Here is a 57671-nt window from a genome sequence, read left to right on the forward strand (position 1 = left end):
AGGATAAGAAGTTGAGGTTAGTAAAGGCGCATTGGCAAGCTGCGATACAGTCACTACTGGATTTAGTCAGGGATCCACAAGCATGCTATTAAATTCGTGGGGATCCCACAGACTCTGACCCCATTTATTCTGACCCCATTTATTGATGGCGATAGCGACGGCATCCCATGTGAAAGGCAACACTGTGGGTATTAACAACAAAATGGTCAGAGTAAAAGTTTACTCTGACCATTTTTCTGTTGGAGAAGATATGACAACCAGATTATTGCTGATTTAGCCCTTTAGCAAAGTCGAGTACGGCACGAGCTATTTCTTTAGGAGCTTCTGGTAGCAAAGCATGGCCAGTATTTTCGATTATCTCGACACTTAGCTGATCACCAAGCTTTTCCTTTAACAGATCCGCAGTATTTTTGATGGGGGCGATGGTGTCGCTATCCGCTTGCAAAATCATCATAGGTAAGCCACCAGCCAGCTGCCAGTGTTTGTCAGTAGTATGATCCACAGCAGAAACTTGAAGCAGCGCTGTTCGCAGGTACCAACCACGCAGCCAATAGTCCGGCACTTCATTACCATCAGCAAAGAAAGCATATCGAATAGCCTCTGCGCGGCGAGAAGCTGTCAAATATGGCATGATTGAATTACGTAACGCCTGCTTGGCCTTTGGCTCTATTTCGCGTTGACCACCAGCTGCAATCAATACTACGCCTTTGGCTATATCAGGGTATTTACTGGCTGTCGCGCGCATAACCCTGTTACCAAAAGCATGACCGATTAATAATACGGTTTCAGAAGTTCCCGTTGCTGCGATATCCTGATGAATAATCTGTGCTACATCATCAGCAAGCCGATACAAGCTGATCGGCTTCTCAAGCAACTCGCTATCTCCTATACCAGGCGATTCAACAGCAACCGTACGATACCCTGCACTGTTTAAGCTTAAAACCAGTTCATTAAAGTCACTTGCTTCACGTCCAAGGCTTGCAATAAGTGTGATACGCGGACCAGTCCCAGATACGTGCCATGTCATAAGATTACCATTGGTCAAAATCATAGACTGGGTTTCACCGACCGGCTTTCTTGCTTCAAGCATAGCAAAGGGATACAGCAACCCTATATAAACTACCAAGGCAATAGAGAGTGCAGACAAGATCCGAAGTAACTGTTTTTTCATTATTCAACCTAACTAAAGAGGTGTAATCCATCTGCCCGGAGCACAGCCGCGCCTTATGCTTTGCTCATCGTTCTGAGTCAGTCCAGATATACTGGCAACATTACGGTCAACTTAAAGAAGTGGAATTACTTATGTTTAGGGATAGTTCATGATTTAAAGTACCGGACAGGGATTTCGATAGGGCTAAAGACTTACGCCTATTAGCCCTGTCGTTTCAAGCTGGCATTTCAATCTGACACTTTCGAATTACTTGGCGCGCTCTATCGTCACCAGAGAACTTAAATAGCCAATACCACCTTTATCATGGAAGTCTTCAACCTCGACATAGTAGGCGATATTTTTACCTACAACTCTGTCAAGATCCGCTTGAAATTGGCCGTCGACCATTTCCATCGATTTGACTTGCCATTTGGCTTCTCGCCAGTCCAGTGAGGAGTTAACTGAATAATACAAACGAACCTGTTTCAAGGTATTTGAAGATGAAACATTCGCCACCACATTTATTGCTGATTCACTTTCTTCTGATTTAACTTCTACTGTCGGCAGTTTGCGATCATAAAATACGTGAGCTAGCCACGTGCGCCATGAATGTAAGTGTTTCTTTGAAACCCATGAATGACGTAGGTTGTCTATATATAAAAACGCTTTATCACCTTTAAGCTCACTCATCATACCGTTGGGTGCACCTAGTCCGAAGAACTCGTCATTGGTACCCAGAGCGACAAAATAAGGTGTGTTAATCTTTTTCCTCCAGAGGTAAGGATCAAAGGCCATGGTAACTAAGTTACCCGCAGGGCCATTCATTTTGGCTAAGAGTTTATCGGCTGGTTGAAATGCCGGCCCGTCTCTTTCTACCGCTGGACCACCAACGCCAGTACCAAACGATTCAAACTTTCTCATGATGTCGTAAAGAACATTACCGCCGTAATAACAAGTTGCCATAACTCCTGCTAAACGTTCATCACCCGCCCCTAGGGCGATTGACGAAGCAAAACCACGTTTAGAACAGCCCATAATAACGGCCTTTTTTGCTTCTATCCCTTCAATCGACTCAAGCAAAGTAATGGCTTTTAAATAACTCGTGGCAATGGGGACATAACCAACCCAACTCAAATCAAATGTTTTTATTGCCATTTGTAGGCCGTAGCCCATCAAATTACTCTCATCCTTGTCAAAAATTAACGTAGGAGGGTTTGGAAATATCATGATCGGTAGCTTCAGGTCAATCGCTGTGCCTTCTGCGTATTCAGCCTCAGTATTTAATTCAGTATCCGGTATTTTTTGACGATCAAATAAGTGTCGCAGATGTTCAGGCACTGCATTTGATTCTGCACTGTTATTTTCTTTCCCCTGAGATGTACTACCTGTTTCATTTTGGCCTTTAAAAGCACGATTGGTGGCAATGATGCCGACATTACCTTCACCTTGGTAATTAGCTGGAACATAGATAGTCGCAGGGTGCCTCCAAAAGGAACCGTGCCAATTCTGACTGGTAAAAGAAAGTTTAATGACTCTAACCTTCTCGCCTGGACGAGACTGACTATCAACCACTTTATCTTGCTTGACCTCAACATCCAAAGTGGATTGATCCTTGATTTCATCCAAGTCAAAATAGCTTGCAGGGCCAATAAAACGGTATGAAAGATAGTCCTTTATTGCTCCACGAGCTAGAAAGAGGGTGAGCGCTATGCAGGTAACGAAAATAATAATGGTAAAAAGTGCTTTCTTCACTCTATGCTCCTTTTTTAGGTTGATACAAAGCAGTAGTCATCTGGATAGTTAATCTCAACAAAGTCCTTGAGTAGACTTTAACAGCGGGTTTAGTTTTCACTGATTTGATCATAAAACCCATTAAATGATTGAAAAATGGGGTACTAAGTACCCCAAACGCCCAGGTGAGGAACTAAAAAATTTATTCGAAGTGGTAGCTAGCGCGAAGACCAAAGGTTCTTGGTGTTCCCATTACACATCGAATAAGTGTGCCACCATTGCTTACCGTACCAAACTGCTCACCAAAAGGTTGGTTAAAGGTATTTTGGCAATAAGATTCATCAGTAACATTTTCAGCATAAAGTTGCACACTCCAATCCTCATTGCTGCCTAAAAGCCCAAGTCTGATATTGGTTAAAGCAAAAGCTTCTTGAATATCCTGAGGATTATTATTTGTAGTTGAGCCAACATTAGAATCATCTTGCCAATTTGATTCAATACGTGCATACCAACCTAAATTCGCACTTGAAAACGTATCCGCATATTCAGCAAAGGCACTCAATTGATTTTTAGGTGAACGATTATTCGGTGTTCCTGTTAAATCTTGTGGACCGGGTATACCCGGGAGGTTGGTTGCATCTTTGTAATCAAGAAATGCTGAGTCTAAATATGCATATGAAGCTCTCAAGGTTAATTCATCTGTTGGATAAACATTCATTTCTAGCTCTAAACCTTGCTGCCTTAATTTACCAACATTACTGGTAATAAAGTTTAAGCCTTTAAAAGAGCGGTCTTGAAAGTTATCTATTTCGGTTCGGTACAATGTAGCATTAGTTGTCATCATGCCATCAAGCAAAGTAGATCTTGAGCCAAGCTCATAATTAATTACTTCTTCAGACTTAATTGTTCGCTCATCGGCTGTCAGCCCGCCTTGTGTCATAACAGAATTAAAGCCACCCGATTTGAAACCAGTTGAAACTGTTGCAAACATCATTAAGTCTTGGTCAAATTGATATTTACCATTTAATAGCCAAGTTACTTGTGAGTCATCAAAGCTAAGCTGATGATCTTCTTTTCCTGCCAAAAGAGCACCTGCTACAAGATTTTGTGGGTCTACAACCATATCAGCACTTTTACTATCGTCGGTGTAACGAATACCTGCAGTAATATCTAGTTTATCATTCAAGTGCCAAGTACCTTGGTAGAAAGCCGCCAAGGATTCTGTTGTTTGTGAGAAAGCTGCAGGGGTAGCATTTTCTTGCGGCATTGCTAAACAAGCAGCGATTGTCGCTTGGATAAGGGCTGGGGGTTTACCAGCAAGCGATGCACCAACGCCAACAGGACAAAAAGCCGCACCTAAATGAAAGGTTTGATCAATGCTATAACTCTCCTTGCTAAAGTACAGACCGGCAATATAGTCGTATGTTTCACCAATTGGCGAAATAAATTGTAACTCTTGGCTAAATGAACGACTAGAATAATCTGACTGCCTAGCGGCTAAATCAAGCGGCAACCTTGTTATGTCACCTTCGAGGGTATTGTTACTCCAATTTCTATACGAAGATATTGATTTAATAGAATAATCTGTAAACAGGTTGTTCCAATTCATTTCCAGCATGGTTCCCCACTGAGAGCTTTCCATACTATCGTCATGAATTTGGTTAACAACCCCATCTATGCCCGATAAATCAGGCACTGCACCTAAGTAGTTAAGCACTTGAAGCCTTTCTGGTGTTGCTGATTCTGGAAGAACTTCTATCGGTGAACCCGTACCGTTAAGTTTTTGATAATCAAACTTGGCTAAGGCGTTAAAATCATCTGAGCCTTGATAAAGGAAAGATAATCTTCCTAGGCTACTATCATTCTCACCTAACTTGTCGTTACCATCGTATAAGTTTTTTCCGTAACCGTCATCAGCGCTATAGTTTAAGTTACCTCGTACCGCTAACTTATTGGTTAAGCTAGCATTTGCCGTAATAGCGGTATCTAGAGCGCCAAAGTTACCTACACCCATTGATATATCGGTATAATTTTCACCAAGCTCTGGGGATTTACTTCGTATATTCACCACACCAATCGACGCATTACGACCAAACAATGTCCCTTGTGGTCCACGTAAGACTTCAACCATTTCAATATCAGTAAACGAGCCCAGTAAAGCACCAGGTCGAGGCATATATACACCATCAATATAGGTGGCAACACTTGGCTCTAAAGCGGCGTTAGAAGAAGTACCAACACCACGAATACCGATAGTCTGGCTAACTTGCATACTTGATTTTGATACATATAAATTAGGGGTAAATGCGCCAAGGTCAGCCACCTCTTCGATACCTGATTTAACCATGTCTTCACCACTGAAGGCGACCACAGAAATAGGCACTTCTTGAATAGATTGCGCACGTTTCGTTGCCATAACAGTGATCACTTCAACTTCCGGTTTTTCGACCGTTTCATCCTTGGTATTTTCTTGTGCTATAACGGGCGACAAAGAGCTAGCCATAGCGAATGAAATAGCTGTAACAATTGGTTTGATTTTATACATTATTATTAACCCCAATTTGAATGATTTTCGTTCTGCTTTGAACCTACCCTCTTTCAACTATGATTAACAATGAGTTATATTGAGATATCCATGCAAAACATGAATAGATAAATTAATTCTATGCTAACAGTCAAACAGCTCCAACATGTTGTAGCGATCAAAAAAGCCGGATCAATTCAAGCTGCCACTGAGTTAGCATGTATTAGTCAATCGGCATTAACAAGAAGCCTAATGAGTTTAGAAGACAACTTAGGGGTGGTGTTATTTGAGCGGCACAAAACAGGGGTAATACCTACTCCGTTTTGCAATACAATCATTGAACAATGCCAGCAAGTTCTGCACGGATTAGATGACATTAAGCATAATGCTGATATCTACAGAAAGTTAGAAGAAGGCGAACTAAAGATAGGAATAGGTAGAGCGATCAGTGGTCTAGTTTGCCAGAATATTCTACCCATTTTTGTTGCTGCATATCCCAAGGTAAAGCTCTCAATTATCGAAGGAACGCCAGAAGAACTTACCCTGCGACTACAACAACGTGAATTCGATTTTATCATTGCCGGTTTTGGTAGTTACGCTAATATTGAACAAATAAAAGTATCCCGGCTAAAATCAATTCCTCTGTCTATCATTGTCAATAATGACCACCCTGTGAATAAGCTGGAAACCGTCACTTGGCAAGATTTACTGCCCTACTCACTCATCGGTGCCACTAAGCTTTCTCTCTCAAATCCCTTATATCAGCTATTTGAAAAATTAACTAAAGCCTCTCCTTCACTGCCATCGGTTATGTGCTCCGACTATCAAGCATTAAAAAATATAGTCTTGACCTCAAATGCTTGGCTTATCGCGCCAGCACCAATATTTGAGCGTGAAATAGTAGATAAAGAATTAACTGAAATTAATTTATCAGTCAAAGAAATGGCAATCGATTTATCCGTAATTGAACTGAGTAAGCGACAACGATCGCCGATGGCGGAGAAATTTATCAGCTTATGTGAAGAATATTTTTGCCGCGAAAGTGAAACAAGAAACTAACTGGATAACTGGATAAATGGATAAATGGCGATAAATTTGATCACCAAATACCATGAATGTTCCTCATATTTTACCTATCTCATTATTTCCATTTGTCTTTTTGTGTGGATTCGTCAGGGTCAGAGTAAACTTTATGCTATGCCCTTGTAGGGACGTCCCCATTTTCTGTGGCCTCATGCTTTTCTTGTCAGTTGTTCTATTTCTTTGACCCCATTTCTTATGCTTTTCTTAATCGCCATATTGACTAACTTTCAGTGAATTTATTAGCTCCTTAAGACAGGCGTGCCTTCAAGTTATTGATTTACTTCTGTTATATGTTTGGTATACCTTTTTCTGTTAACGATGTGTTAAATCTAAACAGTTAACTTTTAAGGTATGCCAAGGGGATAGGAATGAGCGAAGCTGCAATAACTAAAACAATAGCGGTCGATGGGGTGAGTCATCATTCAACAAATCAGTTAGCCAGTCACTCAACGAGCAGGGACTGGCTTGGTCATAGTGCAAAACTATGGTTCGCAGTGACTGTCATGGGGCAATGGCTCTTTGCGGCCTATGTGGCCATTTTTTATGGTGGGGTTACCTTCTCCGGCGATCTCGCCGGGTGGAATAAGGTGATGCCACATGGTTATGTTGCTGGCGACACCATAGGTAACTTAGCTGTAGGTATGCATTTATTTTTGGCACTCGTGGTGCTCATTGGGGGGCCGTTACAGCTTATTCCCCAAATAAGATCTTATGCGCCTAAGTTTCACCGTTTTAACGGGCGGATCTATATTCTGACCGCTTTTATCTTGAGTCTGGGTGGTCTGTTTATGGTGTGGACTCGTGGTGTCGCAGGCGGTGAGATCGGTAAATACAGCATTAGTTTAAATGCCATTTTAATCATGATGTTTGCAGGAATGGCGGTATATCATGCTATTAAGCGAGATATTAAAACTCACAGACGTTGGGCACTGAGGTTGTTTATCGCTATGGGGGGCGTTTGGTTTTTCCGTATCGGGCTGATGTTATGGTTGATGGTTCATCAGGCACCAGTAGGCTTCGATCCTAAGACATTCGAAGGACCATTTTTAAGCTTCTTGGGATTTGCTCAGTACCTGATCCCGCTTGCGGTCGCTCAACTGTATTTTGCTGCATCAGACAGTAAGAATCCAAAGTATAAGCTGGCGATCTCTTTAGGCTTAGTTGTACTCACTCTTGCGATGGCCGGCGGGATCTTCGCCGCTTCAATGGGGATGTGGTTACCGAGAATCTAATAAGTCGGTCCAGAGTCACCATTGACTTTCAACAGAACCGTTCGTCTAGTCGGAAATGTTTGGGCTTCCGCCGCCATGGCAACAGGGCACTTGGGAGCTTTTGATTAGGACAATTTGGCGCTCGGGAGATAGCTGTGGGGAAGCGTTTACTCTGTATGTACTCTAGAAAGAAAGTTAAGCCCACTTCCCTGTGGGCTTCAGGATATTTCCATATTCCTATTTGTTCCTTAAGTCATGTGGCACAGTGACCAGAGCACTACCACTGACGCTGTTATCAGCATTATCTATCGTCGTGTAGGTAATAGTGTATAAACGGTCATCTCCATACCCGTCTCTATCTGCTTTAAAGTAGATGCTGTAGTCTTCGCTACCAATATTTGCACCTTGTATGTCGCTACCACTTTTAGCACTACTTATATCTCCCTGATAGGCTTCTTTTTTTGTTATGCCGAGCTCAGGCTGATTACTTTCCACTGATGTCAGAACAATTGCTGGAGCCGCAGAACAGTTATCATTAACCTCTACTGTAAATATGACTTCGACCATTTTTTGATTTGGCGGCCAGAGGATATCTCTACTTGCAGATATGTTAATAGTAGGAGCTATAGTATCTTCAATTATGACTGTTTGAGTTTGAGAGCTGCTATTTCCGGATTTATCAGTATAAGTCCAGGTGACTGTGTAGATTCCTTGTTCTGTGTAAGTTAGCGCATCGATTGTCTTGCCAATAATAGTACCATCGAGGTTGTCAGTTGCTTTCGGTGGGTTGGATATAGTAACGGTGCATTCATCAATAATGTCAGGTAGCACCTCTAGGTTTGGAATCGGTGCTTCAGTATCATTTTCTGCGACATCTCCCCGGAAACTATCTATCTTCCCCCAATCCTCTGCACTGTCAATTAAGTCAACTTCATTATAGAGGTTATAAACCTGATCAGGGTTTGCAAAAACCCATGGAAGTTGTGGAAATGGACGCCATACTATTTCAAATAGATGCCGGTAAGGTGATATATATGACCAGCGACTAAAGAATGGCAAGTAAGTACCATCTTCAATGAAGAGAGATAAAAGCTGGTGATCTCTGCCGAGTGTGAGATAGTTTTCATCAATCCATTGAAATAGAACTGTAAAGCTGGTGAAGTTCATATGTTTATAGAAGAAGTAAAGTTCTTCTGTATAGATTGAGTCAATTAATGATTGAAAACCTGCTTCTATAGTACCTTCAGAGAAAAGTGGCTCATCGAATGGCACAGCCCCCCAATTGGGACCACTCATTAAATGTTCGGCAACTAGCCGTGACATGTGTGATACATGTATTAACTCTGGATCTACAGTATCAGGCCACGGAAAGGGCGCTCCGGCATGGCCATCTTGTTCGGTATTCCCAACAAGAGTCTCATGGCTACCAGGTAACATGAGCAGTAAAGCTTTCGTCTTATTGCTATTCCACATGGGAATTACGGGTTCAAACCGGAAGCTCCTTTCATCTCGTGCATAAATAGCCACAAATTGTTCAACAAGATCAGAGAGTGTCAACATATTGTTGGGAAGAGATGGGTTAGCTTCCAGCCAAAAAAGAGGGTCTCCAAGTGGATAGCCCGGAACCGGGTCGTAAGCAAGAATGTTGATTTTTTGAATTTTTGATTGCCAGCTAGAATCGGATACCCAACGAGCCATCATCATAGTAAGGACTCCACCTCGGCTAAATCCGATCAGGTTCAGGATGATTTCATCATCTGTATCAGTGTGTTGAGCTATTTGAATAAAATCAGCTTTAGCCTCATTAAGGCATTGTTTCCAACCCCTTGGTTGAAACAGTGGATTTAGATTCAGAGGATCATCTAATGCTGGGTCAGCTTGATTCAGCAATGATGAAACGGTTGAGCCAATACCATCAATAAAAGTTTTATAATGCAGGCTCTCACTGGTTAAATCAGAGTTGGAGTTGTCGTTGCCATACAATTCCGAAATTAACTCTTGGTCAAATTTCGCTCCAAATATGCCTGAATCATCGAGGTAAAAAGAGCCATTTACGGTATTACCAGTTCCCGCGAAGTAGATGTTTAATACCTTATCTTCAGCCCATGTACTGGTTGCATGCAGCAAAGAAAATAACAACGACATAATGGTAATTATTTTTGTAAGTTTTTTCATATTTCTACCCTCCCTTGCATTTGAACAAGATGGTCAGAATTCATTACTGTAACTGGTTGTACCAGTCATCTGAAAGTATAGTAAAGACGAGCCAGTGCGTAAGATTACATTGGAACAGAAAAAACAAGGGTTATAAGTCGAAGGTATAATGTCGTTAGACTGAAATAAAATCTAATAAGTCGGGCCAGAGTAACCTCTCTTCTATTTTCTTGGTGGAGAGGGCGCTCTGACTCTACTTTTCCGCTCCCATTTCTCCGCTCCCACTTCTCCTTATTCCCTGATGAGCTTATGACGCTGAGACTATAATTGACTTAGTGGTTTGGCTTGCACAAATGCGTTTATTTGAACAAGTTTATCCGGCATAGACTTGTCATGAGTAAACAAATACAATAAAGTTGCGCACAATTAAATTGTTTAAAATCTAAATTTGATATAACAACAGTAAAAGGCAGCTCAGTGGATGCCTGTAGCAAAACAGATGTTAAATCAGGTTTATTCAATCATCTTTAGTAATAAGGAATACCATGAAAGCAGCATTAATGATTGGCCAAGGTGCGATGATTTTGTTCATTACGCTGATTAGCAGTGCAGCGAGTTATGCCGCTGCAACACCTGAATCTGAGCCCGCCGTTGTAAATATCGATGAAGCGAGTTTTAGCTGTATACGCGACATGACGCCAGTGCGCCACTTTTATGTAGATAATCTGGTAGGAGACCTTGAAGGGACTCTGGCCGCCGCTAACTCGCCTGAGGGAGCGATTTATCCGACTGGTTCTGTGGTGCAACTGGTACCAACCGAAGTTATGGTCAAGCGCGAGCCTGGCACCTTTCCGGCAACCAGTGACTGGGAGTTTTTTGAGCTAGAAGTTGATGGAAGGGGTTCTAAAATTGCGAAACGTGGTTTCGTTGATGTAGTGAATCGTTTCGATGGCAACTGCTTCGCTTGTCATGTACCCGCCAAAGAGAAGTGGGACTTTATTTGTGAGTCGGGACACGGCTGTGAACCGATCCCAATCGACCATAAAATGACTGGCGCATTGCAGCGCTCAGATCCACGTTGCGGCGAAGCGGAACTGGAGTCCGGTGATACCATGGCACTTATCAAGCTTAAGCTGATGGTCAGCATTGGCCTGACCAAGAAGTGGCTGGAAGATCTGTTTTAAGCTAATCATAAAGTGAGTAAAAAATAATCTCCATAGCTAAAGGTGTGTGCTGGGGTTTTAATCTATGCCTAAGGTTACTTGATTACAATTGATGGCTTGGCTATCTATTCAACTGTAAAAGAGGGATCTATTATCATGGGAAAACAAAATTCAACCGCTACTCGCCGAATGCCTTGGGTGGCTATCGGTGTTATCACTTCTATAGTGATTTTGCTTGGTTTGTTGTTAATGGTGATGCCCAAAGGTTTTAAGACGACTCACGAGGAGATCGGCAGTGGTAAGCCTGCTCTGGTGTTTGTCTATGATCCCAACCTTACACTGAGTAACAGCCAGACAGAGCAGATGAATGAGGCTCGTACGCATCTCGGCGATAAGGTGTTCTTTCTCCTCGCCAGAGTGGGTACGCCTGAGGGAGATCATCTGATTGCTAAACACCGCGCCGGCTCAGCTGAACTATTACTCTTTGATCCATCCGGAAGCCTGACTAAAAGACAGTTTGCTGTGAAAGGGGCTAACGAGCTGATTCAGTGGCTGCAGTAGATATGTAGCGGCCGGACTATTTCTTTCGCTAGGAATATCCCCCTAACTGCACTAGTGAACTTATCCTAAGGGCTTTTGTCATATTGCTGACAACCATTAATTCAGGTCTGCGAATGCTTAAAAGAACTCTTGTTATTTTGTCACTTATTAGCTTCAGCCCGTTAGTTGTTCAAGCATCCACAACTCTTGTGTCTAGCGTGCAATATGATGCTAAATCAATCTGTCATAACGTAGCGAAGGCATTAGAGGAGGACTGGGATGCATGTGAAAGTGAAGGGCCGAAAATAGACGAGCAAGGCACAACAGAATTCGTCTTTATGACAGACGAAGGCGAACGCGCTTGTAGGGTATGGACGACCAATGATGGAGGGCAAAAAGGCTTCTTATCTCCCGCCCCAATTAATGCCGATGAGTGTCCGATCGGAACCTTCTTTACGGTAAAACCAATCAGCGAAGAAGAGCATAATATTGACATTACCTTCGGTGGTTAAAGTCGTAGTGCGGCCGCAAAGTACATAAATGGGATCGGAGTGGCTTAAGTATACTCTTACCCAACACTCTCGTCGTACTCGCTCACAGCCCACAGCTATTTGAAAGGTGATGTACTCAAGTGATGGTAGACAATTTGCTTCAGTGTTCCATCATCAGTTATTGAGGAAAGCGCCGCATTGAAGCGATCAAACTCTGCTAAATAACCTGACGAATTAGACATGATTACTGTGATGGATTGCTCGTTTAATATAAGTGGATCTGCAAATCTAAGATGTTGCCCATTCGGGCTGTTTAAGATGGTATTGATGATGTCTACATCTGCTACAACTCCTTGAATACGGTCTCTAGCTAACATGGATAGCAAGTTGGAGTAGTGGGTAGAGGTGACCTTATTAAAAGAGGTATCACTGTAGAACTTGGGAGTAATGGCTGCGCCTCTCAATACCCCGATATTGAGGCCTTTTAGTTGTCCATACTCGGTGAACTTTTGTTCGGGTTTAGTGTATAGACCATGTTTGATCGTCCATATCTCCTCCCCGAGTTGAACACTATTTTTAATGCTATCTGCAGGGATAGTTGCAGATAGATCACAACGGCCTGACTCGAGGGTACGCATGACTCTAGAATAGGGAGCGAGTTGGAAGTTGGCTTTTGTTTGAGTGCGTTTGAGAAATTCACGAAATAGATCGGGGTAGATGCCTACTAGCTTTTGTGTGCTCGGATCAACTTCCCCCCATCTCTCTAACTGTACAATACAGATCATCAACGGCTTAGATAAAGCTATTTGGCTAAAAGATAAAAGCGAGCATACGATTAAAAACAGTATCGTATATTTCTTCATTTTGATGCCTTGTTATAGTAGAACAACCTATATTTACCGGGCTTTAGTTTAGCATTGGCTAATTTTTCTTCGGCAACTTTATAGAAATTAGCCTAATAATTATAGTATATGGCGTTCTATTTTATTTTCTCCAACCGATTAGTGAGATTTTTGTCATGCTTTCGAATTGAATTCCCAGTCTGTGCAGGTAACAGCGGAGAAATGAAAGTATGAGCAGAGCAAACTTGATTCTATCTCCTTCCTCTACCCAAGGAGCTTTGTATTTACTAATACTTAGTTAGTGGTATGTTGTATGGGCTCGCCTTGAAGCAAGAACTTACATTGGACGTAGGAATATCATGACTAAAAAATGGATTTTATCGTTATTACTGCCAACTATTGGGACTATCGGATTTATTGCCAATCCAGCCATCGCAGCTGAGGCAAAGCTTGAATACTGTGACAACTGTTCAGTTGAACAAATGGAGAGTATTGTAAGGGCAAAGTTTAAATATAACCGCAGTTGTCCCTATGCTGAAAAAGAGCTTTGTCGAAGGGGGGAGTATCAAGAGCATATCTTATTTTTCTCTAATTCATCACATACTGAAGTGATGAAGTATCAGATTAAACATGGAAAGTATTTTCTTGATTATCGAAAAGCAGCGTTAACAACCGATGAGTCAGAGTTTTTCACTGCGCTAGTTGAGTTGCGACAAGCTTTGCTTGATGATGCTAACTCGCGCGAAAATCTTTTTAAATAGACTTACCTTTATCAGCAATGACTACAGGAAGTTTGAATCATCTCTTAGTTAATCACTAAGCTATCCATACTTGATTAATCCTTAAACAAAAAAAGTCATTGTTGAATGCTGTTGTAGTGATAGAATGCCCGCTCGGCGAGTTCTATGGCTTTGTTTAACCCTTTTTAAAACGCTATCTCTAACACTATAGTGCCTCCTGAATTCCTATTATTTTCCATTATTGATTCGAGTATTTATGAAACGGTTTGTATTGTTGACCCTGTGCGCTTTTTCAAATCTGGCTGTCGCCGTTGAACCTCTGATTGAAACCCCTGAGAACATGGAACCGACATTTGTCGATGATATCTTGTCAGTGTTTGGTGCCGATGGTGAGTTTGACCAAAGCAAAGCCATCGATATGAGCTACCTGCCAACGGCGTATTACACGCCAGAGAAGAAGTTTGGTGTCGGGCTGTTGATGGTGGGCTTATATAAAACAGATGGTGCATCGATTGAAGAGCAGCCGTCGTCGCTGGTGTTGAATTCGTTTGTATCGATGAACAACTCCTATGGTGTCGAAGTTGAAAATATGACTTTTTTCAACGGCGGCAAGCAGCGACTATTACTGGGGTTAGAGCTACATAATGAAGCTGCGGTTTACTATGGCCAGGGCATCGAACAAGGCGATCTGGACAGTAATCATCATGAGTTTGAAGAGCAGCTATACAGCTTCAAACCTCGTTGGATGACTGAAGTTGCCGATAACTATTTTATAGGCGTCGGTGCCGATTTTACTTACGCCAGTGCTGAAAAGTTAGAGTTAGTGGAAACCGGCGTGCCTGTGGATTCAGCTGATATCTTGCCAAACAACTTTAGCTCGGGTGTGGTGGTTACCAGTATCTATGATTCACGAGATTATCGATTAAATGCCACTAAGGGCTGGTTATTTCAAATTGATGCCGGCCTGTATCAAAATAGTGAATACTCGACGTTTTCGACTTATGATATTGAGTTAGCAAACTATATAGACTTGAGTTCAACATCAGCCCTGAGTTCAATGCCGGGGCTTATCGCCTGGCAAGTGCAGGGGCATTTTACCGATGGTGATGTGCCGTGGAACTTATTGCCGGATCTGGGTGGTTCTAATGCGATGCGCGGATATATCAAGGGGCGTTATCGTGATGAGCAGATGATGATGGGACAAGTTGAATATCGCTTACCGATATTCCAACGTTACGGCATGGTCTTTTGGGGCGGAGTGGGTAGCGTTGCATCAAAGATCAGTGATCTAAATGAGGAGCTATTAACCTCTTATGGCACCGGTTTCCGCTTTAAAATCAAAGACAATATCAATCTTCGTTTGGATATTGGCGTGGGCGAAAACGAAACCAACTTTTACCTCAATGTGAATGAAGTATTCTGATCATGACTCGTTTATCTGCCAGTCTGCCTAATGTGATAGGGCTAGCGTTAACGCTGAGCCTAACGAATATGGCGTTTGCCAGCGAGTCAGAGTCGCAGCAAGATGCGCCTTCTCAAGAGCAAGTGCTATCTCAAGTGCCATCTCAAGTGCCATCTCAAGCACTAGGCACCTCTGGATCTGTAGAGAAGTGCAGCCGCAGTTCAAATTACGACATTTACCTCAGTGGTATACATACCGGAACGGTAAGCAGAACTGAGACTTGGTTGGGAAAATCGGCGGTGGTTACCTCGAAAAGTGAAGCCAGCATCTTAGGCATCGGCACCCAATATCACCAAAGGGCGGAGCTATCCTGGTCGGATACAGCCAATGAGTGGCTAACCGAAAAGTTTCATCAAAAGGTTACCGGTTTTCGCGCCAGAGACATGCAGGCGACCTTTAGCGATAACGGTCTTGAGTCCCGGGTTGATCTTGATGGAGACATAGAAAACTATACCTCAGCCAATATCCCTCTGCGTGATGTGGACACCCTGGCCATTCAAATTCGTCAGTATCTGCTTCAGGGCCGCAAACAATTTGCCCTGATAAGGCAGGCTTCTGATGCTACAGAGCGTTACCAACTCTATGTTCAAGAATCGCTGACAGCAAAGGTAGCACCTTGGGGGGAGTTAACCTTGATCCCTGTTGAGCAAACAGGTGCCGAAGAGGTGACATACTATTTTGCACCCGCTATGGATTATCAACTGATCAAAGCCCGCTATCACGGCATCATACTGCAAGGACTTATCGAACTTAATCACTACAGTTCATCTTGCGGGGAGAAGGTGGGTTCAGGTCCTGTCAGCTAACGATGAACCTTGTACAGAAGTCAGCCATAATAAACTATGGCTGTTTATCGTGTTTTACTGCTCGGTAAATGCCGCTTGAATCTTTTCTAACTCTTGCTCTTCTTTAAGCTTAAGCTGTTCTTTCGCTTTAAGGTTTGCCTCTTCCTGAAGCGCTGCTTGTCTCTCTTTAAGGCTGTGCTTCTCAGCTTTAGTCAGAAACTTAAAGGCTTTCTTATTGGCAAGTGCGTAGGCAACGACATCTTCACCCTTTACCCTGCGCTCATCCACTCGTTGTGAAAAACGTTCGTTATCGCGGGCTTTACGCTCTTCGGCATTTAACTTGCTCATATCTCGTATCCTCATTAGTTAATCACGGTAGGTTTTACTACGCTCAGTCAAACAAATGAGATCTGTTGCACATTCATAAAGCTGATAGAGGGATTTTAGCATAATATGCGCTGTGAGCCCCATGGTATCTAGTTAACAAGACAAAGGGGGCCGAGCCCTTTAGTTAGAACTTTTCTCATTAACGCCTGCAGTCTTGTCTTTCGCTGGAAATACCGTCGCCATCACCGTCCATTTTAGTGCCGGGGCCGTTTCTGGGGGGGAGTATTCATTTAAGTCGTACTTGGCTTCGGCAAATGAGCATCTGGTTGCGTTGATGGTTTCTTTAATCTTCGATAGCCGCTCTTAGATTGGCTTGAGTTAAACGCTGTAAAGAGGTGGCTTTCTCTTCTACTGAAGAGGTTAAAGAATCATTAAAGAGCTGGGTGATGAAATCCAGGTATATGGCAGCCAGAGTGCTGGCCAAACTGGGTAGCGGTATGATGAATACATCGGTATCAAATGCCGAAGTCAGTCGTTGTTCGATGAGTGTCGTTAAATTGCACCTTAGTTGGCGATGCGCCTGCGGTGCATCATTGCCCAGCTTATAAGCGACAGAACGACGGAAGCTACTCTGTGCGCTAATTCTGCTCAGCATAGCGATAACCGACGGACGGGGAGTTAGGCTGAGCCAATCCTCTCGAACGGTTAAATCCTCTAAAAGCGTGTCGAAGAGTGAATGGTGCATTGCCAGAAAAACATCCAGCTTACGCTCATAGTGGCGGTAAAAGGTGGTTTTCCCCACATCAGCTTTTTTAATCAACTCCGCCACTGTTATATCGCAATAGTCTTTATCTTTTAGCAGCCCAGCCAAGGCCTGCTGTATTCGGCTGCGGCTGCGGTTGATTTTAGCGGACTCAGACATAGGTAGGCTCAGATATCGATGAAATTATAATAGTATCAGGAAGTCCTCAGTATAGGGGGTCATACTGCTTAGGCAACCTATGGGGAGGGGCAAATTGACCAAACGGAACCTTTAGGGCAAATCGTTCCATCTGGCACTTATCTGTAATTTTGTTCCTGTCTAACCATAACGCGAGCCACCAATATAGGGTCATCAACACTCAGTATTGGAATATTCCATGAACTTATCAGTGAGTCGTCGCAGTTTTGTTCAAACCTGTTTGATAGCGGCTTCCTGTGCCAGCCTTTAGGAGCAAGTGTAATGATAGAATCGACAGAACAAATCTCTCCCACCGCCATAGGTTTAGATCCTGAAAAGCTCAATATCGGTATTTTTCTTTTTCCCGGCATGACCATGTTAGATGCATACGGGCCATTGCAGGTGTTGGCCGTTAGTCGGTTGTTCAACACTTTCACCTTTGCAAAATCCGCAGAGCCATTACCCTGCGATGCCAATGTGGCTCTGTTGCCGAACTATGGTTTTTCTGACTGTCCACCACTCGATGTGCTAATTGTTCCGGGTGGTGCTAATCCGATTGCGCAGATAGAAGATGAGCAGGTCATCAGCTTTTTAAGCGCAGCAGGGGAACAGGCTAAATACGTGACATCTGTTTGTACAGGAGCACTGATCTTAGCTGAAACAGGCTTGTTAGATGGCTACAAATCAACGGTGCACTGGGCTTATGTTGAGTCCCTCAAGCGTTATAAGGAGGTCAGTTATGTCAATCAGCGTATCGTTAAAGACCGTAATCGGATCAGTGGTGGAGGGATCACCGCAGGCTTGGATTTTGCCTTAACATTGATAGCTGAAATCACGGGAGAACAGCACGGCAAGACCATGGAGTTGCTGCTGGAGTATGATCCTGAGCCCCCCTTTCATACAGGTAATCACAATTTAGTAGGGGAGAAATTGAAGCAACAGGTTCAAGGGATGGTTCATCATATTGCGAAAGAGCTGTTTTTACCCTTACCTGAGTAGATAAACAACTAGTTTGAGTAATGAGCAACAGGGGCAGACTTATGTTTATCTGACCCTTTTTGGTCGTTAATGTCTGTAATGCTGTCTTTCGCAGGCGTCTTTAATTGATTTGATTATTGTTACTTCTGGGCGGCCATATTATTTGCGCCACACTTCTTGCAAGATCCCCCGGGTAAAATGATACTCAAGGGTTTTACCCTCGGCAATATCACACTGGATAGTGCCGAAGTCAGATCCTCTGCGGTCAAACCCCGTGCCGTCACAAAGATCTCCCATTAACACCCGTACACCACAAGCCGTCATTCCCCTAGACGACTTTCCTTGTAAGATAGCGTCTGCATCTATGCTGTTCCACAATTTCTGACTCTGCATAAACTGCGAAGCTTGCTTAAACTCAGTTTCGCCCATGGAAAAGCGAGCCCCCTTGGGATAGAAGTTCAAACTGCGAAAATGATTGCGATGGGCGCTCATGCAATTGGAGTTATATTCTCTGACACTAACATCGCCGAATTTCAGTTGTTGCTCACGCCTGAGTTTATCCTTAGCCATTATGGTGGTTAGATAAGCATCCAACGTAGCCTTTTCTTCGGCCGACATTGGCTCGTTATCACTGCCAAGAATATCATCAAATTCGGCTAACCAGTCTTCGTCGTCATCTGACGGAGTCTCAGGTGAAACAGTATTCTGGCCCGTAATAATCGGATCCTGAACTGTCGGAGCCTCCTGTTGACTGGAAGAACGTGACTCAGGCTTTGCGACTTGTTGCTGTTTGTCAAAATCAGCCTTATCGACAACTCTGCCATCCTTGTCGATATACCAGTCTTTAATATCAAAACTGCTGAGTATGCGGTCGGTAAAATAGAACGCTATTTGGGTGCCATTGGTTTGGTACTCGGCCCATGAGTCCATAGTGCCGTCTTCATTTTCGCTGGCGTAGCCGTCGCTTGCATCCGTTCCCATTAAAGACTGCACCCCGCACATGCTCATGCCGACAAGGGGCTCACCGAGGCGTACCGCCTGAATATCTGTTTCATTCCATAACTTGCGCTCTGTCATGATACCGGCGTAGCGGTCGAAGTCGGCTAAGCTCAAGGTCTGGCGGAAATCATTCTCAAAGAAAACTTCACACACATATCCATCATTGATAACTAGCAAGTCAATATCACCGAAGGTGCTTTCCTTGGGGTCTCTGGCTGCTTCGACGCTGTCACAGGTGCCGTCGTCACTGTACTTAGCGCACTGCCAGTAACTGTCCTGCCAGATTACAATTTTGGGATTCCACGCTCGGTTTTTGTTAAACACCAGCGGCGTCGGTCCCGTCGCTTCTCCCTCGGTATTAGCCTGCGAATCCGCAACATACAGCGAGGCTGACAGACTGCAAGTCATGGCGAGGAGCCAAAGGCTAGCTTTGTTCATTTTGATACTCCTAATTGGTAAAAAGTCAGCCTATTTGACCTGATGTGACTTACTTCGGCCTAGTGTTGACGAAATTAATCTTCTGGCGTTCACTCGCGCCTTGATGGCCATATAATAGCTAGGAACTTGCCGCCGGATATTGATCCCACCTAGATTAACAGAGATTTCACCCGCATATTTGGCGCAAAATATGGCCTAAGTATCAACCTCAAGTCACCTACTTAAGGGCTAAGTTTGTCTCTGATGTTCGATAAAGTAAGCGGGGGCAGCCCCCAGACCCTTTTGGTCATTAACGCCTGCAGTCTTGCCTTTCGCTGGAAATACCGTCGCCATCACCGTCCATTTTAGTGCCGGGGTCGTTTCTTATGTAGGAGCGGCTTTAGCCGCGAAGCTCAGAACCATATATTCCAATTGCTAAGATCCAGAAATTAGCTCGCTAACTTCTGGGTTGGTGGTTGAAGATACTTAGATACATCGACTATATCTATCTGTTTAGGGTCGAGGAATTTGTGGGCATACTCAAGGTAGATGCCACTGGACAAGAATAGCTTAAATATCTCGATATCTAAGTGTTGGTCTAATGCCATCTTGTGCAATATATCTACGGCGACGCTGACTGGTTTCGCCTTCTTATAGGGCCTGTCTGCCGCTGTTAACGCCTCAAAGATATCCGCAACCACCAGGATGCGTTCAGGAATAGAGAGATCTTCTGCCGATAACTTACGTGGATAACCGCTCCCCTTTAAGGTTTCATGGTGGGTAGAAGCATAACGGGGAACCTTTGCCAACTCTGGCGGGAATGGCAAGTTCTCCAGCATTTTGATGGTGCTGGTGATGTGCTCATTAATCTTAAATCTATCCTCAGTCGTCAGGGTTCCACGAGATATAGCCAGGTTATGTAACTCGCCCAGGTTGTATCTATGCTCAGGAATATCCATCTTGATGCCGAACTTCTCATCAAACTGCACAGGAAAATCTCGTCTGATTATATGGTGCGGTTTATTGCACAGCAACGGCTCAACTACCGGCAGTTGGACTGTTTCTTCTGGCAGGTTAAGCTCCTCAACCGGCGATAAACCGAGTCGATCATCGAAGTAACGTAACCAGGTCTTTTCTGCTAATTGATGTAAGCGGTCGACATGATCTTGGCTCATGAACTCACCCCCTACGTTGGCATTGGCGATAAATGCAAAGTCTTCGGTTAGCTGTTGCTGTTTCTTCTCTAACTCGGCTTTAAGCTGTTCTGCATTTTCAGGGGCTTGCGCCGACTGCTTTAGCTGTTCAATCTCCGCGTCACGCCATAACACTTCAAAGCGCATTCGGATCTCATGAATACGGTTATAGATAGCTTCTAATTTACTTCCTTTATCAACAATATGCTCTGGCGTGGTGATCTTGCCGCAATCGTGTAACCAAGCTGCTATTCTGAACTCGCGCTGTTCATCTTCTGTTTTTAGAGCAAAATCTTTAAATGGCGGCAGATCAGATTTAGAAATGGCTTCGACCAGCATAAGGCCGAGTTCGGGGACTCGGTTACAATGCCCCGCGGTATAGGGAGATTTATCATCGATCGCTTGTGCTATCAGGCGAATAAACGCCTCCATTAACTGCTTCTGCTCCTCTTCATACTGCTCAATAGCCGAGGACATCTCAACCAAAGAGTTAGCTAAATCATCAATCTCCTCAATGTAGGTATCAACTTTTACCACCTCTTTATAGCGGCGATTTTTGAGCTTTTCGTTCTCGATTCCCAGAGCCTTAATTGGATTAATAATCGGTGAGGCAAACACCCAAGATACCGGTAAAATCAGTAGCAGACAGCCGATAGTGATCAGTATAGATTTTTGTACTTTACTGTTGCTCGATGCCAATAACACTTCTGCAGGAACGATTATCGCAAACTTATCTTGCATCAATTCATTATTACTACTGCCAAACGAGGTGACATAGATAAACTGATCAAACCCGTTTAGCTCGGTTCGGATCAGCTGGTTCTGAACCTTGGAATCGCCAGCCATATCCACCAGAAGCTCATAAGGTACAGTTCCTTGAGTGGTAAAGGTTTGCTGTTCCCCTTTAGCAAGCCATTTTTTCTCAAGGGCGGCTCTTTGCTCTGGAGTGATATTTGCAATCGCTTGGTTAATAATGCTGACTAATGGCTTATTTTTCTCCTGCACCACCATATGTAATCCTGTGGGGACCTCGGATGAGCCAAATCCGACCGTTTCATGGTACTTCAGACCATCAATAAAATAGCTTTGCGCGGTATGGTGCAAGATGATGCTATTATCTAACGCCCCATAGACATCACCATTTTCAACGGCCTGCAAGATCGCCTGTGTCGAGGCCAACTCGACCACCTCTATATCGGGAAACTCTTGCTTAACAACCGGAATGACCGACCAACCTGTAGGAATAGCTAACCGTTTCCCTTTTAACTGCGCTAAGTCAGTTATTGTTTTCACATCAGGGCGTGTGACTACAGCATAATTCAGATCCAGAAAGGGATCGGTGAAGGTTCCTAATGCTTTATTACTAGCGGTTCGCATGACCGAGTGTAATATGTCGATATCTTCTCTGTGATACCTATCGACCAGTTCATTCCAGGTAAAACCATTCACAAAGGTAAACTCTAATCCTGTCATTTCGGCCACGATATTCATAACGTCGATGCTGTACCCCTGAGGTTGCCCGGAGATGGCAAAATCAATGGGGACCCAATCTGTCTCGTTAGATATGATGAGTTCTGAGGTACTATCGATTAACTTACGCTGAGCAGGTGTTAATGGCAGTGGGAGTCCGCTCGGGATCGTAATCTGTGGTTGTGTCTCACGATTAGAGGCAATTAACTCGCCACTGGTCTTATATAGATAGACTTCGCTGAGAGACTGGTCTGCGCCTTGAGCAATCAAGTGTTCATTTAATGTTGATAGTGCGATATCAACCGCTAAAACTGCGCCGGTTTCGGGTAATTTTATTGAATATGTCTGCCCCGGAGCCTGTAGGTGCTGAAATAGATAGGGTTCACTTTTACTTACCGTTTGTTCGCTCGCATCGACGAACCAGGGTCTTTGGCTTGCGTCATATTCGCTGGGCTGCGATCTGGCTGTTCGGACATTAAAATCTTTATTTAAATATTGATATAACTGCTTTCTTTGCTCACCTTCTCCACTAATCGTGATGGAAACCCAACGGTCTTGATGTGAAGCCTGAAGTTGTGCGCGAATAATGGGATGGGCGTCGAGATTAATAAGCTCATAGAAATCCCCGTTCTCAAGACCAACATAGATGGCATAAAACAGCGGGGTTGAACGCATAACTTCTGCGAAGGTCTTTATTGATTCGTTATTAAAGCTTTCCTCGACAACCAGGTTATCGAAACTGGCTAATAGCTTAGTGGCATTCTTGGCTTGGGTATCAATCTGAGTAAGGTAGTTGCTGGTGTTGTCCGCCGCTTGACCGTAGTATTTAAGTGCAGATTCGGTGGTAAGGCTTTTACTAAAATAGAACTGCAAACCAATAGCGATGGCAGCAGTTAAAAAGGTGGCTAAAATGAAGATACCAACAACCGTGAACCTAATCGTAAATCGCTTCTGAGCGGTTAACTCACTTACCATAATACATCCTATATACAATAAAGCTCCAAGAGTCTTAGTGTATATGGCCGAGCCTTCAAGTCAACCAGTCTCAATGTTTACTAGATAATATCCCTAGCTTATTCATGGGGATAACATCATTCATCTATGTGTCGCGGAATCTAACCTCTGGGGGCAGAATAAACTGCCCCTCATATTTTAAGCTCTGTTCTTACGCTAAGTGCTAATGCTCTGTGCTGATGCTGGAACTGCCAAAGCGGTCGTTGTCGACTTTTTCTACCTCAACAAAGTGCAATAACTCTTCTCTGGTTAGCTCGTCTAGACCTAAAGAGGCTAACGTTCTGCCCTCTTCGTAAAAATCTCTTTCTAAAATGCCGCCACACATCTCGATCAAACGATTACACTCAGGCATGTTAATGCCTAACTTTTCACCCAGTGAGGATAATAAAACCAGCCCCATAGGCACATCCTCAGTGACGTATCTATTATCGAAACTATAAGGACCAGGGGGCGACGAGATTTTATAGCTTTCAAATACTTCTTTGGGGTCGCGATTAAGGTCTTTTTCATTTCTGAATAAGCATGCTTCCAGGTAGGGGATGGGTTTACACCCCAGCGCACTTAATACCGCCATTTTCTCAGCGTCCAACTTTTCTATCATCAGCCATGCCATTTCAGTTGAAAGTGCATCCCTGTACATATAGGGAACTTCATCGGGATGATGTTTTGCACAGTACTCGAGCATGGGATACATCACATACTGACCCACTGTGTGAACAATGATATTGGGGTTATGCAGTGCGGATTCGAATATATGTTTTCGAACGCTATCCATTTCAATGTTGTAGGCAGGGAACAAGCGAGACGCAATGGTCATCCCTTCAGCCGCTCTGGTAGCGGGGAAAAATGAGAGTGAATTTCTGGTATTTTTAAACAAGACTTTTACTGTGCCTGGTTCAACGACTCTTGCGTCATTAGGGGTTGATTCCCCCTCGGCAAATATTGGATTATTATCGCAAAATTTATTATAGAAAATACTGCCTGCATACCCCGGAATTGAGATTACTAATTGGTCATCCTCAAAATATTTTGCGATTCTTTTGGCTAAAGCCGGATGGTATGTCGTTTGGATAAAAATCATGATTACATCAGCCCCCTCTATCGCTTCTTTAGGGTCTCGGGTAATCGATTCTAAAGGCTGAAAGGTTTTCTCTGCATCATCACCGCTATCTGTAAAGTGTCCTTTTTTTGTGTTGTCGATACAGTATATTCCTCTGTTTTTGACCATAGCTTCAAAATGGTCATCATGAGCAATACGGTTTGAGGTCTTCAATATTTTTACTTTATGTCCCGCCTCTGCAGCCATAAACGCACAAGCAGAACCAGCATTGCCAGCTCCAATTATGGTAATTTTCATTTTCTCTTCCTTTTTTATTTTGGCTGTCACCAAAAATGTCTCGAAAAACAATCCATTGAAAATTTAAAACAGTGAAACTGTGGAGATGTGAAAAAATAGAAATGTAGAGATGCCGCTTTAGAGCAGTTGCCTAAAACGTTGATAAAGCTTAAATGATTTTAATCACTCCAAGCAGTCATCAATCTTGCAATCAAGCGCACTAAAGTTGTCAGCGTTGATTTTTTGAGCACATTATAGCCTGTATCAATGTGCTCGTCACAAAACAGTAACAAATGGGGGGAGTTAACTTAATGTTTTTTGATATTAATCAAACAGTTCATCGAGTCGGTAGTATTGGAGCTTGCTGTCCGGTGATGCGCTATTAACTTGAGTGCTTTCCACGGCAGTGGTTTGAATTGCGATTCGGCACATCTTGCTGGCGACTTGTTTGCCTGTGATGGGGCGATATTTTGTGAGGCCCGGGAGCTTGCACAGCAGTGGTAGCAGGGCACTTGCGATTTTTTCGCCGAGGCGAAAGTCTTGTCGCTCGCCTAATAGCAGTGAGGGATGAATGATGCTGGTGTTGGGGAAGTTAAGGGCTTTAACTTGGGTTTCAAGCTCACCTTTCATCTTCAGGTAGGCACTATTGCTCTTAGGGTTGGCACCACTCGATGAGACCAGCAGGTAGTGGCTGACACCATTGTTTAAGGCAAGCTTTGCGCCGCGGTATTGATAGTCGACATCGACAAGGCGTTGGTTTTCGATGGAGCCGGCGAGCTTCAATGTAGTGCCTAAGCAGGAACAGAGAATATCGGCCTTAAAGGCGTTGGCGTACTCTTCCAAGCGTTCGAAGTTAACCACGTGGTTGGTTATCTTGTTCGAACCATTTTTATTACTATCTATCTCAATTGGTCTGCGGGTTATGGCGATTACCTCATCTATTAGAGGTGCAAGACATAGCTGTTCAACAAGCTCACGGCCTACTACGCCGGTTGCGCCCAGTACTATTGCTGTTTGTCCCATAGTCAGTCCAATTGTTGCTTTAAGTTGTTTTTATCATACGCCTTTATGATAAAACTGTTTACCCCTTATAGCTCAGACCGGCAGTGTTTTGGACCTGTGTAATTAGCAGATGTCACGAGAAGCTGGGAGCTTGATTAGTGGGGGGAGTTGATAGGCTAAGTTGAACTTGGGGCCTGTTTGGCCCCTGATTCAGCGGATCTATATCTGCTCATCTGAATATGAGGAGGCTTATTGCTGTAACTGAGCCTTGGCGGCTTCGACTTTAGAAAAATCTAAGCCTAGCTCAACGACCGCTTCCTTTATCAAGGCTGGGTTTTGCATCACCAACCCCATCAGCTGTTGTAGCTTCTCCGGAGGAATGCCTAACTGGCCGATTGTGCCCATAGCCATCAAGGGATTTTCGGTCAGAGTCTGGAACAGATCTTTAATCTGTGTGTCACTGATATTGTGTTCTTTTAAGATCGCAAGAATTGGATTCACTGCATTACCTTGTATGATTTTGAAGTTAAACAGGCGGTGATTCTACCACACATCCCAATTCGAGGTCGGGTAGGGTAGGGTGTGTGGATAGCCCTTGTGGAGAGTTGAGAATAAGATGTCGATTTTATGGGGTGATATCGGCTATGATTTTTGGGTCTGCTACTCTCAACAGGTGATAAGAATGAGTGATCAATTCAGATGCTGGCATTGCGGTAAGGCGCTGGAGGAGGTGATTTTGCCTATGTCCAGGCGCGAGGAGTGTGGGGCTTGCGGCGCGGATCAACACGTGTGCAAGATGTGTGTCTTCTTCAATGATTCTGGCAGAGGCGACTGCAAGGAGGAGCGGGCCGAGTGGATATCGGATCATGAACGGGCCAATTTTTGTGATTACTTTAAACCATCCGTGAATGGAGCTGGCTCCGGCACGAATACTAATACAAACGCTAATAGTGCCAGCGAGCAGGCTCAGGCCGAGTTTGCCGAACTGTTTGGCGATACGCCCAAGCCTTCACCTAAGTCTGAGGACAAGGAGAAGAGTGCTGCCGAGATTGCCGAGCAACAACTGCGGGATCTGCTGGGTGGGTGATATGTAATAAAGGGCTAGGTTGTATTTTTTATTGCGAAAGGTGAAAGGAGGGGAAAAACGGGACTGAGTCGATGGTTAATCTCTTCACAATATTCGGCCCCGTTATCTCTGGTTTTATCTTTGGTTTTAACTTTGGTTTTAGTTATGGCTTAATTCGATAGCATGAGCCTAAAAAAGGAGCTGGATGGGGAGGATATCGGCTGCGCCTATGCGTAGCAGCATCAACTCTTTTTCCAAATCATGCCTTTCGTTCTTAAGGCTTTTTTTATCTTCTTTATTGCTCGCCACATCTTGCTTGGCATTGATCTTCTTATTGACCTCTGTAAGTTCTCGCTCGATATCTTTGAGCCGGGATTGAATTTTAGATATCTTATTTTTGATCTCAAACTGCCGATGACCTTCGTTGTACCGCTTGAGGAATTCGTTATTTGAACAGACCCCGTTGTAGTAAGAACCCTGCAAGCCTAGCTTGTAACCATTTTCCGGCTGGCAGTAGTTCTCAAGCCCCGCCCGATAGCCCGCTATCCATTGCTCGCTATTCACCCTCAGACCAAATTCACTGCAGTCTTCTATGTATCCATTCAGTGTAGAAGATGCCGAACCGCTGTTACCGTCGGTCATGCCCAAGGAGTACCAGTCGGAATGTTTACATTGTTCCAGATTTAAGCTTGTACATTGAGTCAGGCTCAAGGCCGCTAATGCAGTAAATATTTTAAGTTTCATCACATCTCCCCATAGAGTTGAAGACGAGCAATCTATCAAAGATAGATCGCTTAAGTCTGATGTTTCTTAAAGTATTTACACTTGCATCGATTTGCGGTGCCAATTTAGATAAACCCTTTAATAAATATCACTTTATGTTTTGTTTTTGTGGGTCTTTGGCTTGGTTTTTGTTTGTTTTTAGTTGGGCATTTGTGGTGTTTGGTTTTGTGTTCTGTATTTGAAAAAGTAGAGGTCACCGATGGCGATGCTTAAGGCTACCCATAGAAAGCTGTCGATAGATTTAGAACTGTAGGCGATGGACATGATTATCATGGGCGCATTGGCCAAGAATTCCCATGTATCTGTCTTGCATGGACCAAAAAAACGGTCAGCAGCCTGACCTAAGCTAATCTTGTAAACCAGGCTGGAACAGAAGGTGCCACATATGCAATATAGGGTTAAGAAAGCTAAGCCTGATACGGCAGTGCCGTAGAGTTGACTGAATTGATAGACTCCATTCAGGTGATCTGCGACTAGACCAAGCGCTAAGCTAAATAAGACGGTCGCTATCGATTTGGACATATCCCTTCCTTTAAATTTTCCTATTACTTTTTGCTAAAGCTTTCTCTTGTTTTTCTGATTCAGGAACAACTTCATGCCCACTCCAAAAAGTATGCCTCCAAGGGTATTGAATGCGAGTGCTTTCAAGGTGTTTTCAACCGTTAAACCTGCTTGAACGGCTTGAATGACCAGAGTGAGAAGGAACATGAAAAAACCGAAGAACAGTCCCATCCTGGCGTAAGAGATCGGCTTTGTGGTGGCGCCTGAAAATTCGGCTTTGCTCTTCATGGCTGTTACGCGCCGATATTCTTTTGCCAGCCATTTTCGCTCGGCCGAACTCCTGAACCAATACCAGATGGGGGAGGTGATGGCCAGAATGAGTAAGCTGGTGAAATTCCAAAGGCAGGGGATCTTACCTTCACACTCGGGGCAGACATAGCCAAACCAGTGGCCAAATGAGTTGCCTTTTGACCATAACATACCGTCATTCATCGCGTTACAGTGTGGGCAAGGGACGATTTGCCGCTCGACTAATGGTTTATCTGAATCTTGGTCGATTAGCGTGACTTTAGGGAGCCGTTGACCCAGCAGGAGTTCATTCACGGCCATGGCAGGATTAATCATCCAATGGAGCAGCATAGGGTTTGGAAGCTGCATGGCTTTGAATTTCTGCTTGTCGTACTGCATTTACCGTCCTTGTAAAATCGACTCATTTATTTAAGTTTTTCAGCTAAATACTAACATTATTATCGATTGGTATAACTTAATAATTTAACTTACGAAAGAGGCCGTCAACAATATCATAACGGTGGTGGTTAATCCTGCCTGGTTTCAGTTAATATCATGAAAATATAAGAGAAAAGTCATTTCAGTGGGAGTGTGGGCCCCTAGTCAGCGTCCTGCGGACTGTCGGGATCTGCTGGTGTGATACAGAACCACTTGCTTTAACGGCATCTCTGCCTAGTATTTAAGTTGTTGTCGGCAAAGGATTCATCAGGCTATGAAATCTTCTCCACATTCTCAAGTGCATTCTCAAGAGCAATCCCAAGAGCGTCCTGTAGGGGGGGCTTCCGCACTCTCGCCTGTTCTAGAAAATGTCACCCAGCTTATCGGAAACACAGATCTGCTGCGTATCAACAGCATTTCAGATCTGACTGGCTGTGAAATATTATTGAAATGCGAACAACAAAATCCGGGCGGCTCGATTAAAGATCGCGCTGCTTTGCAGATGGTTCAGGACGCGATTTTCAGCGGCAAGCTTAAACCGGGTATGACCATAGTCGAAGGGACAGCGGGCAATACCGGTATCGGGTTGGCACTGGTGGCTAAGGCGCTCGGTTTTAAGATGCTGGTGGTCATGCCCAGGGGGCAGGCCCGCGAAAAAGAGCAGATGATAAGCTTATATGATGCTGAGTTAATGCTGGTGGACGCCTGTCCCTTCGCAGACCCGAACCATTTCTATCACACCGCGAAACGAATTGCTGAGGGGGATGAGCGCTACTGGTGGGCCGATCAGTTTGAAAATACCAGTAACACCAAGGCGCATTATGAACATACCGGACCGGAGATCTGGCAGCAGACTCAGGGCAAAATAGATGCAATTGTCTCGGTGGCCGGTACAGGAGGTACCATAGCCGGAAACTCACGCTATCTGTCTGAAAAGCATCATGGGTTGAAAACATGGTTGGTGGATCCTGACGGCTCGGGGATCTACTCCTATCTTAAGACCGGTCAGTACGTCTCCAGTGGGAACTCCTTCACCGAAGGGATAGGTATCATGCGCAGCGTCGAAAACTTCCGTCAGGCAAAGGTGGATAAGGCTATCACATTACCGGACAGGGATCTGATTGCCATTGCGCGGCGGCTCAGGGAGAACGATGGCATTGTGTTAGGCAGTAGTTCGGCGCTTAACGTTGCGGGTGCACTGTACGCTGCGGCCAAGATGGGGGCGGGTAATACCATAGTGACCTTTAGCTGCGATCTGGCAGAACGATCCTCTTCCAAGCTCTATAACTCAGACTTTCTTGCGGGTAAGGGGTTTTCCGAGACCGTTGAATCGCTTGATGAGGTGTTTGAACGCTATCAAAGCGAATCCGCCGATGCGGTGGTCGATGTACATCGTTAATAGCAATCGCTTTAAAGATAAAATTACTGACTCGAAGTAACGTACCTTCGAGTCGGCACACTTTGGTGGGGCTAGGTACTTGTGGAGCAGGATACTGGCAGGGTTAGATAATACCGCCCAATAATCGGCTCACAGTTTGGTAACGGGCTGGTAATTGTCGATTACGTTTCTGTACCAGATACAGGGTCTCTTTCACCTGTTTGGCCATTTGAGCAATATAGAGCTCGTCTCGTTGCGGGAAGTTTTTGACCGCACTTTCGGGCAGCACGGTGAAGCCGAGTCCCTTTGCAACGGGTAGCAGTATTTGATTAACCTGATTAATGTAGCCGGACTTAGGCAGGTCATCCGGGCTCATCTCGGCTAATGCTTTATCTCCGCATTGTTCGAAATAAAGCGACAGGTAATGTTTCGCATCCGGGTGATCGATTAAGCCACATTCGATGAGTTGCTCCGGGGTGACATCTCTGTTTTCATACCCTTGTGGCAGCACTAAACATAGGGTCTCCTCACCTATGATTGCGCTTTGGTAGAGACCAGTCGCAGGAATGTGGGTCACTATGCCTAAGTCGATGTTTCCGGATTGCAGATCGTGCAAAATTTTCTGGTTGGGTGCGGCTTCAAGTTGAACACTCAATTGTGGATGTTGTTGCTGCAGTGAAAGTAGAGGCGGGTACAGCTGCAGGGCCAGAGAGCCCGAGCAAGAGAGCTTACATTGTCCGGCATAGGGGTTGTCGAAGCCGAGAGTCTCAATCAGGTTGGCTTCCCCTTCGGCGACCTTCAGCGCATATTCATACACAACTCTTCCCTGCTCGCTGAGTTCAAAACTCTTCTTCTCCCGCTTGATGAGAGAATGGCCGCAGGCATTTTCCAGCTTCTGAATCTGTTGGCTGACACCAGGCTGCGTCATATGAAGTTTCTCAGCCGTGCGTGTGAAGTGGCCGAGGTCAACCAAGGTTTTGAAGGTATTGAGCCAGATAGGGTTGAGCATAGCAGTCTCATCTTTTGATAGCTTTAGCCGACAACATTAATTCATAACAGTAAATTATGATAGTGAGAGGTATTGATAATTTAAAATGTGTAATGTAGTGGCGTACTCTTATGCCATCCAGAGAAGCGACTTTTCCAGCCATTTATATTCGAGGTTTCTATGTCAATGCTATCGTCATCCAGGCGAACACCCCTTATCCAAGAGCCTTCTCTCATATCGGTATCTCGACACAGATTGCATCTGAAATCCCGCAAGTAGTGATACTTGCGGGATTGAGAGTGATGGTTTTTGAATCCGGTTAGATAGCTAGTGTTGAAGCTTAATTAAAACAGGGATGCATTGAGCCAGAGGTGCACCATAATACTCGCGACATACCCCAGTGCGATGACCGGGGTCCACTTAAGATGCGCCGCGAAGGTATAGATCCCCCTGGCCTGTCCCATCAGGGCTACACCAGCCGCGCTGCCTATCGAGAGTAAGCTACCCCCAACCCCGGCAGTTAAGGTGACCAGCAACCATTGGCCTAATCCCATGTCCGGGTTCATGGTCAATACGGCAAACATCACAGGAATGTTGTCGACTATGGCCGACAGTACACCGATGGCGATGTTAGCGTAGGTGACATCCCAATGGGTATACATGGCCTCGGATACCAAACTCAGATAACCCATAAAGCCTAAACCACCGACGCACAATACCACGCCGTAGAAGAAGAGCAGGGTGTCCCATTCGGCTCTGGCGATGCGGGTGAACACATCGAAAGGCACCACATGTCCCAGATAGGTAAGACGTTTCTCATCTTGAGCTCTCTCGGCCAGCTTTCGTTTTCTTGCCACCGACTTATCGAAGGTCATACGCAGGAAAAAACCGAAAAATTGCAGGAAACCAAGCCCTGTCATCATGCCCAGCACCGGAGGCAGCCCCAGGAAGGTATGAGTGCACACTGCGGTTGCTATGGTGAGTAAAAACAGGACTACGATCCGTTTAGCCCCGCGCTTCATGATCACCTCTTCCTCTTGTACCTTCTGAGTGCGATTGACAATGAACAGGCTCATTATGGTCGCAGGAACAATGTAGTTCACCAGTGATGGGATAAACAGGTCTATAAACTGTGTAAATTGAACGACCCCTTTCTGCCACACCATCAGGGTGGTGATATCGCCGAAGGGGCTAAACGCGCCTCCGGCGTTGGCAGCGATGACAATATTGATACAGGCCAGGGAGATAAACTTATGGTTGATACCGCCAACCTTCATCACCACAGCGCACATAAGCAGAGCCGTGGTCAGGTTATCGGCGATGGGGGAGATAAAAAACGACATAAAACCCGTCAGCCAAAATACCGTTCTCAGGCTGAAGCCGCGCCCGATCATCCAGGCTCTCAGAGCATCAAACAGTTGGCGTTCTTCCATGGCATTGATATAGGTCATTGCTACCAACAGGAAGAGAAACAGCTCTGCATAGTCCAGCAGGTTATGTTTAAAAGCGGCCTCTGATAGCTCTGACATGCCATTTTGTACATAGATAAATCCGATAATGCCCCAGATAAGCCCCGCCGCGACCAGTACCGGCTTAGATTTACGCAGGTGAAGCACCTCTTCTCCCATGACCAGCAGATAAGAGAGTACGAAAATAAATATGGCGAGATAACCCGCTGCCGTGGTGGTCAGGTCTAATATCTGCCCCGAACTTCCCGATGAGCTGGCAAATACCGACGGGGAAAACAGAACACCTAAGAATAGAAGAAACTGAATTAACTGCGAGGAGACTCTGCCTCCTAAGGGCCGGATTGATTTCATTAAATCTTCTCTATGCTAGAAAGAGAGCAAAAATTACCACATCAGCCCCCTATAAAATATTGATGGTCCTCAAGGTTTATCGTATTAACGTTACCTTAATCACGAAGCTGCATCAATCTGTCGTCTTCTGCGTATCAGGTTTATTACAACTGAATGATACCTTAGTGTTGGAAAAATGGATTCCGGGTGGCTAGTTGTGTGTCGATAGCGAACCCGCATTGGGGTGGTGATAAAGCCTGAAAGCCGCTAAAGTCTAGTGTCATCTCTTTTTCCAAAAATGAGCCTATACCATAAGCTCAAACCAATAACGAAACACGGCAGCGAATATGATTATTTTTACAACCAATTTAGGCGATATCACTATAGAACTCGATGTTGAGCACGCCCCGGTCAGTGCGAAAAACTTCCTGAGATACTGTCAGGAAGGTTTCTATGAAGGCACGATATTTCATCGTGTGATCAAGGGTTTTATGGTGCAAGGCGGCGGACTGACTGCCGATATGGATGAGAAGCCGACTCGCGCAGCTATCGTAAACGAAGCCAACAGAGGCTTGAAGAATGTCATCGGCTCTATCGCTATGGCGCGCACCGATGCGCCGCACTCTGCTACCGGGCAATTTTTTATTAACTTAGCCGATAACAGCTTCCTGGATCATACCTCGACCACCAATGCGGGCTGGGGCTATGCCGTGTTTGGTAAGGTTACTGCCGGGATGGATGTCATCAGAAAGATAGAGAAAGCCAAAACCACTAGTGTAGCGGATCATGACGATGTGCCACGAGAGCCAATAGTTGTTGAGAAGGTTACAGTGACAGAGTGATACTCATCTGTATCGAAATCTAACCGATTTAATCGTTCGTGTTAAGCATAGATGAACAGCCGAGGCATCACCGAAATAGTGATGCCTTAGTTCTTATTACTAACAGAATGAGCTAGAGAATGTCGTTAATCGATACACCTATGCCGATGCGTTGGGTATGGGCGTTGTAATCGATAAGGCTCTCACCGTAACCATTGAAGTATTGGGTATAGAGCCTCAAGTTTCCGATTATCGGATAGCTCCATGTCAGCTCTATCGCGCCGTAGTTAGGCGATGACAGGTTGTTGCGCAGCATCATGGTAAATCTGTGTTCGTCCAGACCATAGACGCCGGAAAGTTCGAAGTTACCCATATAGTCTTCTATATCCGGATTATCGTCACCGCGGGGGTCGTCTGCCGACTCCTTCTCATCTTCGGGAATACGCCACCACACTTTGCCTGCGAGAGCGAAGGGACCGCCATCGAACACCATGGTGCCATAGATGCGGTTCCAGCTGCGGGAACGACTTGGAGTTTGGCCATTAGACTGATGCACGGCGCCGATGCCCCAGAATGAGTTGGTCATGCCGGCGATCTCCCAATCGTTATTGAACAACATGAATATCTCGGGTTCATGGTTGGTTTCACGAAAAGGTGAGGAGATATCTTTGTTATAGACCTGCCAGTAAGACTGGTTGGTGTAGGCCACAAACAGGTGTCCGTTGTCACCGAAGACGTTGTACATCAAGGGAAACTTAAAACTTATCTGAAACTTAGCTTCGACGTTATCGATTACAGGCTCTATGTCTTGCTGCTCAGCCTCCGGGAGAAAGGGGGCGATATTCGGGTTGTCGTTATAGGTGGCAAACAGAATATAGTTCACCTTATGGGGCGTGAGAACGAAGGGAAGCTCTGCAGTTAAGAGTTCATCTTTCAACCTGTTTTCAACCAGGGAATCCTCGGCGTGCACCGTTAGGCTGGTGATGGCCAAAAAAGCTAGCATGATGCAGCTGCGGTATATCGTCATTATGGTATCCAACATCTGAGTAACTGTACGAATGTTCTGTGTGCCTATGACACGAGTCTGCTTCATTTCTCTAAAAAACCAAGCATCTTGTTTAACTTTTTAAAAACAAAGGCGGAGTATACCGTATTTAACTAATGCTGACAGTTAGTAAGATTGGAACTCAGGGTTTCAGAATATCAATGCTTGCTTCACTGTCTCTAAGCAAGAACAGAGTAAGGTAAGGATCGCAATTTGGAGCTCGCTTATACGTAAGGGAAGGTCAGAAAGAGTTAGGTTGAGAGGCTATCTGCTTGGAAGTCGTGAGAATTTCAACTCCCCCATAGGAATGGGGAAGCTGTAGAGTCGTTGTATTAATACCTCAGGAGGTTTTAACGGCGACGGGGTGAGACTTTCGATTTTTGACCAACTGAACTATCTGGGGCAACAGTGAGGTCAAGATCATGCCAGCCATAAGCAGATATTGATGGGGGCTGAAGGACTCATTGAGTAACACCATACCAGAGACGATGCCTGCAATCGGATTAGCTATGCCCCCGAAGGTAAAGTCGACCACCGTCATTCTCTGCAGTAGCCAAACATACATGATGTAACCCAATGCCGTATTGAGCAGGGTTATCCACAACAGACCTGCGCCATTGGCCGAACTAAAGCCTTGTACGGCTTCGATATATGCACCCGGTGAAAAGAGGGCATGAACAGTGGCCGCAATGGTCAGCAGAATACCTCCTATGATCAGTTGCCAGGTCAAAATACTCCACCAGTGGATCCGATCGGCCAGAGACTTGGTAATAGAGCTGCCGACGACAATACATAAAATGGCGGCGAGCAAAGCCATTAGCCCAACGGGGCTCAAACTGATAGAGCTCGGATCGAACAGCAGCCAGGCCAAAGCGACCAATACCAAGCCAAAGAAAGCTTGTACCCCATTAGGGCGGCGCTTATTGACTACCCAGTGATAGAGCATGGCGAAGACGGGCACCGAGATCATTCCCACACCCGAGATAGCGGATGGCAGAGTTAATGCCATCACAAAGATTAGGCTGAAAAATGCCGCGATATTGATGAGTCCGAGCCGAAAGAGTACTCCCCACTCTGATTGCTTAGGCATGCTCGGCTTAATGGCCAGCAGCAGGAGTCCTGCTGGCAGGGCTCTCAATGCGCCGAGCAACAGTGGTGGCCAATCGGGGAGGGTATATTGAGTCACCGCATAGGTGGTTCCCCAGAAAAAAGCGGGGATCATGGCGAGTAAAATATTCATGCTAGAGTCTCAAATGCGGAGCAATAATTAAGTATCTTTACGTTAAGATATAATTGTGCGCTCAAGCTTTGACTTTGTAAAGTGCCTTTACGTAAAGATTCTTTGTGTTAAGTTATAATCGTGACGTTAAAAAACTAAAGCAGTGATTGAAGCTAATAGGTGTTGATTGAATGGATGGAACAGGCGAGATAGACGGAATAGACAGAGTCGTCGCTCAATGGGGTAGAGAGAAACCTGAGCTTGATACTCTGCCGATGCAGCTGATAGGCAGGCTGATGCGTATTGGTAAGCATCTTGAAACACAAATTGCGGCATGCCATAAGCGTCACGGCCTGACAATGGGCGAATTCGATGTGCTGGCAACGTTGGGAAGGGCGGGTGGGGATCATTGCTTAACGCCATCTGAGCTAATCGCCACCATGATGCTGACTTCCGGGGCCATGACCAATCGTCTGGATCGCCTCGAGAGTAAAGGCTTGACTGTCAGAGTACACAGCCAGGAGGATAGGCGCAGCGTGTCGGTGGCATTAACCGACCAGGGGCTGGCACTTATCGATGAACTGATAGTCGAGCATGTGAAGATTCAGCAAGGACTTATGCTATCACTAGGTGAAGCTGAGAAACCTCTGCTCAACGGACTGCTTAAAACCTGGCTGGCTGAGTTCGAGTCGCAGGAGTAAAGTCTGATCCAGTTGGGTGTGAAATTGAATTTACTAAACCGCTTTAAAGAGTTGAAGCACTAGCTGAATTGCGTTGGATTATGTGACATAGGTGCAAGTCTGTTCCGGCTATCAGGACAGAAGCTCTCAGTTTTACACTATTTCATAGTCTGGTGGTCATGCTGCTTAAAATATCTGCAATAATTACATATTGAAGTCAGTTTGTGTGGTTGCCCCTGCTATGTCAGTTTTTTCTCCTGCAACACCCTTTGCCAGTTATATCTACCGTCATTTTCGGGTTATTCATGCCTTGAAACTGGGATTGGCTCTACTTATTGCAGTCATTATCAATGCTTTCTGGGCTCAACCTCATTTCGTCTGGAGCATGGTGACCATAGTGATCATCATGATGAGCTTGCCTCAGGTTGGTGGCGCGGTCGAAAAGTCGATGCAAAGAGCGGTGGGGACATGCATCGGCTCAGCCTATGGCGTTATGCTGGTGGTCAGTTTTCAGAATTACTGGTTACTCATGGGCTTGCTGATCCTTGGTGTCAGCTTGACGTGTTTTATCTCTGCCGGGCGATACAGCTATGCCTATTTGGTGGCGGGATTTACCATGATTATCGTGATAGGCGATGCCAATCACGATACATCTGAGGCGCTATGGCGTACGGCAAATATTCTGCTCGGCTGTTTCATTGCCGTGCTGGTTTCTCTGTTTGTATTTCCGATAAAGGCCAAGCAGGACTGGCGCAGCCAGCTGGCTCAGTCGACGAACATATTAGCGGCTATATTGGATAAGCATTTTACGGCTTCGATGACAGAGCCATTCGATGCCAGGCCGGAGCTCGAGTCTGCAATGAAGGCGGTATTGACCCAGAAGAAACTCTTCTTCTCTCTGGAGTGGGAGAGTAAGACATTAAGGCAATATAAGTCAGTATTGACTCACCTGGTGAATAAGCAAGTCAGGGTGATCACTCTGATGGAGTTGCTGCTTCAGACTCGCTGGACCGATGAAGATAGTGCCTCCTATGCAAAGGTTAACCAGATTGCATCGATACTGCAGAGCAGCTTGTTAGAACTCTCAGAGTTTCTCTCCGGTCGACAAGCAGATTTCCCGGCACTGCCCGACAAGATGGCGATAGAACTTCATCAAGAGTTATTGGCATCACTGGACAGGGATGAGCAACAGGAATTTGCACTTACGGGATATAGCTGGCTTATCTATCAGTTAGCTAAAACCATTGAGTCTATCTATGCCGAAGTTGACGTTATCAGTCAGGCATATGAAAGGAAGAGGCGCTAACTCACTTCTCTGGAGTGTTCTTGGTTGCCTGCCGCTGCGTTGAAAGACTTTAAAAGAGGTTACTCCCTCATCCATCGGCCTTAAATTTTTTGCCAAAAAAGCTCCGGGTAGATCACTTTCTTATAATAGGTATTAGCCTACCGGCACATTTTCTACTGCTGGTTTTTTCTGCATCATTTTTTGTTATTTTGCTATGCCTCCGTGTAGCTGAGCTAAACTTTATCCGAGAGTTTCGAGAGCGTAAGCGATCGAATTCTTGTGGTGAATTTAAATTGTTTTAACTCAGGACGATGTTTAACTAGAAGTTGAATTTAGAAGTTGAATTGTAGATTTTGAATTGATAGTTGAACTAACAGAAGGAGGTTGTTATGAAATCATTTTTCCCATCTATTTTTCACCGGGACGATCCCAGATCGGCTATGGATAATATCTTCAATGATTTTTCCAGAGAGTGGTTATCGAGTTGGCCTAATTCGAGGCTGGACAAGCACCATGTTATTCCAGCCATTGATGTTAAAGAGTACGGCGAATACTTTGAAATAAAGGCTGAATTGCCGGATATGAATGAGAAAGATATTGAAGTCGATATCCAGGGTACCTATTTGAGTATCCGTGGCGAGAAGAAATATGAGCAGGAGAGTGATGAGAAAGGCTATCACCTGAGAGAGCGCTCATTTGGTACATTCCACCGACAGATCCCGTTGGGTTTCAATGTAGAAGTCGACCTGGTCACAGCCAAATACGCGAAAGGTGTGTTATCCATTCATGTGCCTAAGCCTGTTGAGATGCAGCATGATGTTAAAAAGGTAAAGGTGAACTTTGAAGAATAGAGCTGATTATTCATCGATGGGTCTGGCCTTATTTTAGGTTAGTGATACCACTTGGTATTAAGCCCGGCTCGATGGAAGGCTGTGAAATGAAGAGTTAGATATGGCGCCTGTGTGGCGCCTTTTTTGTATAATTTGCCTACAAAGAGGTATGTAAAATCAGCCGGATAGGTTATTTTTAATGTTCAGTTCACAGAATTTATATTCCCGTAGCTTATCAATTGTTATGGGGATAGTTCACCGATAAACTAAGGCCAAATTATAAAGTGACATTTAAAATGCTTGTTTTGTCCGTGCAGTGTCCTTTATCACCCATTTACATACGATTGAGAGCAGGAGTCTGCCAGCATGTTAAATATCGATGATCCCGCAGCGACAGAGAAGACGCCTGCAATATGGCGGTTAGGTTTTCGCCCCTTCTTTCTCGGTGGCGCCTCCATTGCTATGCTCTATATTCCCTTATGGCTGGTGACCTGGTTTCTGCCGCAATATAGCCTGTTTCAGAGTGAATTTTGGGTTAAAGTCGTGCCGTTATGGTGGCATCCCCATGAGATGCTGTTCGGCTTCGCGCTTGCTATCGTATGCGGCTTCCTGCTGACCTCGGTACAGACCTGGACCAATCAGCCCGGCATGAAGGGCTGGCCGCTGGCCGTCACCTTCGGTTGTTGGTTGTCCGCCCGCTTGTTATTGCTTTCACCTTTTGAGATCCCCTTGTGGCTGCCGGCGTTGTTTGATTCTCTGTTCCTGGGTTTCACCGCTATTAAGCTGTGGCGCTGCATCTATAAAGTTAAGCAGTGGCACAATATCGGCTTTCCTATCATGCTGGCTATTGCACTAGGAATTAACCTTCTCAGCTATTACGCACTCAGTGAGCGAAATTTTACCCTGAGCAATCATATCTGGCAGGCCATGCTATGGTGGTTGGGACTACTAATTACCATAGTTGGCGGACGTGTGATCCCCTTCTTTACCGCGATTAAGATAAAGCAGACTAAACCTACGCCTATCACACTTATCGAGCGCTCAGTCATTGTAGTGATGGCGCTGCTGGTGGTTCAGGCGATCACCAAGTTGATGCCTTCGGCACTTGAGCAGGCACTGTTAATTACCGCCGGGTCACTTCACCTCGTTCGTTGGTTACGCTGGTTTCCCCATAAGACTCTGAAAGAGCCGATGTTGTGGTCTCTGCACTCGGCCTATATCTGTTTGCCGATCACCTTGTTTGCGTTGGCCTGGAATGTAAACGACCTCAATGCCTACCGTCATCTGTTGCATCTGTTTGCCATAGGCACGCTGGCCGGGATCTGCTTATCTATGATCTCTCGCGTGTCACTCGGGCATACCAGCCGTAATATCTATGAGGGGCCTAAGATGGCGATAGCCTTTATCTGTCTGCCAATCGCGGCAATGTTCAGGGCTGTGGTACCACTGTTTTTTCCTGAACAGTCTCAGCTGTGGTTATGGTTAGCCGGGTCTTTCTGGTCGGTGGCTTTCGGAATGTTTGTCTGGAATTACGCGGCTATTCTGTGTCGCCCCAGAGTCGATGGGCGTCCGGGCTGATGCTTATTAACTGGCTTTATTACAGTCGATAATGGCTGACTTTCGATGAAAGATGTTTTATCTGTTTTACCTATTAAATGTTGGATTTAAGATGATCTCTATACAAAAAAATAAAATGAAGGCGCTGGCGTTTCTGAGTCTATGCTTCTCAGTTTTTGCTGTTAGTCTGCCAGTATCTGCAGGAGCGCAAGGGAAGAGTGTCGATGCTAAGCTCGATAACGCCATGCAGGAGAAGTTTCCCAACCAGTATAAGAGTTGGCTGGCCACATCTGAGCAGACCGAGCGACAAGATATGCTGGCGAGTTATCCCGCTGCCATTATTTTGTGGGCAGGTTCCTCTTTTGCAAAAGAGTATCATAGCCCCCGAGGCCATCACTTTGCCGTCGCCGATGTTACTCATACTTTGCGTACCGGAGTGGCGGTGGCTGAGGGGGAGAAAGGCCTGTCAGCCAGCTGTTGGACCTGTAAATCACCGGATGTTCCCCGCTTAATCGGTGAGCTCGGTGTCGAAGGCTTCTCGGCGAAAAACTTTACCGATTTAGGTACCGAAATTCAGAGTGTGGTCTACTGCACCGATTGTCATGTGAAAGGCTCTGCCAAGCTGGCATTGCCACGTCCACATGCACAAGACGCCATGACTAAGGCTCATATACCGTTCGATAAGCAGGATATCAATATGCAGGGGGCACAGGTTTGTGGTCAATGTCATGTGAGCTACTATTTTCAGCCTGAACGCAGTAACAAGGTCAATATTCCCTGGATCTTTGGCAACAATGCAGATGATATCGAGAAGTATTATGACACCAGACGTTTCTATGAGTGGATCCATCCTATCTCTAAGACGCCTATCCTCAAGGCACGTCACCCTGAGTTTGAACATTGGAGCCGAAGTGAGCATGCCAAGCAGGGCGTAACTTGCATTACCTGTCATATGCCCGCTACCAGTGATGATAAGGGGAATCAATTTACCAGCCATAAAGTCAGTAAGGCGTTAGAGCATTACTCTCAAGCTTGTCAGGGGTGCCACGGAGATAAGGCGGCATTACTGCAGACGCTGGAAACGGGTAAACATGAGATAGAAGCTAAGGCCAGAGAGGTGGAAGGACTATTGGTTAAGGCTCATTATGAGGCGCAGGCGGCCTGGGATGCAGGTGCGACCTGGCCTATCATCAATGACGCCCTTATGGCTATTCGCCATTCACAATGGCGTTGGGATTTTGCCATGGCATCCCACGGATTATATGCCCACAACCCAAGTGAGGGGCGTGAGCTGTTAGACACCGCAATCGAGCAAGCCAAATATGCACGCACAGCGCTGGCGGAGATCTTAAAAATGCTTGAGGTGAAAGAGGTTAATTACCCGGATATCAGTACCAAGGAGAGTGCTCATAAGGCGGTTGGGATATCACTCGATACCTTAACTCAGCAGAAAAAGGCGTTTCTCAAGGAGGAGGTGGATAAGCACTGGTCAGAAGTGAGTCGCCACGGTTATGAGTAAGGGGTAAGCCAGAGTTATTGTAAGCCTGAGTTACTGGCAAATAGTTATTAAAACCAGTAGTCAGTAATAAGCAACCGATAACCATTGGCCGGAGTGAAGCGGTGTCCCGTTTTTGCTCCGGCTAATTGCTTTTAAGAACGACTATCCACGGATAAATTAATCAGTAATACCCGTTAACGATGTCTATCGGGGAGTGATCCCAGAAAGCGCTTCCGAATCGAAAGCGCCCTCGTTTATCTTATAGCTCCTGCCACCAGTCCTGTCACTGCGAGAGTGGCCACTGCTCGCTGTGGGTTTTCTGCATGCTTTTTATCAACATGTAGATGCAGGTTGTGATGAGACAGCCTCCCAGATAGAAGATGATGCCATCGGGGGAATCAGACAGATTCGCCGCGAACAATGGCCCCAATACTGAACCCACACTATAGCTGAGTAACATAATTTCGGTTGCTGAGACTATTTTTGCCACCGGTAGCGCATCACAGGCCAATGTGATTGCAATCGGATATAGAGCAAAACTACAGGCACCGAGGATGAGGTAGCTGGTAGCAATAACCACAAAACTTTGCGCCTCTAACACGCCAATTACACCTAATGTACCGAACAGACAGAACAGTGCCATTAACAGGCTTTTGCTTACCCGTGTAGAGAGATGGCTGACAAGAGGCTGGACTAACATTCCGCCTAAAATGATAACCGCCATCAGCATACCCGTCTGGCCTGCACTCTGAACCTGATTGCTGATATACACAGGCATTAGGCCATATATCGGGCCCAACAATAAACCAGATACTAAACACCCCAAGATGGCCGGGCGGCTCATTCCCTTCAGTTCACAAAGCTTCATCTTTTGGTGCTGCTCGCAGCTTGGCTGACCACGCTTTATCAGTAACGGCGGCAATATCGCCAGCATCAATAGCCCGATAACGGTTAAGTATGGGGTGATACCACCGATACCTACAGGAGCTATAGCCAGCTGTCCTAAGGCGCTGCCGCCGTAGAGTGAAGTCATATATAAGCCCAGACGTTTAGCTCTCTGCTTGCTGCTATCGGCCATCAATAACCAGGATTCGATCACTACAAATACTCCGGCAACGGCAAAGCCTGCTATGAATCTTGCCATTAACCATACCCTCGCATCGGGCATTACCAACATAGCGATAATCGTCAGGCTCAGCGTGCTAAGAAAGATGACCAGTGCGATTCTGTGTCCGGTTCTCGATACCAGATTCTGGATGCTGGTTGCACCTGTCAGTATGCCCAGATAAAAAATACTGGCCAGCCAGGGCACCAGAGACTCACTGAGTCCGAATGACGGTAATGAAAGTGGGATCAGACTCATTAAAAAACCAGAAGCAACAGCAAAAAATGATAGTCCAGATACTGGAACTAAAATGCTGTTTATTGACTGTTCGATGCTTATTTTTCTCACTTTAACTCCTTTAAGGTTGCTATTTAGCTGGCTTTTGATTGATTTGGTGTTGGAGTCTGATTTTTCGGTGTCAGCCCAATTTTTCGCGAATTTAAATCTCTTTTGTTTGGAAGTAAAGAAGAATTGGTATCTGGCAGGTTAATTATTGTTTAACTTAGGCCTTTGGTCTTTAAGTGTGTGTTTAGTAGGGTTTTTGTTGTTTGTGCGTGTGTCGAGCACCCCAATATTAAATATGGTGAGCTTGGAGGTGTTCCGTTTTCACATGAGAACGCTTGCATTTCCCCTCTTGTAATTGAATGTATTTTATTTAGGTGTTATCTGCTGTTTTTGCTCTTTGATTTGCTTGTAAACGGCGGCTTCGTTGGTGATATGATTCGAGGTTTGCGAAAGCGTTGGTTTTGCTTGGGTTTGTAATGGAGGTTTGTTATGGCACTTTGATATATTTCGACTTCGCCGAATGGGTAAGGAGAGAGGCAGGATTTAATCTAAGCTCGTTAATTAAGGTGTTAAATCGAGGAGATGCAGTTTTTAGCGACAGTTAGCGGTATGGAGGTGTTGTCTGAGAGCTGAGCTATACGTTATCGCCGAAGAGGGTGACGTGGATATTATAGGACTCACCAGCTCATTGAGTCTGATGTCTCTTTGGTATTCTTATTTTTAAATACTGGTACTTTTAAATGCAGGTACTTTTAAATGCTGGAACGGCAAACGAATGGACCAAGCTTAGCCCTGTTTGCAGTTATAACATAGGGTGTTTAAGGCAATGGAGAGATGAGTATAAAGTAAGGTACGTCAAAATTGCGTCAAAACTGGAGGTGATAAATTTTAATTTTGTGTTTTTGTTGTGTAGTTAGAAGATCCCCGTTAAGAGCGTTTATCGGTTAACGCAATTTAAGTAAGGTTATGGTTACGAGTTTTACAAATTGTAACTTTTGCTTGTAGCTCTGGTTTATAGCTCTGGTTTGTAACTCTGGTTTATAGCTCTGGTTTGTAGCTCTGGTTTGTAGCTCTGGTTTATAGCTCTGGTTTATAACTCAGGTTTGTGATTCTGAATTTAAAATGACTGCAGATAATGCTGATTGAGTGTGAGATGGTGAGGAAATGGAAAAATTAACATTCTTTCCGGAGTGTGAGACTGGCGAAAGCAACGCTCTGGCCGAAAGTATTCTCAATAACATTAAGCTTCCTATTGCCGAACATGGCTTCGGTGGATTCTGGTTTCAGGGTGTTGCCAAGAGTGCCTATCAAGATTACCTGAAGAACAGTCGAAAGAGCCTGCTGACACGAAGGGTGCTGAGAAGTCGTGGAGGTGTGTTTGCTTCATCACCTAAGGTTGAGCAGTTACATGAGCAATACGTGACACGCGTCGCGCCTACAGATATTAACTTTGGCGAAGCCTTGCGGCTGGAGTCCCCCTATTGCTATGTTCTGTGCGAAAATGGGCAGCCGAATAAAGCGAGAAAACTCTTTAATCGTTATGGGGTCAATACCGTTCTGAGTTGGCCGTTGAAACATTTTGCATCGGACGCCTGGAGCGGGCGTTTCACCTTGCTGTCCAAGCACTCTTTCGATGAGTTAGACCTGACCGGTTTAGAGCCCACACTCAAGCACGCTCAGATGAGTCTGTTTGAGCATTTTCATAATGAAATAAATCCTTATCGGCAAAATAATCTATTTAACCAGACGGCAATCAAGGCGTTAAAAATGGCGGCTACAGGACTCCATAATCATGAGATCTCACAGGAACTGCATATTACGGTTCGTGGTGTGGAGTACCATCTCGAATCCATGAGAAATAAGTTGTCGGCCAGTAACAGGGCTAATTTGGTTCACATTGCACATCAACTGGAAATTATATAGCGCATGTTAGTTCTCCTCGTCGAAGATAATCGTCTGCTGGCCAAGAATATAATTCATTATCTGGAGCTAAATGAGATCGAGTGTGATTATGCCGAGACACTCGCTCAGGCCGAACAGGTCATATTCAGTCGTACTTTCGATGCGATAATACTCGATCTGAACCTGCCCGATGGCGACGGTATTAGTGCGTGTAAAAAATGGAAAGAGCAGTGCATTCTCGCACCTATCATCATGCTCACGGCGCGGAGTAACCTGCAGGATAGACTGTCAGGTTTTGAGGTTGGGGCCGATGATTATCTGGTGAAGCCTTTTGCAATGGCTGAGTTGGTGGCGCGCCTTAGAGTGGTCTCGCAGCGGCGACCTTCCCCCAAGTTACTCTCAATCGGAGAGCTGGACTTAGACTTTGCCGGGCATCATGCACACAGGCTAGGTCAGCAGTTAGCACTATCTCGCACCGGATGGCAGATCCTTTCTCTGCTGGCCCGCAGGAGCCCTGAAACGGTCGAACGGGAGGAGATCGAGCGACTACTTTGGCCCGATAGTTTACCCGACAGCGATAGCCTGCGAAGTCATATTCATCTGCTTAGGAAAATTGTCGATAAGCCATTCGAGCAGAAACTTATCCATACGATTCGGGGAATAGGCCTATGTTTAAAGGTAGACACAGATGAAGCCTAAGCTCAGTTTAAAGCGTGTCTATCAGGTCTATGGCCTATGTTTCCTGGCGATAACCCTGATTATCAATAGTTTCATCCCGTTGTGCATGATGTGTACCGGCATGTTCAGCATGCATGACATTACCATGAGCAATGCGGCTCAAGCGGCAGCGCTCTATACCAGCCCGAGAAACAATGTCTTTCAGACGGACAATATCACGGTATTCCCCAGTTGGGAGTCGGTGCCGGATAGGGTGAAGGCAATCAATGGTGGTGTAGCTCCAGATAAGCCACAAAATGTGAAGCATCAACATACCGATGGGCAGTTTATCGATGCCTTGATGTTACATCAGGGGCAAGATGGTCAAGAGAGCTATGTGTGGCTGCATTACAACGCCACTCACGATCTTGAGTTTGCGCCGAAAAATATGGCGGCCATCTGCCTGTTAGTCATCATGACGTTTACCGTGAACGCCATTCTGGCCTGGTACCTACAGAGCCGGGTGATTTCGCCGGTGCATGAGATTAGCAGGGCGATAAAACAACACGACTGGCAGAAGATGCAGCAGCTTCGCTTCCCTAAACAGTGCTATGCCGAGTTGCAGTCGATCGTTGATGCATTGGACAGCTCCATTAAACAGCTCAAGGAGGCGCAGCAGCGCGAGCTATCTTTCCTGCGGTTTGCCAGCCATGAGCTCAGAACGCCGATCGCCATATGTCAGTCGTCATTCGATATTCTGACCCTGGAGCAAGGGCACCTGACAGGGCCTACCCTACATGCCAGTCAGGCAACGACTCAGATGAAGTCGATCACCGAAACCTTATTGTGGCTAATGAGTTCAGATTGCAGTCCGATGGATAGCTGTAATGTAAAGCTGTCAAACCTGCTTAATCGCGTCGTCTATGATCAGAAATATGCTCAGGGAAGTGAGGTACCGGTAGAGTTGAAGTGCGATGAGACAGAGCTGTTCGTGCTCAAGGAGCCCCTGACCATTGTGTTGAATAACTTGGTGCGTAACAGCTTAGAACATGGTGCCAAAGGCATTGCCATTGAGCAGGAAGGTAATCGAATCGATATCGTCAACCCGCTGTCTCAGCATAACTCCAGCGGATTCGGGCTGGGCTTGATGTTGGTTGAAAGGCTGGCAAAGCAGCTCAATTGGCACTACTCAACCAGCAACGATCATAACTCCTTCAGGGCTACGCTCATCATACGCCCTTCATAAAGACTCATGAGTCCCTGGTTATGACAATGCGCTCATAGTCGGGGGAGCTCTTTACGCTGGGTGAAACACTTTACTCATTCTAGTGTTTAACTGTATTTTCTAATTACAGACTTTAGAAACTTCACTAGCTAATATTGTTCAATTAATATTAATTTCTGAACTAATTGAATCTGAATTAACAACTGTCTGGGAATGATTTTGTTATTTGTTTATATAACCTACGTGTTGCCTATTGTTTTTGACGTTATTTTCACAAAAGTATTTGAGTACTTATTTTATTTTGACGTAATTTTCACATAGATAGTGAAGTTGTTTTTTATGTTGTTTGACTTTATGCCTGTTTTACTTCTCTAACCCACACACTTTATATGAGTTGGAATTATTAATGGAGCTGGCTCACAAAGAATATTAATTATTTCTTTATCCTATTCAGGAATCTTGAAATTAAGGAATATTTTAATGAAAAAGCAACTTGTCACAGCATTGGCAGCCTTGGTTATGGCACCTGCAATGTCCGCAACCTCGGTCGACTTGGGATACAAGGCACACACCTCAGATACTAAGTCGGATAACGGTGGGGCATATGACCAACCTTTTCTTAAATTGACACATTTCAATAAAGCCGACTGGGGTACGCTACTGGCGTATGTGAAGCTTGAAAATCCGGGTGAAGTGAAAGACGCTCAGCACGGTAAAGATGGCAAGCTGACCGTTAAGTCACTGCTAATCGTCGATAAGCAGATTGCAGATACAAGTTACAACTTTTGGGGACAGAACTTCCTGGTCTCTAACCGTACAGTGATGGAAGACAATTTCTATCTGGGTGTTACGACCAACCGTAAGTATGGCGATCTCTTCATCAATGCCGGTGTTGGCCTGAACTACTCTGCAGCCCATTTCGATCCTACCGGAGCGAACTTCGACGGCATCAGTGGCTATGCCGCGGTGATCAACGCTCGTTATCCTTTCTCGGCTATGGGGCTTAAACACTCCCTGTCTGTCAACTATGAAGGGCAGATCGACCGTGATGAAGAGCATATGAGTACCTTAGGCTACGACAGCTACGGACACCAGATCATCACCACGCTAAAGACAAGCATGACCGATTCTCTCTATACCAAGTTGCATATGACCCATTTCGACAGCTGGGGTTCGGCACCTAACGATGGCATCGAGTATGGCGTCGCAGTTGGCTTTACCTTCTAGTACCAGACTGAATTAACAGGAATAATAAAGTGATTAAAAAAACAATTATCGCCAGTGCAATTGTGGCACTGGTTATGGGCTGCTCTGTAAAAGAGGCTGACCAGCTAACGAAGAGTGAAGGCTCTGCATTCGGTAAACATGGAGAGATCCAAGTTCAGACTGAGACTAAAAATGGCCAGCTGGTCGATATCAGTGTCCTGAAGCAGAATGAAAATAAGGTGTTGGCGGCGTCGGTATTTACTGAAATGAAAGATGCGATGATTGCCAATAACAGTACCCAAGTCGACGGTATCAGTGGTGCGACGATCACCAGTGGTGCGTTTAAAGAAGCTGTCGAGACCTCTCTTGCCGCTGCGGGCGTCACCTTAGTGGCCGGTATGGCCAAGAACAATGAACAATCAAAAGAGCTGCTTGCCAGTGAGCAGAATTTTGATGTGGTGGTTATTGGTTCAGGCGGTGCAGGCTTCAGCGCCGCTATTACGGCTAAAAATGCCGGGGCTAATGTGGTGATCATCGAGAAGATGCCAACTGTCGGTGGTAATAGCTTGATCACCGGTGGGCAGATGAACGTGCCGGGTAACTGGGTGCAGAAGAAGATGGGCATCGAAGATGACATCGAGCTGTTTGTTAAAGATACTCTTAAGGGCGGCGACTATCTGGGGGATCCTGAGATGGTGCAGCTCCTGGCCGAGCAGGCACTTCCTGCCGCAGAGTGGCTAAGGGATTACATCAAGGTCGATTTCTACAAAGATCAGCTATTCCAATTTGGTGGTCACAGCGTTAAGCGTGCCCTGATCCCCCGTAATCATACGGGCGCCGAATGGATCAGTAAGTTTATGGCAAAAACCGATGAACTGCAGATACCTATCCATACCCGCACGACAGCAACGGCGCTGATTAAAGATCAGAATGGACGAGTGATTGGTGTCGAAGCCGAGAAGAATGGCCAGAAGATCATCTATAACGCCGAGCGCGGTGTGATCATGGCAACCGGCGGTTTCGGTGCTAACGTGGCGATGCGTACCAAGTATGTCCCTGAGTTGGATAACCGTTACGGTACGACCAACGCACGCGGTATCATGGGCGACGGTATCGTGATGGCTGAGAAGCTGAATGCAAAGACTCATAACATGGAGTCAATTCAGACATACCCTATCTGTCATATCGATACCGGTGTGATCTCTTTGATTGCCGATTCTCGCTTCTTCGGGGCAATTGTAGTCAACAAGGAAGGTCACCGTTTCGTCGAAGAGTTGGAACGTCGTGATGTCATCAGCCGTGCAATCCTGGCTCAGACCGAGCAACAGGCCTATGTTCTTTGGGGTGGTGAGATTGAAGATATTGCCGGTGTTGTCTCGGTTCATAAAGATGAGTTCGGCGAGCTTAACCGTAAAGGCATGATGTATAAGGCTGATTCAATCGAAGAGCTGGCTAGTAAGTTTGGTATCGACGAGAAGGCACTGATGGCTCAGGTTGGCCGTGTAAATCAGTTTGCTAAAGCGGGTGATGATAAAGAGTTTAATCATCGTGGCGGACTGAAGACTATCATGAAGCCTCCTTTCTATATGTTGGTGGCTAAGCCTTCTGTTCACCACACTATGGGGGGCTTAATGACAGATACCCATACCCGTGTGCTCGATACCCAAGGTAAGGTGATTGCTGGTCTGTTTGCGGCCGGTGAAGTTACCGGTATGACCCATGGATCTAACCGTCTTGGTGGTAATGCCATTACAGATATTACCGTGTTCGGTCGTATCGCTGGTAAAGAAGCAGCTGCGCAATAATCGATAGTATCTGCATAACGATAATATGCCGTTCACTGAGGTGAACGGCATTTTTTTTACCACGATAAGACCCGTTTTTGAACTTGAATATGAGGCCAGTATGAGACTCTTAGTGATGAGATGGTTGAGTGTGAGTGGGTTAATATCCCTTTTGTTAGCGTCTCAGGCATGGGCGCATATCAATATCGAGCAGATCACCGGTAATACTATGGGGACCACCTACACGATACAGCTGCGCCTGCCAGGCAGTTTGGTGACAAAACAACAGGTAAAGGCGTTAGTGGAGCTGGAGCTGGAGAGGGTGAACCGTGCGCTGTCGGTTTACCGTGCAGATTCTGAAATATCTGAATTTAATCTGAACGATACCGGAAAACCTATCCCGGTATCTGAGAGGCTTTGGGATGTGCTACAGATATCCCGGAACGTATCGGCGAAAACCTATGGTGCGCTCGATGTGACCTTAGGTCCCGTGATCGAGTTCTGGGGTTTTGGTGCTAAGCCCAGAGAGCTGCAACATAAAGACCGTGGTCAGCTGGAACTGGCTCGCTCTAAAACGGGCATGGACGGCTTTACCCTGGACTCGCAAGCCGTGACTAAAGTGATAAGAGGGCTGGAGATCAACCCCTCGGCGGTGGCGAAAGGTTACGGCGTCGATCGAGTTGCCAAAGTGCTAGATGGCGCAGGTGTGGTTAATTATCTGGTAGAGGTAGGCGGAGAGGTGCGAACACGTGGGGTTGGTGTCAGAGGAAGAGATTGGAAAGTTGCCGTGACCCGACCGCAGAAATTCAGCCTGGAGATACAGGAGCTTATCAAGCTTAAAGATATGTCGATGGCGACTTCGGGGAGCTATGTGAATTATATCCAGAGCGATGACAGACAACTGAGTCATATCATAGATCCGACAACCGGGATGCCGACAGTGGGTAGCTTAGTATCGGCGACCGTGCTTCATCGCCGGTGCGCCATAGCCGATGGGTTTGCGACCGCCATGATGATTTTGAGTGTGGAGAGGTCGATACAGTTAGCCAATGAACTCGGATTAGCGGCCATGTTGATCGAACAGACAGACATGGGACTGAAGACCTATTTCAGTGACGCAATATATCCTTTCCTGGTTAAACAAGACGAGTTTTAGCATGGTACTTAATGCAAAATTTCAGCATCTTAATCATCATGTTTTGTTGGAGGAGGGTGAGGTTCAATGGAGTTTGAGAAAACACTGCGCACAATTGTCGCTCTAAGCGCCTTGGTGCTGCTGGTATCCAGTCTGAGTCTGGCTGTGCTTACGATATAAACGATACAAATATCTAATTAAAGTAGGGTTAAGTAAATCAAGAGAACAGAGCCTTAGTGAAAGGCTCATAAATGCCGGGGCGGTATCTAGCAATATTCTTGTGTCTACCTTTTGCGCCAATGACGCAGTTTGGACATCTTTGTGCGTAGATCTCTGTCGGTGATACTCTCTAATTCATCCCAACCACGTCTGGCGATCGCTTCCAGCTGTAACTTGGCGCCTAAGTGGATATCACTTATTCCAACTTGTATCTCTGCCTGATCGGTGGAAAGTCTGTTATTTGTTGCTGACGATATTTGATAAATATCTCTCGCCTCTTTACCTTTTTCTTGTAGATTCCTGATAATTTTATCTTCACCTAGTGGCATGAACATCGACTCCATTGATGATAAATATATTTTATTAACTCTCTGTTGAGGCACTTTATTTAATTCGTAATATTAAGGCTGAATTTATATCGGGTAGTTTATCTTCATAGTGATACTCACAATGCGATGGTTTCGATAATTATTAAGCCTGTTATGTAGCATTAATTATATAGAAGATATGTGTTGTTAGGTATTTATTAGTGGTTAGTATTTCTAATAAGGTTATTAAGGTAAGCTTATAATGGGATGTTTATTATCCTATTTAGTAATAATTATTTCTGGACAAGATGTCTTGTAGACGAAATTTTAGCTCAACCTTGAAGGTATGCCTTGGAGGTGAGGATGTTCAATCCTAGGTTCAGATAACCCTGTTTAACATTCTATTATCAATTTGTTATTCATTCACGGGGCAATTTGTCACTGATAGTAGATTAAGCCTGAAAAGTTACCGACACAGGTGGCAAAAAACAGATAAATCGCTTGCTCCTAAGTCGTTAATAGCAATAATTGCCCAGCTTACCAAATGATCTTCTGTTACTGCTAATTCAGCATTTATGTTACTGCCCGGAATTATTATGATGTTTAAAACCTGCTCTGTCCGCTTAATGACAATTGTTACCTTACTTATATCGAGTCCACTTATTGCCGATGAACTTTCTCCCTTCGATGAGATGAGTGGTCAGTTGAATATTGCCGGTGGCACCGCGCATATTCCGGTGATGAAGAGGGCTGCGAGACAGATCATGGGGCATAACCCGGATATTCGTATCACCATCGCTGGTGGGGGATCGGGCGTCGGTGTACAGCAGGTGGCTAAAGGGTTGGTTGATATAGGTAATACCGGCCGAGCCTTAAAAAACAAGGAGATGAATTTAGGACTGAATTCGTTTGCTTTCGCTATCGATGGTGTTGCCGTGATCATTCATCCGGATAACCCAGTCAATGATCTAAGTCAGCAACAGATTATTGAGATTTATCAGGGACAAATTACTAATTGGCGTGAGCTTGGTGGTCAAGACCGACAGATACACCTCTTTAGTCGCGATGAAGCGAGTGGTACCCGCTCTGTGTTCAGTAAGAAGTTGTTAAAAGGCGCACAACTAGCGGCAAACGCAAACATAGTGCCATCCAACGGTGCGATGAAAACCGCTGTGTCACAGGATAGCGGTGCTATCGGTTACAGTAGCGTCGGCTACATTGATGAGATGGTAAAAGCACCAACTTATAACCATATCATGCCGACCCAAGAGGCTTGCGCTTCAGGGGAGTATCCTGTGGTGCGCCGTTTATATATGAATACCAAGGGCGCACCCGAGGAGCTGACTCAGGCGTTCATCGATTACATCTATAGTAAGCAAGGTGCAAAGCATATCCAGGCATCTGGTTATATTGCTCTCGATGCAAAACCATAAGCTTACGCTAAAGCAAAACAGCTGGATGCAAGGCTTGCTGATGACCTTAGTGGTCACCAGCGGCCTGTTGCTGTTTGCTCTGTTTTGCTTTTTGATTTGGTTTTCTCTACCGGTTTTCTTTACTGAAACGACTTCAGTTTTCAGTCTAAAATGGCAGCCGGAGCAGGGGCATTTTGGCATCCTGGCCATGGTCTTCGGTACCCTGTTACTGGCTTTTATCTCTACATCTGTGGCCTTTATTATCGCCATGGGGCTCAATAGCTTCTGCCTTTTATCGCGTCGACGTTGGCTGGTTACTCTGTTGCGAACTCTGCTTAGATTTATGGCCGCAATACCAACCGTAGTCTATGGTCTGGCGGCTCTTTTTCTTCTTCTACCCCTTCTGCGAAATGGCCTTCAGCTGGGTTCTGGTTACAGTTTATTTGCCGCTGTCTGCATGTTGATATTGCTCATTTTACCCGTTATCTGTGTCATGCTGGATAACATTACTGCGCCGTTATGGCAGCAATATGCGCTGGGTGCTCAGGCATTGGGTTTTAGCCCTGAGCAAATCTATATGCAGGTTATTCTGCCCCATTGCAGGGTCAATATAGGTGGCGCTGTGTTACTCGGATTTAACCGTGCAATAGGGGATACCATGCTTCCCTTGATGTTGGCAGGTAATGCGACGCAATTGCCTTCCGGAGTCTTCGATGCCATTCGTAGTCTGACTGCACATATCGCCTTAGTGATCGCGACCGATCAAGGCAGTGAAGCCTATAACTCCTTGTTTGCTGCTGGAATGCTGCTGTTAATGTGTAGCGCATGCATCTGCTTGTTATCTCGTTATCTGATGGGACTGCAACGCCTGGGGCAGCCAGAATGAGTCGTTTAATAGGCTATTGGGGCAGGCTCTGTGCACTTTTTATTATCGGTATTATGCTGACTTTAATTGGTTTCATCTTGTTTAAGGGCTTGCCGACATTAGAGCTGTCACTTTTTTTCGGTGATACGGCGCCACTGGCCGCCATGATGGGATTGCAGCCTGTATGGGAAGGCATATGGCCTGCCTGTGTCGGCACTCTCACCGTTGTCTTATGTTCGGTTTCTTTGGCTTCGGTGCCGGGAGTTGCAAGTGGTATTTGGCTTGCGAGTGCGCCGGACAAGCCCGCTCAGAAAGTGTTTGGTTTGGCGGTTGATATTCTGGCCGGGATCCCGTCTATTCTTATGGGATTATTTGGTTTCAGCCTGATTTTACTTCTGCGGGGGAGTTTCTTTCCTCAGGCAAATGCAAGCCTTCTGCTTGCGTCGTTCTGTTTAGCCCTGCTTATTCTTCCCTATATTGCCTGCGCGACGCAAAACGCCTTGAGCAGCTTGCCAAAACAGCTGTCAGTTACCGGGGCAGCCTTAGGCATGACACAATGGCAAGTGACTTATCGTCTGCTACTTCCGCAAGCCAGCTCAGGAATAATGAGTGGGCTCATGCTGGCGATAGGCAGAGCTGCAGAAGATACAGCCGTCATCATGTTAACGGGGGCCGTTGCAAATGCAGGCTTACCCGGTGGATTACTGCAGCGATTCGAAGCATTGCCATTCACTATTTTTTATTACAGTGCCCAGTATCAGTCACAACAAGAGCTGAATATGGCATTCGGCGCGGCGTTAGTCCTGCTTACTGTCACTAGTATCATCTTTACTCTGCTCGCTGCCGTGAGCAGGCGCCGCAACCGCAATATATTCGGATCGGCAAATAGCCGGAAAAGGAACATATATGTCAGATAAGGTCCGGGATTTTGAAGATGTCGTCGGTTATCTTGAGGACGTTTCTATCCGCTTCAGTGATAAAACGATACTCAGGGATGTGAACTTACAGCTACTCAAGGGCCAGCTGCACATGCTGACCGGCCCATCGGGTTGTGGAAAAACAACCCTGTTACGGGCATTAAACCGGCTCAACGATTGCTTCGACAGGCATGAGATGAGTGGCAGTATTAGTTTGAAATTGTCCGAAGGTGAGGTCGATGTCCATCTACTTGCCCATAAGCATCTGCCTCTGCTGCGCCGAAAAGTCGGTATGGTATTTCAAATTCCCAACCTCTTACCCGGTAGCATCATCGATAACCTGCTATTGCCACTTAAGGTTGTTGCTGGGTTAGATTTGGCCCATGCCACGGCGCGCTGTGAGAATGTGCTGGTACGGGTGAAATTATGGAATGAGGTTAAAGATAGGCTTAATAATGATGCTTCCTCACTGTCCGGTGGTCAGCAGCAACGACTATGCCTGGCCAGAACCTTAGCGCTTGAACCTGAAATACTACTGTTAGATGAACCTACGGCTTCTTTAGACCCTGAAAATACTAAGGTGATTGAGGAGTTATTGGAATCGCTGAAACAGCAATATACCATGGTGATGGTGTCACATTCCCCCGCCCAGACTGTTCGGTTGGCGGATAAGGTATTCAGGCTGGATGGGCAGCAAGTTATCGGCGCTTAGTTTTATCAGCCAAGTTGGGGCGTTGATTATTAAATTGACGATTAACACCTGATCAAATATCGCAAAATGACCGGGATTTCAGAAGTAAAAATGAGTTTGTAATTGATGGATTACAATAGGAAATGTGTCTTTCATATCGAATTAGTAATGACACCTAACATTAATAGCTAACTTTAATCGCTATGAGTCTTAATCGGCGGATGAATTTTATGCAGGGAAATGCTAAATACACGACCATCGCTGCCTGGGCATCGGCGGTTGCCAGAGCGTTGAGAGCCTCGGGTATCGATCCTGAGAGCGTATTTGAAGAGGCTGGCTTATCATTAACCGAAATAGAAAGTGAGCCTGACTCTCGTATCGCGATAGAAAAAATGACCCTATTTTGGCAAGCGGTAGAAAGTACGACCGAATCATTGGCATTCGGTTTGACTGTGGGTCGATATGCTTATCCGATGCACTTCAGATCTCTGGGGTTGCTAATGATGACCTCTGAAACTCTGGCGCAGGCCTTCGAGCGTCTTCCCGATTATTACGCCCTGGTGAGCAACTCTGCCAGCATAAAGCTTCAAAGAACGCCGCAGCTGATTGGGTTTACGATTACACCGCTTAATGGGGTAGAGATCAGTGAGATGGCGATAGATGCATTTTTTGCAACCTTGATGCATCACGGTGAGCTGATGATTGGCCATTCGAATTTTATTCAAGCCGTTGAGCTTATCAGGGAGACTCCGAAGGATGTGAGGCCCTGGCAAACCTGTTTCAACTCCCCGGTCTCATTCGAACAGACAGCTAACTGTTTATGGATGGATAGAAATATGCTCGAGAGAGCCACTGTGATGGCCGATCCTAGCCAGGCGCTGAAGAATGAGCAGGCCGTTCGCCAATACCTTGAAAAGATGCAGGCTTTAAGCTGGCGCGAGAAAACCAGCCAGGTGATACATGCCATGCTGGTTGACGGTGAAGCCAGCTTATTTAAGGCGGCACAGATCTATAATTTGAGCGAACGCACCCTGAGCCGTTACCTCAAGAGTGAGGGCACAAGTTTTCGCACGATATTGCAGGAGAAGCGTAAGGAGCTGGCGCATTATTATCTGCTCAATAGTGATCTATCGATAACTCAAGTTGCAGACAAGTTGGGTTACAGCAGTCTGAGCAACTTCACCCGAGTGTTCCATTTATGGTACGGGGTAAGCCCTAGTCTGTATCGCCTCAGAGTTTGAGATTGGCGTAAAATGATAACCGCAATGTTGTTAACTTGTAATAGCTTGTGGTTAATTGTTACGTCAAAAGCAGAGTCATTATGTATCATTCCTATCGTTTAGTGCGAGTTCGTCATCTTTTCCCCATTGTGATGGGGCTACTTCTCACGGCCTGCCAGCCAGAACCCACTAATATCGCGATCGAAGACAGTACGCTGGCCGATGCTGATGGTTTTACACCGGCAACGGCATATACCAAGAGTGCGAATGCGGCGCTGTTAGCCGAGTTGCCTTTCGATAATAAACAGGACTTTGCCGATGCCAGCCGTGGTTTTATCGCTAAGCTCCCTGCCCTGAGGGTCGAGGGTGGCGAGGGTGATACCATCTGGGATATGCCCGGCTATGACTTCATCGATGGCGAGGCACCTGTCAGTGTCAACCCAAGTCTTTGGCGACAAGCCAGTCTTAACAATATTCACGGGTTATTCGAAGTAACTAAAGGGGTCTACCAGATCCGTGGCTTCGACCTGGCGAACATGACGATCATCGAAGGTAAAACTGGTTGGATCGTGGTAGACCCGCTGACTACGGCCGAAACGGCGAGTGTTGCTCTCGAGTTTGTGAATAAACAACTGGGCAACAGGCCCATCTCTGCCATCTTGTTTACCCATAGTCATATGGACCACTTTGGTGGTGCCTTGGGTCTGTTGGGCGAGCCCGATAAGGCAGAACTGAGCAATATCGATATCCTGGCGCCGGCGGGATTCATGCATGAGGCAACCAGTGAGAATGTCATGGCGGGAACGGCCATGAGCCGCCGTGCCATGTATATGTATGGTAAACGCCTTCCGCGAAGTGCCAGGGGACATATAGACTCAGGCCTTGGCAAGTCGCCCGCATTTGGTACCTTCGGTATTTTGGCTCCGACAATCACGATAGAGAAGGATGAGTCGAGGGTGATCGATGGGGTTAACTTCGAGTTTCAGATTGTCTCCGGCTCGGAGGCGCCGGC

Annotated in this window: 51 protein-coding genes (1 of these 51 running past the window's edge); 30 read left to right on the forward strand and 21 right to left on the reverse strand. The window is 45.5% G+C overall.

What is annotated here, in order from left to right:
- Positions 1-262: 262 nt before the first annotated feature.
- From EKG39_RS20580 to EKG39_RS20590, 3 genes are all read right to left on the reverse strand, one after another.
- Positions 263-1171: an alpha/beta fold hydrolase gene (locus tag EKG39_RS20580; protein WP_126507884.1), complete on the reverse strand. Its 909-nt coding sequence runs from the start codon at positions 1169-1171 to the stop codon at positions 263-265.
- A 246-nt stretch (positions 1172-1417) separates the two neighbouring features.
- A complete protein-coding gene (locus tag EKG39_RS20585) occupies positions 1418-2902 on the reverse strand; it encodes a PhoPQ-activated protein PqaA family protein (protein WP_126507885.1) in 1485 nt (494 codons plus the stop codon).
- A gap of 181 nt (positions 2903-3083) precedes the next feature.
- Positions 3084-5426, reverse strand: a complete 2343-nt coding sequence (locus EKG39_RS20590; RefSeq protein ID WP_126507886.1) for a TonB-dependent receptor — start codon at positions 5424-5426, stop codon at positions 3084-3086.
- 120 nt (positions 5427-5546) lie between these two features.
- On the opposite strand from EKG39_RS20590, the gene EKG39_RS20595 reads away from it, so the two are divergent.
- The gene (locus EKG39_RS20595; protein WP_126507887.1) at positions 5547-6464 is read left to right on the forward strand and encodes a LysR family transcriptional regulator; all 918 of its coding nucleotides are present in this window, start codon (positions 5547-5549) and stop codon (positions 6462-6464) included.
- 392 nt (positions 6465-6856) lie between these two features.
- Entirely contained in the window at positions 6857-7720 is an 864-nt protein-coding gene (locus tag EKG39_RS20600; RefSeq protein WP_126507888.1) for a DUF2306 domain-containing protein, read from the forward strand.
- A 216-nt stretch (positions 7721-7936) separates the two neighbouring features.
- Here EKG39_RS20600 and EKG39_RS20605 read toward each other — a convergent pair whose 3' ends face one another.
- A complete protein-coding gene (locus tag EKG39_RS20605; RefSeq protein WP_126507889.1) occupies positions 7937-9874 on the reverse strand; it encodes a DUF5011/hyalin repeat domain-containing protein in 1938 nt (645 codons plus the stop codon).
- A gap of 524 nt (positions 9875-10398) precedes the next feature.
- On the opposite strand from EKG39_RS20605, the gene EKG39_RS20610 reads away from it, so the two are divergent.
- From EKG39_RS20610 to EKG39_RS20620, 3 genes are all read left to right on the forward strand, one after another.
- Positions 10399-11037 (forward strand): hypothetical protein, encoded by a 639-nt coding sequence (locus EKG39_RS20610; RefSeq protein ID WP_126507890.1) that lies wholly within the window; start codon positions 10399-10401, stop codon positions 11035-11037.
- A gap of 135 nt (positions 11038-11172) precedes the next feature.
- Complete coding sequence (locus EKG39_RS20615; RefSeq protein WP_126507891.1) at positions 11173-11577, forward strand: hypothetical protein; 405 nt, start codon at positions 11173-11175, stop codon at positions 11575-11577.
- A gap of 188 nt (positions 11578-11765) precedes the next feature.
- A complete protein-coding gene (locus EKG39_RS20620; protein ID WP_126507892.1) occupies positions 11766-12068 on the forward strand; it encodes a hypothetical protein in 303 nt (100 codons plus the stop codon).
- A 95-nt stretch (positions 12069-12163) separates the two neighbouring features.
- Here the strand turns inward: EKG39_RS20620 and EKG39_RS20625 are convergent, their stop codons facing one another.
- The gene (locus EKG39_RS20625) at positions 12164-12910 is read right to left on the reverse strand and encodes a substrate-binding periplasmic protein (RefSeq protein ID WP_126507893.1); all 747 of its coding nucleotides are present in this window, start codon (positions 12908-12910) and stop codon (positions 12164-12166) included.
- A gap of 338 nt (positions 12911-13248) precedes the next feature.
- Between EKG39_RS20625 and EKG39_RS20630 the strand changes: the two genes are divergently transcribed.
- The 3 genes from EKG39_RS20630 (at position 13249) to EKG39_RS20640 (ending at position 15897) form a co-directional block, all read left to right on the forward strand.
- The gene (locus EKG39_RS20630) at positions 13249-13650 is read left to right on the forward strand and encodes a hypothetical protein (protein ID WP_126507894.1); all 402 of its coding nucleotides are present in this window, start codon (positions 13249-13251) and stop codon (positions 13648-13650) included.
- Positions 13651-13885: 235 nt separating this feature from the next.
- Complete coding sequence (locus tag EKG39_RS20635) at positions 13886-15052, forward strand: BamA/TamA family outer membrane protein (protein ID WP_126507895.1); 1167 nt, start codon at positions 13886-13888, stop codon at positions 15050-15052.
- Positions 15053-15054: 2 nt separating this feature from the next.
- On the forward strand, positions 15055-15897 hold the full coding sequence (locus EKG39_RS20640; RefSeq protein WP_185817674.1) for a hypothetical protein: 843 nt from the start codon (positions 15055-15057) through the stop codon (positions 15895-15897).
- A gap of 54 nt (positions 15898-15951) precedes the next feature.
- Here EKG39_RS20640 and EKG39_RS20645 read toward each other — a convergent pair whose 3' ends face one another.
- Positions 15952-16224: a DNA polymerase III subunit epsilon gene (locus tag EKG39_RS20645; RefSeq protein WP_126507896.1), complete on the reverse strand. Its 273-nt coding sequence runs from the start codon at positions 16222-16224 to the stop codon at positions 15952-15954.
- Between the two features lie 322 nt (positions 16225-16546).
- On the reverse strand, positions 16547-17125 hold the full coding sequence (locus EKG39_RS20650; RefSeq protein ID WP_126507897.1) for a TetR/AcrR family transcriptional regulator: 579 nt from the start codon (positions 17123-17125) through the stop codon (positions 16547-16549).
- 300 nt (positions 17126-17425) lie between these two features.
- Between EKG39_RS20650 and EKG39_RS20655 the strand changes: the two genes are divergently transcribed.
- A complete protein-coding gene (locus tag EKG39_RS20655) occupies positions 17426-18142 on the forward strand; it encodes a DJ-1/PfpI family protein (protein ID WP_126507898.1) in 717 nt (238 codons plus the stop codon).
- Between the two features lie 138 nt (positions 18143-18280).
- On the opposite strand, the gene EKG39_RS20660 is transcribed toward EKG39_RS20655, so the two are convergent.
- The 5 genes from EKG39_RS20660 to EKG39_RS20680 form a co-directional block, all read right to left on the reverse strand.
- Positions 18281-19558, reverse strand: a complete 1278-nt coding sequence (locus EKG39_RS20660) for a hypothetical protein (protein ID WP_126507899.1) — start codon at positions 19556-19558, stop codon at positions 18281-18283.
- A 428-nt stretch (positions 19559-19986) separates the two neighbouring features.
- A complete protein-coding gene (locus tag EKG39_RS20665) occupies positions 19987-23175 on the reverse strand; it encodes an HD domain-containing phosphohydrolase (RefSeq protein ID WP_126507900.1) in 3189 nt (1062 codons plus the stop codon).
- Between the two features lie 202 nt (positions 23176-23377).
- Positions 23378-24601, reverse strand: coding sequence for an NAD/NADP-dependent octopine/nopaline dehydrogenase family protein (locus EKG39_RS20670; RefSeq protein ID WP_246028579.1), 1224 nt, complete (start codon positions 24599-24601; stop codon positions 23378-23380).
- A gap of 273 nt (positions 24602-24874) precedes the next feature.
- Positions 24875-25573: an NAD(P)H-binding protein gene (locus EKG39_RS20675; protein WP_126507901.1), complete on the reverse strand. Its 699-nt coding sequence runs from the start codon at positions 25571-25573 to the stop codon at positions 24875-24877.
- A gap of 228 nt (positions 25574-25801) precedes the next feature.
- Positions 25802-26053, reverse strand: coding sequence for a DUF2999 family protein (locus tag EKG39_RS20680; RefSeq protein WP_126507902.1), 252 nt, complete (start codon positions 26051-26053; stop codon positions 25802-25804).
- Positions 26054-26168: 115 nt separating this feature from the next.
- Between EKG39_RS20680 and EKG39_RS20685 the strand changes: the two genes are divergently transcribed.
- Positions 26169-26639, forward strand: a complete 471-nt coding sequence (locus EKG39_RS20685; RefSeq protein WP_246028580.1) for a hypothetical protein — start codon at positions 26169-26171, stop codon at positions 26637-26639.
- A 168-nt stretch (positions 26640-26807) separates the two neighbouring features.
- Here the strand turns inward: EKG39_RS20685 and EKG39_RS20690 are convergent, their stop codons facing one another.
- From EKG39_RS20690 to EKG39_RS20700, 3 genes are all read right to left on the reverse strand, one after another.
- A complete protein-coding gene (locus EKG39_RS20690) occupies positions 26808-27362 on the reverse strand; it encodes a DUF2799 domain-containing protein (protein WP_126507903.1) in 555 nt (184 codons plus the stop codon).
- Between the two features lie 177 nt (positions 27363-27539).
- Complete coding sequence (locus EKG39_RS20695; protein WP_126507904.1) at positions 27540-27923, reverse strand: hypothetical protein; 384 nt, start codon at positions 27921-27923, stop codon at positions 27540-27542.
- Between the two features lie 33 nt (positions 27924-27956).
- Positions 27957-28589: a hypothetical protein gene (locus tag EKG39_RS20700; protein ID WP_126507905.1), complete on the reverse strand. Its 633-nt coding sequence runs from the start codon at positions 28587-28589 to the stop codon at positions 27957-27959.
- Positions 28590-28902: 313 nt separating this feature from the next.
- On the opposite strand from EKG39_RS20700, the gene EKG39_RS20705 reads away from it, so the two are divergent.
- Positions 28903-30027 carry a cysteine synthase A gene (locus EKG39_RS20705; protein ID WP_185817675.1) on the forward strand — a complete coding sequence of 375 codons (1125 nt, stop codon included), beginning with the start codon at positions 28903-28905 and terminating at the stop codon, positions 30025-30027.
- Between the two features lie 103 nt (positions 30028-30130).
- Here the strand turns inward: EKG39_RS20705 and EKG39_RS20710 are convergent, their stop codons facing one another.
- Positions 30131-31015: a LysR family transcriptional regulator gene (locus tag EKG39_RS20710; RefSeq protein WP_126507906.1), complete on the reverse strand. Its 885-nt coding sequence runs from the start codon at positions 31013-31015 to the stop codon at positions 30131-30133.
- 110 nt (positions 31016-31125) lie between these two features.
- Here EKG39_RS20710 and EKG39_RS20715 point away from each other — a divergent pair, with 110 nt between their 5' ends.
- The gene (locus tag EKG39_RS20715; RefSeq protein WP_126507907.1) at positions 31126-31317 is read left to right on the forward strand and encodes a hypothetical protein; all 192 of its coding nucleotides are present in this window, start codon (positions 31126-31128) and stop codon (positions 31315-31317) included.
- Positions 31318-31338: 21 nt separating this feature from the next.
- Here EKG39_RS20715 and nhaD read toward each other — a convergent pair whose 3' ends face one another.
- A complete protein-coding gene (nhaD, locus tag EKG39_RS20720) occupies positions 31339-32814 on the reverse strand; it encodes a sodium:proton antiporter NhaD (protein WP_246028581.1) in 1476 nt (491 codons plus the stop codon).
- Positions 32815-33140: 326 nt separating this feature from the next.
- On the opposite strand from nhaD, the gene EKG39_RS20725 reads away from it, so the two are divergent.
- Complete coding sequence (locus tag EKG39_RS20725; protein ID WP_126507908.1) at positions 33141-33635, forward strand: peptidylprolyl isomerase; 495 nt, start codon at positions 33141-33143, stop codon at positions 33633-33635.
- Between the two features lie 112 nt (positions 33636-33747).
- Here EKG39_RS20725 and EKG39_RS20730 read toward each other — a convergent pair whose 3' ends face one another.
- Together EKG39_RS20730 and EKG39_RS20735 are read right to left on the reverse strand one after the other, a co-directional pair.
- Positions 33748-34617, reverse strand: a complete 870-nt coding sequence (locus EKG39_RS20730; protein WP_126507945.1) for a phospholipase A — start codon at positions 34615-34617, stop codon at positions 33748-33750.
- Between the two features lie 382 nt (positions 34618-34999).
- Positions 35000-35899 carry a DMT family transporter gene (locus EKG39_RS20735; protein WP_126507909.1) on the reverse strand — a complete coding sequence of 300 codons (900 nt, stop codon included), beginning with the start codon at positions 35897-35899 and terminating at the stop codon, positions 35000-35002.
- Between the two features lie 170 nt (positions 35900-36069).
- Between EKG39_RS20735 and EKG39_RS20740 the strand changes: the two genes are divergently transcribed.
- The 5 genes from EKG39_RS20740 to EKG39_RS20760 all read left to right on the forward strand — a co-directional run bounded on the left by EKG39_RS20740 (position 36070) and on the right by EKG39_RS20760 (position 41749).
- The gene (locus EKG39_RS20740; RefSeq protein WP_246028582.1) at positions 36070-36579 is read left to right on the forward strand and encodes a MarR family winged helix-turn-helix transcriptional regulator; all 510 of its coding nucleotides are present in this window, start codon (positions 36070-36072) and stop codon (positions 36577-36579) included.
- Between the two features lie 220 nt (positions 36580-36799).
- Positions 36800-37864: an FUSC family protein gene (locus EKG39_RS20745; protein ID WP_126507910.1), complete on the forward strand. Its 1065-nt coding sequence runs from the start codon at positions 36800-36802 to the stop codon at positions 37862-37864.
- 368 nt (positions 37865-38232) lie between these two features.
- Positions 38233-38694: an Hsp20/alpha crystallin family protein gene (locus EKG39_RS20750; RefSeq protein WP_126507911.1), complete on the forward strand. Its 462-nt coding sequence runs from the start codon at positions 38233-38235 to the stop codon at positions 38692-38694.
- A 345-nt stretch (positions 38695-39039) separates the two neighbouring features.
- The gene (locus EKG39_RS20755) at positions 39040-40251 is read left to right on the forward strand and encodes an NnrS family protein (protein ID WP_126507912.1); all 1212 of its coding nucleotides are present in this window, start codon (positions 39040-39042) and stop codon (positions 40249-40251) included.
- A gap of 223 nt (positions 40252-40474) precedes the next feature.
- Positions 40475-41749 carry an ammonia-forming cytochrome c nitrite reductase subunit c552 gene (locus EKG39_RS20760; RefSeq protein WP_246028585.1) on the forward strand — a complete coding sequence of 425 codons (1275 nt, stop codon included), beginning with the start codon at positions 40475-40477 and terminating at the stop codon, positions 41747-41749.
- A 262-nt stretch (positions 41750-42011) separates the two neighbouring features.
- Here EKG39_RS20760 and EKG39_RS20765 read toward each other — a convergent pair whose 3' ends face one another.
- Positions 42012-43181 (reverse strand): MFS transporter, encoded by a 1170-nt coding sequence (locus tag EKG39_RS20765; protein WP_126507914.1) that lies wholly within the window; start codon positions 43179-43181, stop codon positions 42012-42014.
- Between the two features lie 1101 nt (positions 43182-44282).
- Here EKG39_RS20765 and EKG39_RS20770 point away from each other — a divergent pair.
- The 6 genes from EKG39_RS20770 to EKG39_RS20795 all read left to right on the forward strand — a co-directional run bounded on the left by EKG39_RS20770 (position 44283) and on the right by EKG39_RS20795 (position 51048).
- A complete protein-coding gene (locus tag EKG39_RS20770; RefSeq protein ID WP_126507915.1) occupies positions 44283-45041 on the forward strand; it encodes a response regulator transcription factor in 759 nt (252 codons plus the stop codon).
- A gap of 3 nt (positions 45042-45044) precedes the next feature.
- Complete coding sequence (locus tag EKG39_RS20775) at positions 45045-45719, forward strand: response regulator transcription factor (protein ID WP_126507916.1); 675 nt, start codon at positions 45045-45047, stop codon at positions 45717-45719.
- Entirely contained in the window at positions 45709-46923 is a 1215-nt protein-coding gene (locus EKG39_RS20780) for a sensor histidine kinase (RefSeq protein ID WP_126507917.1), read from the forward strand. Before EKG39_RS20775 ends, EKG39_RS20780 begins: the two co-directional genes overlap by 11 nt.
- A gap of 459 nt (positions 46924-47382) precedes the next feature.
- The gene (locus EKG39_RS20785) at positions 47383-48129 is read left to right on the forward strand and encodes an outer membrane protein OmpK (RefSeq protein ID WP_126507918.1); all 747 of its coding nucleotides are present in this window, start codon (positions 47383-47385) and stop codon (positions 48127-48129) included.
- Positions 48130-48158: 29 nt separating this feature from the next.
- Positions 48159-49913, forward strand: a complete 1755-nt coding sequence (locus EKG39_RS20790; RefSeq protein ID WP_126507919.1) for a flavocytochrome c — start codon at positions 48159-48161, stop codon at positions 49911-49913.
- 100 nt (positions 49914-50013) lie between these two features.
- Entirely contained in the window at positions 50014-51048 is a 1035-nt protein-coding gene (locus EKG39_RS20795; RefSeq protein ID WP_126507920.1) for an FAD:protein FMN transferase, read from the forward strand.
- Between the two features lie 263 nt (positions 51049-51311).
- Here EKG39_RS20795 and EKG39_RS20800 read toward each other — a convergent pair whose 3' ends face one another.
- Positions 51312-51575 (reverse strand): hypothetical protein, encoded by a 264-nt coding sequence (locus EKG39_RS20800; protein WP_246028583.1) that lies wholly within the window; start codon positions 51573-51575, stop codon positions 51312-51314.
- A gap of 575 nt (positions 51576-52150) precedes the next feature.
- Here EKG39_RS20800 and EKG39_RS20805 point away from each other — a divergent pair.
- The 6 genes from EKG39_RS20805 to EKG39_RS20830 form a co-directional block, all read left to right on the forward strand.
- Positions 52151-52987, forward strand: coding sequence for a phosphate ABC transporter substrate-binding protein (locus EKG39_RS20805; RefSeq protein WP_126507922.1), 837 nt, complete (start codon positions 52151-52153; stop codon positions 52985-52987).
- Positions 52974-53852 (forward strand): PstC family ABC transporter permease, encoded by an 879-nt coding sequence (locus tag EKG39_RS20810; protein WP_126507923.1) that lies wholly within the window; start codon positions 52974-52976, stop codon positions 53850-53852. The genes EKG39_RS20805 and EKG39_RS20810 overlap by 14 nt, the downstream gene beginning before the upstream one ends.
- Positions 53849-54748 carry a PstA family ABC transporter permease gene (locus tag EKG39_RS20815; protein ID WP_126507924.1) on the forward strand — a complete coding sequence of 300 codons (900 nt, stop codon included), beginning with the start codon at positions 53849-53851 and terminating at the stop codon, positions 54746-54748. The genes EKG39_RS20810 and EKG39_RS20815 overlap by 4 nt, the downstream gene beginning before the upstream one ends.
- Positions 54738-55460, forward strand: coding sequence for a phosphate ABC transporter ATP-binding protein (locus tag EKG39_RS20820; RefSeq protein ID WP_126507925.1), 723 nt, complete (start codon positions 54738-54740; stop codon positions 55458-55460). The genes EKG39_RS20815 and EKG39_RS20820 overlap by 11 nt, the downstream gene beginning before the upstream one ends.
- Positions 55461-55669: 209 nt before the next feature.
- Positions 55670-56680, forward strand: coding sequence for an AraC family transcriptional regulator (locus EKG39_RS20825; protein WP_246028584.1), 1011 nt, complete (start codon positions 55670-55672; stop codon positions 56678-56680).
- 80 nt (positions 56681-56760) lie between these two features.
- Positions 56761-57671, forward strand: the 5' end (the start) of a protein-coding gene (locus EKG39_RS20830) for an alkyl/aryl-sulfatase (protein ID WP_126507926.1). 1105 nt of this gene lie beyond the right edge of the window; only the first 911 of its 2016 coding nucleotides appear in the window; it begins with the start codon at positions 56761-56763; the stop codon falls past the right edge of the window.

This window comes from Shewanella atlantica, from assembly GCF_003966265.1.
Classification (GTDB): domain Bacteria; phylum Pseudomonadota; class Gammaproteobacteria; order Enterobacterales; family Shewanellaceae; genus Shewanella; species Shewanella atlantica.

Bases quoted from the DNA above. Each gene is read 5' to 3' on its own strand.
- EKG39_RS20580 (WP_126507884.1), bottom strand. From the start codon at position 1,171: ATGAAAAAACAGTTACTTCGGATCTTGTCTGCACTCTCTATTGCCTTG.
- EKG39_RS20590 (WP_126507886.1), bottom strand. From the start codon at position 5,426: ATGTATAAAATCAAACCAATTGTTACAGCTATTTCATTCGCTATGGCT.
- EKG39_RS20595 (WP_126507887.1), top strand. From the start codon at position 5,547: ATGCTAACAGTCAAACAGCTCCAACATGTTGTAGCGATCAAAAAAGCC.
- EKG39_RS20600 (WP_126507888.1), top strand. From the start codon at position 6,857: ATGAGCGAAGCTGCAATAACTAAAACAATAGCGGTCGATGGGGTGAGT.
- EKG39_RS20605 (WP_126507889.1), bottom strand. From the start codon at position 9,874: ATGAAAAAACTTACAAAAATAATTACCATTATGTCGTTGTTATTTTCT.
- EKG39_RS20610 (WP_126507890.1), top strand. From the start codon at position 10,399: ATGAAAGCAGCATTAATGATTGGCCAAGGTGCGATGATTTTGTTCATT.
- EKG39_RS20615 (WP_126507891.1), top strand. From the start codon at position 11,173: ATGGGAAAACAAAATTCAACCGCTACTCGCCGAATGCCTTGGGTGGCT.
- EKG39_RS20625 (WP_126507893.1), bottom strand. From the start codon at position 12,910: ATGAAGAAATATACGATACTGTTTTTAATCGTATGCTCGCTTTTATCT.
- EKG39_RS20630 (WP_126507894.1), top strand. From the start codon at position 13,249: ATGACTAAAAAATGGATTTTATCGTTATTACTGCCAACTATTGGGACT.
- EKG39_RS20635 (WP_126507895.1), top strand. From the start codon at position 13,886: ATGAAACGGTTTGTATTGTTGACCCTGTGCGCTTTTTCAAATCTGGCT.
- EKG39_RS20640 (WP_185817674.1), top strand. From the start codon at position 15,055: ATGACTCGTTTATCTGCCAGTCTGCCTAATGTGATAGGGCTAGCGTTA.
- EKG39_RS20645 (WP_126507896.1), bottom strand. From the start codon at position 16,224: ATGAGCAAGTTAAATGCCGAAGAGCGTAAAGCCCGCGATAACGAACGT.
- EKG39_RS20650 (WP_126507897.1), bottom strand. From the start codon at position 17,125: ATGTCTGAGTCCGCTAAAATCAACCGCAGCCGCAGCCGAATACAGCAG.
- EKG39_RS20655 (WP_126507898.1), top strand. From the start codon at position 17,426: ATGATAGAATCGACAGAACAAATCTCTCCCACCGCCATAGGTTTAGAT.
- EKG39_RS20660 (WP_126507899.1), bottom strand. From the start codon at position 19,558: ATGAACAAAGCTAGCCTTTGGCTCCTCGCCATGACTTGCAGTCTGTCA.
- EKG39_RS20665 (WP_126507900.1), bottom strand. From the start codon at position 23,175: ATGGTAAGTGAGTTAACCGCTCAGAAGCGATTTACGATTAGGTTCACG.
- EKG39_RS20675 (WP_126507901.1), bottom strand. From the start codon at position 25,573: ATGGGACAAACAGCAATAGTACTGGGCGCAACCGGCGTAGTAGGCCGT.
- EKG39_RS20685 (WP_246028580.1), top strand. From the start codon at position 26,169: ATGTCGATTTTATGGGGTGATATCGGCTATGATTTTTGGGTCTGCTAC.
- EKG39_RS20690 (WP_126507903.1), bottom strand. From the start codon at position 27,362: ATGAAACTTAAAATATTTACTGCATTAGCGGCCTTGAGCCTGACTCAA.
- EKG39_RS20695 (WP_126507904.1), bottom strand. From the start codon at position 27,923: ATGTCCAAATCGATAGCGACCGTCTTATTTAGCTTAGCGCTTGGTCTA.
- EKG39_RS20700 (WP_126507905.1), bottom strand. From the start codon at position 28,589: ATGCAGTACGACAAGCAGAAATTCAAAGCCATGCAGCTTCCAAACCCT.
- EKG39_RS20705 (WP_185817675.1), top strand. From the start codon at position 28,903: ATGAAATCTTCTCCACATTCTCAAGTGCATTCTCAAGAGCAATCCCAA.
- EKG39_RS20710 (WP_126507906.1), bottom strand. From the start codon at position 31,015: ATGCTCAACCCTATCTGGCTCAATACCTTCAAAACCTTGGTTGACCTC.
- EKG39_RS20715 (WP_126507907.1), top strand. From the start codon at position 31,126: ATGCCATCCAGAGAAGCGACTTTTCCAGCCATTTATATTCGAGGTTTC.
- nhaD (WP_246028581.1), bottom strand. From the start codon at position 32,814: ATGAAATCAATCCGGCCCTTAGGAGGCAGAGTCTCCTCGCAGTTAATT.
- EKG39_RS20725 (WP_126507908.1), top strand. From the start codon at position 33,141: ATGATTATTTTTACAACCAATTTAGGCGATATCACTATAGAACTCGAT.
- EKG39_RS20730 (WP_126507945.1), bottom strand. From the start codon at position 34,617: ATGCTAGCTTTTTTGGCCATCACCAGCCTAACGGTGCACGCCGAGGAT.
- EKG39_RS20735 (WP_126507909.1), bottom strand. From the start codon at position 35,899: ATGAATATTTTACTCGCCATGATCCCCGCTTTTTTCTGGGGAACCACC.
- EKG39_RS20740 (WP_246028582.1), top strand. From the start codon at position 36,070: ATGGATGGAACAGGCGAGATAGACGGAATAGACAGAGTCGTCGCTCAA.
- EKG39_RS20745 (WP_126507910.1), top strand. From the start codon at position 36,800: ATGTCAGTTTTTTCTCCTGCAACACCCTTTGCCAGTTATATCTACCGT.
- EKG39_RS20750 (WP_126507911.1), top strand. From the start codon at position 38,233: ATGAAATCATTTTTCCCATCTATTTTTCACCGGGACGATCCCAGATCG.
- EKG39_RS20755 (WP_126507912.1), top strand. From the start codon at position 39,040: ATGTTAAATATCGATGATCCCGCAGCGACAGAGAAGACGCCTGCAATA.
- EKG39_RS20760 (WP_246028585.1), top strand. From the start codon at position 40,475: ATGCAGGAGAAGTTTCCCAACCAGTATAAGAGTTGGCTGGCCACATCT.
- EKG39_RS20770 (WP_126507915.1), top strand. From the start codon at position 44,283: ATGGAAAAATTAACATTCTTTCCGGAGTGTGAGACTGGCGAAAGCAAC.
- EKG39_RS20775 (WP_126507916.1), top strand. From the start codon at position 45,045: ATGTTAGTTCTCCTCGTCGAAGATAATCGTCTGCTGGCCAAGAATATA.
- EKG39_RS20780 (WP_126507917.1), top strand. From the start codon at position 45,709: ATGAAGCCTAAGCTCAGTTTAAAGCGTGTCTATCAGGTCTATGGCCTA.
- EKG39_RS20785 (WP_126507918.1), top strand. From the start codon at position 47,383: ATGAAAAAGCAACTTGTCACAGCATTGGCAGCCTTGGTTATGGCACCT.
- EKG39_RS20795 (WP_126507920.1), top strand. From the start codon at position 50,014: ATGAGACTCTTAGTGATGAGATGGTTGAGTGTGAGTGGGTTAATATCC.
- EKG39_RS20800 (WP_246028583.1), bottom strand. From the start codon at position 51,575: ATGCCACTAGGTGAAGATAAAATTATCAGGAATCTACAAGAAAAAGGT.
- EKG39_RS20805 (WP_126507922.1), top strand. From the start codon at position 52,151: ATGATGTTTAAAACCTGCTCTGTCCGCTTAATGACAATTGTTACCTTA.
- EKG39_RS20810 (WP_126507923.1), top strand. From the start codon at position 52,974: ATGCAAAACCATAAGCTTACGCTAAAGCAAAACAGCTGGATGCAAGGC.
- EKG39_RS20815 (WP_126507924.1), top strand. From the start codon at position 53,849: ATGAGTCGTTTAATAGGCTATTGGGGCAGGCTCTGTGCACTTTTTATT.
- EKG39_RS20820 (WP_126507925.1), top strand. From the start codon at position 54,738: ATGTCAGATAAGGTCCGGGATTTTGAAGATGTCGTCGGTTATCTTGAG.
- EKG39_RS20825 (WP_246028584.1), top strand. From the start codon at position 55,670: ATGCAGGGAAATGCTAAATACACGACCATCGCTGCCTGGGCATCGGCG.